Source organism: Bradyrhizobium cenepequi, from assembly GCF_020329485.1.
Lineage (GTDB): Bacteria > Pseudomonadota > Alphaproteobacteria > Rhizobiales > Xanthobacteraceae > Bradyrhizobium > Bradyrhizobium cenepequi.
In genome coordinates, this window is record NZ_JAGKJI010000054.1 from 1 (window position 1) to 44,498 (window position 44,498).

Genomic DNA, 44,498 nt, shown 5'->3' on the forward strand with positions numbered 1-44,498 from the left:
CGAGCGTGACTATCCGTGGACGGCGAAGTCGTGTGGTTCTGGCGCCCCGACGCTGGCGCTAAGTTTTTTGCGCGAACAAGTTTGCGCGAGAGGCGACGGTGGCAAGAAAGCCCGGTCACCGGGAAGAGCACGAAGTAAGCCGTAAACCACTGCGCAGGGAAAGCCGGTGTTGCTCCGGTTGACCTGTGGTCCTACCCCCGTGCTTTTTGTTGCACGGGGCCCACGGGTGCAACCGGCACCCGGCTTTCCCTGCGCCCTCTACTCAATGAGAGGGTGGAACGAGATGCAAAGCTCGGGCTATGCATGCCGCGAGAACGCGGACGCACATCCTCTCCGCTGTTTGAAATTCAAATCCGAACCTTTCCCCACGTCGTCCCGGGCTTGACCCGGGACCCATAACCACAGGCCTTTGTGATGTGTTCCGCTGCAACCGCTCGCTCGTGCCACAACATCTCCCTGTGGTTATGGGTCCCCGCTTTCGCGAGGACGACAGCGTGCGGGCGTTGGGAGAATCGTAGGATGGGTAGAGCGAAGCGAAACCCATCATCGCGTGGCTTGCTCCATCGCGATGGGTTTCGCTTCGCTCTACCCATCCTACGGAGCAGGCATGGGACTGCGTCTCACGACCCTTCTTCGTTGAACTTGCTGGCGACGAGTTCGGCGATGGCATCGAGAGCGGCTTCGGCTTCGGGGCCGGTGGCGGAGACGATGACGGAGGTGCCGGGGCCGGCGGCGAGCATCATCAATCCCATGATCGACGTGCCGCCGACGGTCTCGCTGCCGCGCGTCACCCAGACCTCGGCGTTGAAACGCTCGACCATCTGCACGAATTTGGCGGAAGCGCGCGCATGCAGGCCGCGCTTGTTGACGATCTGGAGTTCACGGGAGATCGCGCCCGTAGGAACGGTCGGGCCGATTTCGTTCTCGCCCGAGTCCTCGGCGCTCATTTGCCGGCAAGGACGCGGCTGGCGATGGTGACGTATTTGCGGCCCGCTTCCTGGGCCATCGCGATCGCGTCGGGCAGCGACCGCTCTTCGCGAACCTTCGCGAGCTTCACCAGCATCGGAAGATTGATGCCTGCGAGCACCTCGACCTTGGGCCGGCTCATGCAGGAGATCGCGAGGTTCGACGGCGTGCCGCCGAACATGTCGGTCAGGATCGCGACACCGTCGCCGCTATCGACGCGGTTGACCGCTTCGATGATGTCGCTGCGACACAGATCGGCGTCGTCTTCGGCTCCGATCGTAATTGCTTCAATTTGTTTTTGTGGGCCCATCACATGTTCGAGCGCTGCCTTGAACTCGTCGGCAAGGCGCCCGTGGGTCACAAGCACTAGACCAATCATCGGAAACTCCTCGCGGGTGCTTCTTGGTGCACCGCACGAACGCGCCACTTTGACCATCCAGAGGCCCCGCGCAAGAGGGCATCTAGGCGATTTCCCGGAATTTGGGAGCGGAGAAATACGGATCTGCGCCGGTCTATTCAGTGGCCATATTGCGGCTGATATGGTTACCGATCTGCCCCAAGCAATCATCCGCAACATTACGGGAACATGAACTTTCAGTTGTCGTCAACGCTGCGACAACCAGTAGCAGGGGTGAAATGCTCTCACTGATGGGGATTCGCGGTAGTGAAACACCGTTTATCTCGGTCTGCAGGGCTTCCGGCGGCGGCAGGCGCTCGGCATCGCCAGCGGCGAGATCGACCACCAGCCCCACGATTGCCTCATGTGTGAACTCGCAGCGGCGGATGCCGAGCCCTCGAATCTCGATCAGCCCGGCCAATTCGGGCACCGGCCGCACCCGCAATTCTTTGCCGGCTGTGTCGAGATAGACACGGTCATCGCCCACCAAAACGGCATGCGGAAGCTGCTTGGCGCGGCCGGCCAGGATCAGATCGAAGGCGAGGCGTGACTTACCGGAGCCGGACGGTCCGCGGATCAGCACCGCGCGCTCTCCCACCAGCACTGCGGAGGCATGCACGCTGGCGCTGTGGCTCATAGCGCCGGCAGCCTGACCACGAAGCGCGCACCTGATACCGTCGGCTTGCCGTCGGTGTTAGCGAGACCAGGTCGGTTCTCGGCCCAGATGCGTCCGTGATGCGCCTCGATGATCTGCTTGGAGATCGACAGCCCCAGTCCGGAATTCTGACCGAAGCCCTGGTGCGGCCGGTCGGTGTAGAAGCGCTCGAAGATGCGCTCGAGTGCATCCTCGCCGATACCCGGGCCGTCGTCGTCGACCACGATCTCGATCTCCGCGCGCATGCGGCGGCAGACGATGCGCACCTTGTCGCCCGGCTGCGAGAACGACTGCGCGTTGGAGAGCAGGTTGGAGATCACCTGTCCGAGCCGCGAATCGTGGCCGGGCACCGCGAAGGTATCCGTCGGACCGCGGCCCTCGAAGCGGGCTTCGACCGCAACGTCGTGGCCGAGCTTGGTCTCGTTGGCGACCGAGGTCAGCGTCGTCAGCAGGCGGCGCAGATCGACCTGCCCCATGTCCTGGCGCTGCAGCTCGGCGTCAAGCCGGCTCGCATCGGAGATGTCGGAGATCAGCCGGTCGAGCCGCCTGACGTCATGCTCGATCACGGCAAGCAGCCGGGAGTGGCTGCTTTCGGTGCGCGCCAGGGGCAGCGTCTCCACCGCCGAGCGCAGCGACGTCAGCGGATTCTTCAGCTCGTGAGCGACGTCGGCCGCGAACATCTCGATCGCCTCGATCCGGCTGTAGAGTGCGTTGGTCATGTCGCGCAGCGCGCCGGAGAGATGGCCGATCTCGTCGCGGCGTCGGGTGAAGTCGGGAATCTCGATGCGGGTCTGGATGCGGCGGCGGACCCTTTCAGCGCCATCGGCGAGACGACGAACCGGTCCGGCTATGGTGCTGGCGAGCAAGAGCGACAGCACGATCATCACGGCGGCGGCTACCCCGCCGACCTTCAGGATCGCGAGCCGCTCGGCGGTCACCATCTGGTCGATGTCGTCGCCCTGGGTGGAGAGCATCAACGCGCCATGCACGGCGCGGAAGCGCTGCACGGGGACGGCGACCGAGACGATCACCTCGCCGCGATCGTTGACGCGCACCATGCTGCTCTTCTGGCCCTTGAGCGACTGCGCCACTTCCTGGTAGCCGTTCCCGTTCTCCGGGCCGAGCTCGCGATAGAGCGGCAGATCGCCCCGGTTCAGCCAGGTGCGGATCGCGATCGTGGTCCGCTCGGCGATTCCTGGCTTCTCCGCGGTCGGCGGCGGCAGCTCGATCCTGAACACGTCGCCCTTGCCGTAGAGGCTGCGGCTGTCGAGGATCAATGCGCCCTCGCGGTCGAAAATGCGGGCGCGCGTCTTGGTCGGCGAGATCAGCCGCCGCAGCACCGGCGCGACGCGTTCGGGATTGATCGGGAAGTCGGAATATTCGTCCGGCACGCCGTAGCTTTCGCCTGGCTTGAGGTCGAGCAGACGCTCCGGATCGATGGTGATGGTGTTGGTCTCGACGGTAGCGGAGGCCGCGATCGCGCCTGCGATGATCTCGGCCTGCACCAAAAGACTCTGGGCGCGGGCATCGATCAGGCCGGCGCGGAATTGCGAGAGGTAGAGGATGCTGGCGACGAGGGCGACGAGGCCCGCGAGATTGAGCGAGACGATGCGGCGGGTCAGGCTCGAGAAGGACAGCGCGAAGAAGAACTGTCCGGCGCGGCTCAACAAGTCCAGCGGACGCCAGCGCTTTGCCGTCGCCTTGTCGGCAAATTGGTCCTGCTCGAGGAGCGCCTGGGCTTCCTCGACCGTCTGGCCTGGTTCGGGCTGCGTTCGATCAAGCACTGGCAGAACTGCCGGTTCGTTGACGAGAGGACTTACCATGCACGCTGTTGAGCTCGCACCCTACCCCATAGGTGCGGACCATGTCAGTTAACAAAGCGGGCTTTCACCGCAGATCAGGCTTCCTTGAAGCGATACCCCACGCCGTACAAGGTTTCGATCATCTCGAAATCGTCGTCGACCACCTTGAACTTCTTGCGCAGCCGCTTGATGTGGCTGTCGATGGTGCGATCGTCGACATAGACCTGGTCGTCGTAGGCGGCGTCCATCAGCGCGTTGCGGCTCTTCACCACGCCGGGCCGCGTCGCCAGTGCCTGCAGGATCAAGAATTCGGTCACCGTCAGCGTCACCGGCTCGTTCTTCCAGGTGCAGGTGTGACGCTCCGGGTCCATCCTGAGCAGGCCGCGGTCGAGCGCGCGCGTGTCCGGCTCCTTCGGAGCGGCGGTCGGATCTTTTGGCTGGCCGCGGCGAAGCACGGCCTTTACGCGCTCGACCAGGAGACGCTGCGAGAACGGTTTGCGGATGAAATCGTCGGCACCCATTTTCAGGCCGAACAATTCATCGATCTCTTCATCCTTGGAGGTCAGGAAGATCACGGGCAGATCGGATTTCTGCCTGAGCCGCCGCAGTGTTTCCATGCCATCCATGCGCGGCATCTTGATGTCGAGGATCGCCAGATCCGGCGGCGAGGTACGGAAACCGTCCAGCGCCGACGCACCATCCGTGTATGTCATGATGCGGTAGCCTTCGGCTTCCAACGCGATCGAGACAGAGGTGAGAATATTGCGGTCATCATCGACCAGGGCGATTGTGGGCATGAGCCTGCTTTCAGTTTCCAGTTGGCTGAAACGGCGAGCATTCCGGTGATGCGCCGCATAATTGGGCTTCGGACGCGGTCAGCGAGCATTGTAAGGAAGGCTGAAGTGTGACCGAGTTCCGCCAAACGCCTCGCCCCCCGCGACGCGTCCGACCCATCTGAAGCCGTTTACCCGAAAAAAGCCCCGAAGTGCAACCACATGGCCGGACAATTGCTAGGTAATTTCGATGCAACCGAGCGCTGATTTCGACCCCGCCAGGCTCGCCCGCTCCCTGCTGCGCAGGTGCCGGCAAGGGGCCTTGGCGACGCTGATGTCAGGAACCGGTGATCCCTATTGTTCCCTGGTCAATGTCGCGAGCCACCCGGACGGCTCCCCGATCCTGCTGCTCTCTCGCCTGGCGGTCCATACCAGGAACCTGCTCGCCGACCCCCGGGTGTCGCTGATGCTGCACGAGCAGGCTGAAGGCGACCCTTTGGAGGGCTCCCGGATCATGCTGGCCGGCCGGGCGGAACAGGAGGAAGGCGACGCCGCAAGTCTCGTGCGTCGCCGCTACCTCGCCGCCCATCCTTCGTCGGAAGCCTTTGTAGAATTTAAGGATTTCTCCTTCTTCCAGATCATCCCCTCCGCCACCCACCTGGTCGCCGGATTCGGCCGGATCGTCGATCTGGGGCCCGAACAGTTCTTGACCGATTTGGCTGGGGCGAACGGCTTGCTGGAAGTCGAAGCGGGGGCCGTCGAGCATATGAATGAGGATCACCGCGACGCCATGGACCTTTATGCGACCCGGCTGCTCGGGGCCGAGCGCGCCGACTGGCACTGCGTTGGCTGTGACCCCGAGGGCATGGACATGCAGGCGGGTCGTCGGACGCTGCGGCTTGAGTTTCCCGAGCGCGTGCGTGACGCTGCCGAGCTGCGCAAGATGCTGGTCCGACTCGCAGAGGAAGCCCGTGCAAAGTAAAGTGATGACGCGAGGTCGCAGCGCGTAGCGCATGAAGAGAGCGCGGTCGTCAACGCGCTTGGCGTCATGCTTCTTATGCTCAACTGCGCGGAACGTTTGCGCGCGCCGAGCATTTTAAAAGCCGTCAAATTTGCGTCGAGTGAGGCTGTGCGATCAACTCCCATTGTCGATCGGATTGTGCGGTCGAACCGCAACAGCATTGCCGCCGGCAAGACCGACGTCTCATCTCCCCCAAATTGCATATCGGGTATTCTACGCGTTGATCGACGACGCAGCGCGTCGGATGGCATCAATTGTGCATCGCAAAGATGTCGTCACTCGCGTTGATCGCGGCGGATCGTCGCGCGATCTATGGGCAAAAATCAGCCTTGCGCTGCAGCAAGTGCTTGAACCACATGGGAGCAGATGCCTTGGAATAAACCAAAATTCGGGGACTAGCTTGGCAAGCGCGGATTGCCCCATTATGAGGTCGCTGGACCGGGGCCTTCGGGCTATATTTGTTGTTGGAAAAGGTCACCGCGACTGACGCGCGTTAGCGACATTCGCGCGATGGGAAACGCGGGTTCGAGGAGGTCTTCGTGCAAAACACGGGCGTGTACAACGGTGCCTTTGGCGCCGATAAATTCGGCTTTAAAAAACTCAAGCGCGTGCACTGGAATCTTCGCGCGCCGCAGCTCTATCAATATTCGCTTGCGGCAGGCGAGGCCGTGCTCTCGGCTGATGGCGCGCTTTGTGCGGACACCGGCGAATTCACCGGCCGCAGTCCGAAGGACAAGTTCACGGTCCGCGACGCGACCACCGAGCAGAACATGTGGTGGGCCGGCAACCAGTCGATCACATCAGAGCAGTTCGAGGCGCTCCATCAGGATTTCCTCAAACACGCCGAAGGCAAGACGCTGTTCGCGCAGGATCTCTATGGCGGCGCCGATCCGACCTATCGGATCAAGACGCGCGTGTTCACCGAGCTCGCCTGGCATTCGCTGTTCATCCGTACGCTTTTGATCCGCCCCGAGGCGATCGAGCTGTCGAGCTTCGTGCCCGAGCTCACGATCATCGACATGCCGAGCTTCCGCGCTGATCCCAAACGTCACGGCGTGCGCTCGGAGAACGTTGTCGCGATCGATTTCGCCCGCAAGATCGTCCTGATCGGCGGGTCTTATTATGCCGGCGAGATGAAGAAGTCGGTCTTCACCACGCTCAACTATTATCTGCCCGCACGCGGTGTGATGCCGATGCACTGCTCGGCCAATGTCGGATCGAAGGGCGACACCGCCATCTTCTTCGGCCTCTCCGGCACCGGCAAGACGACGCTGTCGGCCGATCCCAACCGCACGCTGATCGGCGACGACGAGCATGGCTGGGGTCCGGACGGCGTCTTCAACTTCGAAGGCGGCTGCTATGCCAAGTGCATCAAGCTGTCGAAGGAAGCCGAGCCTCAGATCTATGCCGCGAGCAAGCGCTTCGGCGCGGTGCTCGAGAACTGCGTGCTCGACGAGGATACCGGCGAGGTGGACTTCGACGACGGCTCGAAGACCGAGAACACCCGTTCCGCCTATCCGCTCGACTTCATTCCCAACGCCTCGCGCACCGGCCGCGCGCCACAGCCGAAGAATGTGGTGATGCTGGCGGCGGATGCGTTCGGCGTGCTGCCGCCGATCGCAAAACTTTCGCCGGCGCAGGCGATGTATCACTTCCTGTCCGGCTACACCGCGAAAGTCGCCGGCACCGAGCGCGGCCTCGGCTCTGAACCGCAGCCGGAATTCTCGACCTGCTTCGGCTCGCCGTTCCTGCCGCTCGACCCTTCCGTCTATGGCAACATGCTGCGCGACCTGATCGCCCAGCACAATGTCGATTGCTGGCTGGTCAACACCGGCTGGACCGGTGGCAAGTATGGCGTCGGCTCGCGCATGCCGATCAAGGTCACGCGCGCGCTGCTCACCGCGGCGCTCGACGGCAGCTTGCGCAATGTCGAATTCCGCACCGATGAGTACTTCGGCTTTGCGGTGCCGACCGCGCTGCCGGGCGTGCCGAGCGAGATCCTCAATCCGGTGAACACCTGGAAGGACAAGGCCGAGTTCGACAAGACCGCCCGCGCATTGGTCGGCATGTTCCAGAAGAACTTCTCCAAGTTCGAGAGCAAGGTCGATGCTGAAGTTCGCGCCGCCGCGCCGGACGTGAAGCTCGCGGCCGAATAGCCTCAAAGTCAATTTCCTCGAATGAAAAGGGCGACCCGTGCGGTCGCCCTTTTTCTGTTCCGGAACATGTCTGCATGGTAGTCAGCAACATCCGGAAACACTCCGCAAGCGGCCGTTAACCGCCCTCGCCTGTAACTCGCGCATCTGGATTCTTCTACGGGAGCGCGCGATGGCGCTATCATGAGCATTCTTCAGAACGCCTACACGTCGGCATCGCTCTCGACTGCCTCCAACACCCCCTATGTCAATGTTGATCCCGCGAGCTATCAGGGCACCTGGGATGGCGCCTATTCGAACGGCCAGAAATTCCAGTTCAGCATTTCGCAGGTGAACGGATTCCGCGCCCAGGTGAAATACCAGAGCGGTGCGACCGTCCAGTACCAGCAGGTGTTGATCAAGGACAATGCGTTCCGGATCGGCGACACCAAGTTCACGCTCGCCTCGCAAGGCAATGCGCAAGTGAGGAACGTCATCACCGATCCCGTGTCGGGCAATACGACCCTCGTCACCGGCAACGCGACGCAGGATACTTAATCGGGTAACACTGCGTTCGTCGGTGTCGGGCGATCGGTGATCTGCAACCCGAACAGGCTGCCGATCAGCTCGACCGCGACCCGCGCGGTACGGCCGCGCTCATCGAGGAAGGGATTGAGCTCGACGATGTCGACCGAGCGCACCAATCCGGAATCGTGCAGGAGCTCCATGATCAGGTGCGCCTCGCGATAGGTCGCGCCGCCCGGCACCGTGGTGCCGACGCCGGGCGCGACCGAAGGATCGAGGAAGTCGACGTCGAAGGAGACATGCAGCACGCCGTTCTTCGCCTTGACGCGATCGATCACGCGGCGGATCAGCACGGCGACGCCGAACTCGTCGATGGCGCGCATATCGGCGATGGCGACACGCCGCTCGCGCAACAGCTTGCGCTCCAGCGGGTCGATCGAACGGGTGCCGATCAGGTCGAGCTGATCAGGTGAAATCGAGGCGCGCGGCAGGCCGCCGAGCAGGCTGTCAAGCCCAGGCTCGCCGCAGAGGAAGGCAGCGGACATGCCGTGCATGTTGCCGGTAATTGTCGTGTCGGGCGTGTTGTAGTCGGCATGTGCATCCACCCACAGTGCGAACAGCGGCCGGCCCTTCTCCTGCCAGTAGCGCGCGACCCCATTGATCGACCCCATCGAGAGCGAGTGATCGCCGCCCATGAAGATCGGCACCGCACCGGACTGCGCCAGCCAATAGGCGCGCTCGGAGAGCAGGCGGATCCAGGTCTTCACCTCGTCATAGACCTTTGTATTCGCAGGCGCCGGTTCGTCCGAAACCACCGCGGGGATGGAGAGATCGCCGTGGTCGTCGACGCCAAATTCCAATTGCTCCAGCACGCGCGCGATTCCGGCAGTGCGCAGCGCTGCCGGCCCCATCAGCGTGCCGGCCTGTGCGGCGCCGATCTCGATGGGAACTCCGAGGAGTGCGATGCGCGAGGGTTTTGAATTGTCAGTTTCGGGCATTGCGGCGGCGCTCTCAGTGCGTAGGGTGAGCAAAGCGTAGCGTGCCCACCATCCACGTTCCGCAAGAAGTGATAGGCACGCTACGCTTCGCCCACCCTACGACGTCTACGCTTTACCGCCTACGCCTTGAAATAGGCGATCTGCGTCGTGGTGGCGAGCAGGTGGCCGGAGGGCGACCACAGCTCGCCGTTCTGGTCGCCATAGCTCTTGTGGAAGATCTTGGCATCGGCCGCCGCCAGCACGCGGGTGATGTCCTCGGCGGCAAGATCGGCGGCGTCGACGTGGAAATAGGTCGTCAGCGACACCGTGCCGAACGGCACCAGTTCGCGCTTGGCGTGGAAGACGCGGCCGAAGAAGGCATCCGACATCGCGGTCAGCGATAGCGCATCGACCTTGCGAGGCACGCGGTCGGAGATCCAGAGTTTTGAGTAAGCGTCCGGCGGCGCGCTCGAGGGCGTGCCGAATTTCGGCTCGCCCTCGACGAAGCGGAAGTCATACTGCTTGACCCACGATGCCGCGGTCTTGGGATAGGGTAGGGTCTGTTCGAACGGCGTTGCGTCCGGAAACCTGGCCTGCTGGTGCGACCAGGAGGGGCGGCGCTCGGCGAACACGGCGGTTGCAAGCGTTGCAACCTCGCCGCCGCGCTGCGTCATCTCCACGGACCAGTGCTGGCTCGAACGATTGGCCTTCACCAAGCGGACATCGAGGTCGAAGGCGCCTTGCGCGATCGGCGCGCAATAATTGACGGTGAGCGCGAGCGGATCGCCGGCGCGTTGCGGATGATCGATCAGCGCCCGCAGGATCGTTGCGGCGGTGGCCCCGCCGAACGGGCCGACAAACGCCCAGTAATCGTCGCTGGTCTTCCCCTGCCAGCGGCTGTCGCCGGCAGTGACCGCTGTGGCGTCGTCAAACAAATGCGGGGTCTTGGTGAGCATGAAATTGTCCCGGTGTTGCGAAATACTCCGTCATTGCGAGCGAAGCGAAGCAATCCATTTCACCACTTGCGGAGGCATGGATTGCTTCGTCGCTTACGCTCCTCGCAATGACGAGGATGCAGTATCGCGGGTGTTCGGCGGAATTCAATGACGTCAGAGGTAATCGATTTCCACCTCGTGTGATTAGCGCTTGGCGCCCCGCTGCGCCTGCTCCTTGAGCGTGCGCGGGGTAGGCGGCCGCACCGGCACGTTCCAGATGTCCTCGGCGTATTCGCGAATGGTGCGATCGGAGGAGAACCACGGCGTCCGCGCGACGTTGAGGATCGAAGCCCGCGTCCAGGCCGGCACCACCTGCCAGCGCGCATCGATGCCGCGCTGGGCATCGTAATAGGAATCGAAGTCGGCGCTGACCATGTAGTGGTCGAGATGGCGCAGCGCATGGCCGATCGAGGCGAAGCGGGCGGGATCGCCGGGCGAGAACGCGCCGCTCTCGATCGCGGTGATGGCACGCGCCAGCCGCGGCGAGCGGCGGATCACGTCGCTGGCATCGAGCCCCTGTTTGCGGCGGATCATGACGTCGCCGGCCTCCATGCCGAAGATCGCGATGTTCTCGGCGCCGACATGCTCGCGGATCTCGATATTGGCCCCGTCGAGCGTGCCGATGGTCAGGGCGCCGTTGAGCGCGAGCTTCATATTGCCGGTGCCGGAGGCTTCCATGCCGGCGGTCGAGATCTGCTCGGACAGATCGGCGGCCGGGATGATCACCTCGGCCAGGCTGACGTTATAATCGGCGAGGAAGGCGATCTTCAGCCGACCTTTGATTGCGGGGTCGTTGTTGACGACTTCGGCGACGTCGTTGATCAGCTTGATGATCAGCTTGGCGTAGCGGTAGCTCGCCGCCGCCTTGCCGGCGAAGATCTTGACGCGCGGCACCCAGTCGCGCTGCGGCTCATCCTTGATCGCCTGATACAGCGCGACCGCTTCCAGGATGTTCAGGAGTTGCCGCTTGTATTCATGGATGCGCTTGATCTGCACGTCGAACAGCGCCGCCGGGTCGATCTTGATGTGGTTGCGCTCGGCGATCAGCCGCGCCAGCACGACCTTATTATGACGCTTGATGTCGCGGAATTGCTGCTGGAACGCATTGTCGCTGGCATGCGACTCGAGCCGCTCGAACAGAGAGAAATCATCGAGCACGGCCTCGCCGCAGACGTCGCGAATGAGGCCTGTCAATCTTGGGTTGGCCAGCATCAGCCAGCGGCGGAAGGTGATGCCGTTGGTCTTGTTGGTGATGCGTGTGGGATAGAGATGGTGGAGATCATGGAACACAGTCTCCTTCATCAGATCGGAATGCATCGCCGAGACGCCATTGATGCGGTGCGAGCCGACGAAGGCGAGCTGCCCCATCCGCACCCGGCGGCCCGACTTCTCGTCGATCAACGATACCGCGGCGCGGAATTCGATATCGCCAGGGCAGCGTTCTTCGGCCAGCGCCAGATGCTGGACATTGATGCGGTAGATGATCTCGAGATGCCGCGGCAACAGCCGCTCGAACAGTTCGACCGGCCAGGTCTCGAGCGCCTCCGGCAGCAGCGTATGGTTGGTGTAGGATAGCGTTGCGACAGTGATCTTCCACGCTTCGTCCCAGCGGAAATGGTGCAGATCGACCAGGATCCGCATTAGCTCGGCGACTGCCAGACTCGGATGGGTGTCGTTGAGCTGCACGGCCGCTTTCATCGCAAGGCTGCGGAGCTGGCCGTCCGCCGAAAGGTGCCGCTTCACCAGATCCTGCAGGGACGCCGAGACGAAGAAATATTCCTGGCGCAGGCGCAGTTCGCGCCCCGCGGCGCTTTCATCGTTTGGATAAAGGAACTTGCAGATCGCCTCGGCCCGCGCCTGCTCCGCGCTGGCTGAGACATAATCGCCGGTGTTGAAGACGTCGAGCTTCAGCGGATCCGGCGCATGCGCCGACCAGAGCCGAAGCGCGTTGACGCGCTCGCCGCGCCAGCCGACGATCGGGGTGTCGTAGGCCATCGCCTCCACGGTTTCCGCCGGGTGCCAGACGGCAAGGTCACGACCGTGGTCATCGACATGCTCGACCGTGCCGCCGAAATGGATGTTGTAGACGACTTCCGGCCGCTGGAATTCCCAGGGATTGCCCAAGCCCAGCCACTCGTCTGGATATTCCTGCTGCCAGCCCTGATTGATGATCTGGCGGAACAGGCCGAAATCGTAGCGGATGCCGTACCCGATGGCAGGGATCGCCAGCGTCGCCATGCTCTCCATGAAGCAGGCGGCGAGCCGCCCGAGGCCGCCATTGCCAAGCGCAGCGTCAGGCTCGCATTTGCGCAGTTCGTCGAGGCCGACGCCGAGATCGCCGAGTGCTCCCTCGAACACGGGCAATAGGCCCATATTGTTGAGCGCATCAGTGAACAGGCGGCCGATCAGGAATTCGAGCGAAAGGTAATAGACCCGCTTGGCCCCGGCGTCGTAGCTCTCCTTTTCCGCAATGAGCCAGCGATGGGTGATACGATCGCGCAGCGCGAGTGCCGCCGCCTTGTACCAGTCGCGCTTGGTCGCCACGCTGGCGTCCTTGCCGATCTCAAGCCTTAGCTTGGCAAGGATCGCGCCCTTGATCTCTGCCAGCGCCAATTCATCGATCGGCTGATTGAGCGCCGGATAGCTCCCTGAGAAAGACTGTTCTTGCAACGCGGCAATCCTGAACTTGGGGGACTCGACCATGATCCGATTAGACGGAATCGGATCATGGTCTAATCTCTTTGTTTGAGCATGATCTTTTCGGAAAACCGGTTTCTACTTTTCCGGATCATGCTCTAGATAACAAATGATACGCGCCTTGCACTTCAATCGGAACCGCCCAGCCGGTTATTGTGCACCGCGCTGGTATGATTTTATGCAAGGACCGGGCCGATTTTGCCACCTCGAGGCGAGGCGCTTTGGTGGTATGATTACATATTAGGCGGCACAACCACCATCATCGAGAGGGACATCATGAGACTGCTGATCGAAATCGCAGCCGCCGTGCTGTTCATCGTCTGCATCACCGTCACCAGCGCCGCTTTCGCCGCCGGCAGGACCGGGCGTAGCGCCGACGGCTTGACCTGCGGCTTCAGCACCCCACAAAACGCATCCCCCGCCGCCCGCTGCGCCGCCATCAAGCGCCAATGCGGCGGGAAGTTTTACGCAAACTATTGCGGCGACAAGATGCTGTCGGCGATGTGAAAGGATTTCGTCGTCCCGGCGAAGGCCGGGACCCATACCCACAGGGCTTAGAGTAGATGCGATAAATCAGCCCATTCGAGATTGTTTTCTTCAATCAACCGAATCTTCCAATCACGCCGCCAGGTCTTCAGTTGCTTTTCGCGCGCGATCGCTTCCTGCGGTGATGCATACGTTTCCATGTAGACGAGGCGCGTTACGCCGTACTTCTTGACGAACTCCGATCCCTGTCCGGCGCGATGCAGCGTGAGGCGACTAACCAGGTTGTTGCAGACGCCGGTATAAAGCGTGCCGTGGCGGCGGCTGGCGAGAATGTAAACATAGTAAATTGTGGCAGCAGTCATGGGATCGGCTCGATTTCGCAACAGTCGAACATTTGTGGTGATGGGTCCCGGCCTTCGCCGGGACGACGTAAAGATAGCCAGAACAAATTAAGAACAATTTAGTAAGTATCTGATATATCATTGTGATTCGGCGCGTTGCCGATACAACATCTATGGCCTGTCCGTTCCCGCGAGGACTACATGTCCACCATTGCCTTCGATCAATTCGCGCTCACTCGCATCGCCGATTTTGCGCGCTCGCTGTCGCGCCTGCATCAGGCGTCCCGCCGCCAATGGGTCGATGACGACCAGATCGACCGCGAGTTCAATGCGGTCTGCATGTCGATCTGGGGCTACACCATCGACGACATCGGTGACGAGCTGTTTTCGGCCGAAGATCACGCCTGGCTCGATTCGCTCGATGAAGCGCATGCGCGCATCTTTGCGGCCGAGCAGGGCTATGACCTCGTCGACGACCAGGGCATGCTGACGGATTGGTGGGGCTATTGCTGGATGATCCTCGCCGAAAAGCGTGGCCTGCTGACGCCGGAGAACCGCGCCGCGGCGCGCGCGGCGATCGAGGAGAAATATCTTGCCGCGCCGAATGTAATCGGGGTGATCGTGGGACGGTGATGCTTTCCGTCAACCCAATTGGTCCATCGTTCTGGGTTCGATGCTTTGCGTCGCTGCTGGAATAACGTCGTGAACAGCTAGTTCACTTCTGCGCGCTTTGCTTTCGGCGCGGCTGATTTCGGCACGACGGTGACCGGCGTTGCGGCGTCGTGGCCCGTCTCCGGCTGCGGCGCTTCGCCGACCGTTTCGGCCGTGACCGGCGCGACCTTCATCTCGCCGAGGCGCGCGCGGAGTTCGGCGGTGAGACCGGGGTAGGAGGCAACCGGCGCGAAGTCGGCGCTCTGGTTGTTGCCGACCCGGACGCCGGTATAGGCAACCAGGCCATCGGTGGTGGCGACCACGTCGCCGGCGCGGAGCGAGCTATCGAGCGCGAGGTCGACAGGTGCGAGGCCCGCGGGATCGCGGCCGTTGCAGGTGCAGTCCGCGCGCAGCGCCTTGCGGTAGGCGAAGGCGTTCTCGCTATCGGCATAACGTTCGCCGTTCGAGGAGGCCGCGCCGTCGATGCTGCCGCCATAATAGACCTTGGTCGCGCTCGCCGGACAGAACGCCTGGCAGAGCTGAACCGGCGTCGCGTTGCCGCGCAAGGTCAGCGGGAAATATTTGCCGTCGCAGCTTCTGACGCAAAAAGCAGGGCCGGAACCTGCAACGCGCGGCTGCGGCGCCGGCGCGGCTTGCTGCGGTTGCTGCTGGTTGAGGCCGAACGGATCAAAGAAATTGGATTGCGGCTGGCCCTGTCGCGCTTGCTGCTTCTGCGCGCCGCCAAAGAAGAAATCGAGCAGCCCTTCTGCCGAGACCTGCGCTGGCGCGAACGTCAGCGACCCCACAAGGGTTGCGGCAACTAGCGTCAGGTGGCGCCGCACGCGCCGATCAGCAAACCCTCTACGCAACGCCAACTCCACCCGACAGAGCCAACAGTGCGGAGACGTTGGCTCCGCGCGATGCACCCTAATGTGGGATGGTAAACGAGCAGTTGATTGCGGAAGAACTATGGAGGTGTGCGCAATCTGGCGCGGTGTGCCGATGCGGCAACACTAGCTCTTCAGGAACTCGCCGGCTTTGTACAACGAGCGGAACGGCAGGCCGGCTTGCGCGAACGTTTCCGTCGCGCCTTCCTCGCGGTCCACCATCGTGAAGACCAGCGCGATCTCGCCGCCCGCTTCGCGTACGGCTTCCACCGCCTTCATCGCCGAGCCGCCGGTGGTGGTGACATCCTCGACGATGACGATGCGCTTGCCTTGCAGCGTCTCGCCTTTGGCAAGTCCCTCGACAGCAAGCTTGGCGCCATGCTCCTTCGGCCTTTTGCGCACGAAGAACGCCGCGATCGGATGACCCTTGATCCAGGAGAGCTGCGCGATCGCGCCCGCGAGCGGTACGGCACCCATCTCAAGGCCGCCGACGAAATCGAGATTGTCGTCTTTCAGCGCTTCGTAGGTGAGTTCGGCGAGTAATGCGGCGCCTTCGGGGTCCAGCATCGTCGGCTTGAGGTTGAAATAGAAATCGCTCTTGCGGCCCGAGGCCAGCGTGATCTCGCCGCGCCCGAAAGAGCGCTTGCGGATGATCTCGGCGAGGCGGGCGCGGGCGGCTGACTTGGACAAGGCTGTTTTCCGGACGTTTCAAGGTGGCGCGCAATCTATCGGCGCTCCCACTTAGATTCCAGCGCCGAGAACGGGCCGTCAACAGCGGCCGCGTCGCATGTGGCGCGGAGCCATATTCCGGAAAGGTTGGTTGTAACCGCGTCCGGTTCCGCGCTAGGGAAGCCTCAAACGATTGTGGGGGAAGCGAAAATGACCATCGATCTGCACACCTGGAACACGCCGAACGGCCGCAAAATCTCGGTTGCGCTGGAGGAAATGGGGCTGCCCTACAGGGTGATCCCGGTGAACATCACCAAGGGCGAGCAGATGGCGCCTGCCTTCCTCGAAATCAGTCCCAACAACAAGATACCCGCGATCGTCGACCCTGACGGACCCGGCGGTAAGCAGGTCAGCGTGTTCGAATCGGGCGCGATCCTGCTCTATCTCGGCGAGAAGACCGGAAAGTTCCTGCCCAAGCCCTTGATCGAGCGCATCCCGGTCTATGAATGGCTGATGTGGCAGATGGGCGGTTTTGGGCCGATGCCCGGCCAGGTGCACCATTTCATCGCGCTCGAGAACGAGCATGAGCGCGCCTATGGCCTGAAACGCTTCATGACCGAAACGCTCCGCCTCTATGGCGTGCTGAACCGCCGGCTCGAAGGCCGCGAGTTCGTCGCCGGTGATTTGTCAGTGGCCGATTTCGCGATCCTCGGCTGGGCCTGGCGCCACCCGCGGCACAAGGTCAATCTCGGCGATTTCCCCAATGTCGAGCGCTGGTACAACAAGCTGATGGCCCGTCCCGGCGTGAAGCGCGGCATGGAAGTGAAGCTGGATTGAGCTCACCGCTTGCGCGCTGCGCTCCCTCTCTCGCTTGCGGGGGAGGGCTGGGGTGGGGGCTGTTTCTGCGATTCACGCTGTCCGAGCGTGGGGAGAGAGCCCCCACCCGGCGCTGGCGCGCCGACCTCCCCCGCAAGCAAGCGGGAGAGGTGAAGAGACTCACGCCCGTCGCGCCTCGAAGGCCATCTTCATCGCAAGTCCGGCCAGCACGGTGCCCATGAGCCAGCGCTGGAGGAGCAGCCAGACCGGCCGCGTGCCCAGGAACAGCGCGATCGAGCCCGCGGCGAGCGCGATCATCGCATTCACGCTGACGCTGATCGCGATCTGGATCGCACCGAGCGTGAGCGACTGCGTCAGCACGCTGCCCGTGGGATCGATGAACTGCGGCAACAGCGCCAGATAGAGCATCGCGATCTTCGGGTTCAGCAGGTTGGTGACAAATCCCATCGCGAACAGCTTCCGGGGGCTGTCGACCTGCAGTTTCTTCACCTGGAACGGCGAACGCCCGCCGGGCTTCAGCGCCTGCCACGCCAGCCACAGCAGATAGGCCGCGCCGGCAAAGCGCAGCGCGTCATAGGCATAGGGAATCGCGAACAACAGCGCGGTGATGCCGAATGCCGCGCACAGCATGTAGAACACGAAGCCGAGCGCCACCCCGCCGAGCGACACGATCCCCGCCGCCGGCCCCTGCGTGATCGAGCGAGAGATCAGGTAGATCATGTTCGGTCCCGGCGTCAGCACCATGCCGAAGGAGACGAGCGCAAAAGCGAGCAAAGCGGAGGTGTGGGGCATCGGAGACTCGCGGAACGATGCACCTTTCTAGCGTGCGTCGTACCGCGAGGCCATGGCGCAATTGCTCCGAGTGCATTTTTGCTGTCGTCGTCCGGCCGGGCGACGACGGAGAAAGCTCAGTGCGCCTCGTCCCAATTGTCGGCGGCGCGGGCGTCGACCTTCAGCGGCAGCGACAGGATGACGGCCGGAAACGGTGCGTCCTGCATCACATGCTGCACGACCGGCAGGGTTGTCGCGACTTCCTCGTCGGGGACCTCGAAGATCAGTTCGTCATGCACCTGCAAGAGCATCTGCGCCGATAGCTTCTTCTCGGCAAGCGCGTCTTCGATGCGGGTCATGGCGCGGCGGATGATGTCGGCGGCCGAGCCCTGCAGGCGCGCGTTGATCGCGGCGCGCTCGTTGAAAGCACGGACCGAAGCGTTACTGGCCTTGATCTCGGGGTAGTAGCATTTGCGGCCGAACACCGTGGTGACGTAGCCATTTCGCCGGCAGAAATCCTTGGTCTCGTCCATGTAGGCACGGATGCCCGGAAAGCGCTCAAAATACTTCTTGATGTAGGCAGAAGCCTCTTCTCGCGCGATGCCGAGCTGGTTGGCGAGGCCGAACGCCGAGATGCCGTAGATGATGCCGAAATTGATCGCCTTGGCGCGCCGGCGCACTTCGCTCGGCATGTCCCTGATCGGTACGCCGAACATTTCGGAGGCGGTCATGGCGTGAATGTCGAGGCCGTCGCGGAAGGCCTGCTTCAGCACGGGAATGTCGGCGATCTCCGCGAGCAGGCGCAGCTCGATCTGCGAATAGTCGGCCGACACGAGTTTATGCCCGGGCGTCGCGACGAAGGCGCGGCGGATCTTCCTGCCGTCCTCGGTGCGCACAGGGATGTTCTGCAGGTTTGGCTCGTTCGACGACAGCCGTCCCGTCGTGGTCGCCGCCAGAGCGTAGGTGGTGTGGACGCGGTGGGTCTGCGGATTGACATAGGTCGGCAGCGCGTCGGTGTAGGTCGATTTCAGCTTCGAGACCTGCCGCCATTCCAGGATCTTCTTCGGGAATTCGTGGCCCTGTTCGGCGAGCTCGTCCAACACCTGCGCTGTCGTGGACCAGGCGCCGGTCTTGGTCTTGGTGCCTCCCGGCAATCCCATCTTGCCGAACAGGATGTCGCCGATCTGCTTGGGGCTGCCGACATTGATCGGCTCGCCCGCAATCTCCTGAATCTCGGCCTCGACGCGCGCCGCGGTCTGGGCGAAATCGCCTGACAGGCGCGATAGCACCTGGCGATCGATCGAGATGCCGCGCCGCTCCATCCGTGCGAGCACGGAGACCAGCGGCCGCTCCAGCGTCTCGTAGACGGTCGTGATCCGCTCTGCGACGAGGCGCGGCTTCAGCACGCGCCACAGCCGCAGGATCACGTCGGCGCTCTCGGCGCAATGTTCGGTCGCCTTGTCGATCGCAACCTGATCGAAGGTCAGCTTGTTCTTGCCGCTGCCGATCAGGCCGTTTTCGGCCAGTACCGCGTGCCCGAGCCAGCGCTCGGCCAGCGATTCCAGCGCATGCGAACCGCGCCCGGCGTCGAGCACGTACGAGATCAACTGCGCATCGTCAAAGTTGCGCAGCGTGATCCCGGCTTGCGCCAGCATGACCGCGTTGAATTTGACGTCGAAGCCGACCTTCAGGATTCCCTGCGATTCCAGGATCGGTCGCAAGGCTTCGATCGCCTGCTCGAACTTGATCTGGTCGGGCGCCAGCCCCGCGTCGAACAGTCCGGCCCCGCCACCCGCCTGCTTGTGGGCGAGCGGGATGTAGGCGGCGTCGTTGGAGCCGAGTGCGAGCGCAATCCCGGAGATCTCCGCCCGCATTGGATCGATCGAATTCGCCTTCGCCTGGACCGCGACATGCCCGGTGTCGTGGATCCGCGCGATGAACGCATTGAGCTGATCGAGGCTCTTGATCGTCAGGTATTTGCTGCGATCGAACCTGGTCTTGCGCGCCGCCTCGGCGCGCGCTTCCGCCAGCGCGATCGGCGTGCCCTTGAGGCTCGAGGCCTGGTTCTCTCTGCCCGCGGGCTTGCGCTCCTTGGCGGCCGGCGCGGGCTGCGCGGACGCGCCGCGACCGGGCGCGGGCTCGACGCCCGAGGGCGGCAGCGGCGAGAACACGCTCGCGCCGCTCTTGTTGCCGGGATCTGGCTCGATATCGGCGGGGTCGATCTGCGAAAATTCGGCGACGCGCCGGGTCAGCGTCGAAAATTCCATCGCCTTCAGGAAGGCGATCAGCCGGCTTGGATCGGGCTCGTGCACGGCGAGATCGTCGAGCGGCACTTCGAGCTCGACCTTGTCGTCGAGCAGCACGAGCTGGCGCGAGATGCGCGCCTTCTCGGCATTCTCGACCAGCGCCTCGCGCCGCTTCGGCTGCTTGATCTCGCCGGCGCGGGTAAGCAGGGATTCGAGATCGCCATACTCGGTGATGAGCTGCGCCGCGGTCTTGACGCCGATGCCGGGCACGCCGGGCACGTTATCGGTGGAATCGCCGGCCAGGGCCTGGACCTCGACCACCTTCTCCGGCGGCACGCCGAACTTCTCGATCACCTCGGCAACACCGATCCGGCGGTCCTTCATGGTGTCATACATGGTGACGCAGTCGGTGACGAGCTGCATCAGGTCCTTGTCGGAAGATACGATCGTCGCGTTCGCGCCGCGCCCGCAGGCGATCCGGACATAGGTGGCAATGAGGTCGTCAGCCTCATAGCCGACCTGTTCCAGGCATGGCAGGTCGAACGCGCGCACCGCCTCGCGGATCAGCGCGAATTGCGGGATCAAGTCATCGGGCGCCGGCGGCCGGTGCGCCTTGTAGTCGGCATAGATCTTGTTGCGGAAGGTGATCTCGGACTTGTCAAAGACGATCGCGAGGTGGGTGGGCCGATTGTCTTCGGGCATGTCGCGCAGGAGCTTCCACAGCATGTTGCAGAAGCCGAGCACGGCGTTGACCTGCAACCCGTCGGACTTGCGGTTCAGCGGCGGCAGCGCGTGGTAGGCGCGGAAAATGTAGGAAGAACCGTCGACCAGGAACACATGGTCGCCCTTGGCCGGGGCCTTGGCGGCGACGGGCTTGGCTGCGGCTTTGGGTTCTGTCTTGGCTGAAGTCTTGGAGGCTGTTTTCGGCATGGCCGAAATTTAGGGATTTTTGCAGCAAATGACAGCCTTGAGGGGTAGGAATCTTGACGAACCGCACACTTATCGTCGTCCCCGGCAAGCGAAGCGCGACCCGGGACCATAACCATAGGCCGGGACGACAGCGGAGATTATTCGGCCGCCTGTAATGCAGCCGCCTTCTTCGGCGCGATCCAGAACGCGGCGGGGCGCTCGAACAGGAAGTTGGCGCGGAGTGCAAGCGCCGCGCGCCAGATCACCAGCGAGCCGATGACGCCCGTGATGGTGACGAGCAGCGAGATCAGGCCGATGTCGTGGATCGCGCCGGTGCGCAGCAGGCCGACGCGCGCGATCACCATTGGCAGGAAGAAGGCGAGATAGATCACGATCGAATGCTCGCCGCAGAAGCGCAAGGCCGTGAGCCACTTCATCCGCGCCAGCAGCGTGCCGGTCACGACGATGGCAAAGGCGCCCGCAAATCCCAGCGCCAGCGAGACCAACGGCCATTCGCTCACGTCCGCGATCACCAGCCCGCCATTGACCAGTACCCACAGCGCGAGTCCGGCCAGTGCCAGCATCGGCGCGGAACGTGCGCGGTCCGACAGCTTGAAGACGTAAGGCGCGAAGAGATAGCCGGCATAGAAATAGACGAAGCGCGAGCAGAATTCGTCGATCACCGTCCAACCGGTTACGACATGCGCCGTCTCAAGTCCGGCGGCCAGCGCCAGAATCGCAAGCGGCGGCATGTTGCGTGTCAATTTTGTGACGACGAAGAAGATCGGCAGCAGATAGATGAACCACAGTGTGCCGAACGGCTCGATGAAGGATTCGAGATAGAGGTAGCCGACGTGGCTCCAGTTCGTCTCGGCGGCAAAAGCCGGCGCCTTGAACGCAAACTGGATCGTCACCCAGAGCATATAGAAATAGGCGAAGTGGACGACCTTGCGGTCGAGATAGGTGCGCCAGTCACGGTCGATGACGAGCGAGAGGAACAGGCCCGAAATCAGGAAGAAATCCGGCATCCGGAACGGCTTTGCGAACATCACGAGCGCATGCATGAAGCCGGTCTCGCCGGCGGCCGCTTCCACCCCAAGGACCGAGTGCATCATCACGACCATGACGATGCAGATGCCCTTGGCGTAGTCCACCCAATCGACGCGCCCGTCCGGCGATGCGGCGGAACGTAGGCTCGCGGAGGCTGTGCCGTCTGTGGTCATGGCTGTCCTGTTTCGGCGCGCATTTGGCGCATCTTCGGCCGGATCGGTTGCTATCCCCTTTATTCATACAAATGACATGCCGCTTCTGCCTGCTTTTTGCAGTTTCCTCCTGACCGGCAAATGTTCTAAGAGGCTGACAGGAATTGTGGAATCGTTAACGATAGCAAGCGGGTGGTTTCATGCGCATCGCCATGATTGGCACGGGCTATGTGGGGCTGGTATCTGGCGCGTGTTTTGCGGATTTCGGACACCACGTCACCTGCGTGGACAAGGATGTCGAGAAGATCAACGCCCTTCGCCGCGGCGAAATCCCGATCTTCGAGCCGGGGCTGGACGCCCTGGTCGCCGGCAATGTGAAGGCGAAGCGGCTCGACTTCACCACCGATCTGAAGGATCCGGTTGCCCAAGCCGACGCGGTCTTCATCGCGGTCGGCACCCCGTCGCGCCGCGGCGACGGCCATGCCGACCTCTCTTATGTCTACGCCGCCGCCCGCGAGATCGCTGGGGCGCTCAAAGGCTTCACGGTGGTGGTGACCAAATCGACCGTGCCGGTCGGCACCGGCGACGAGGTCGAGCGCCTGATCCGTGAAGCGAACCCGGCGGCCGAGGTCGCGGTCGCCTCCAATCCGGAATTCCTGCGCGAGGGCGCGGCGATCCGCGACTTCAAGTTCCCGGACCGCATCGTGGTCGGCACTTCGGACGAGCGCGCGCGAAAGGTGCTCGGCGATGTGTACCGGCCGCTGTCACTCAACCAGGCGCCGCTGATGTACACGGCGCGCCGCACGGCCGAGCTGATCAAATACGCCGCGAACGCGTTCCTCGCGACCAAGATCACCTTCATCAACGAGATCGCCGATCTCTCGGAAAAGGTCGGCGCCGACGTCCAGGAAGTCGCGCGCGGCATCGGGCTCGACAACCGCATCGGCTCCAAGTTCCTGCATGCCGGCCCCGGTTTCGGCGGCTCCTGCTTCCCCAAGGATACCCGCGCGCTGATCAAGATCGCGCAGGATAACGACGTGAATTTGCGCATCGTGGAGGCCGTGCTCGGCGTCAACGACAACCGCAAACGCGCGATGGCGCGCAAGGTCGTCAATCTCGCCGGCAATCTGCGCGGCAAGACGGTCGCCGTGCTCGGCCTCACCTTCAAGCCAGAGACCGACGACATGCGGGAGGCGCCCTCGATCCCGATCGTCACCGGCCTCCTGGACATGGGCGCGAAGGTGCGGGCGCATGATCCTGTTGGCATCGAGCAGGCGCGCAAGGAGCTGCCGGACATCGAGTATTGCGACGATCCCTATGACTGCGTGACCGGCGCCGACGCCATGGTCGTCGTCACGGAGTGGGTGCAGTACCGCACGCTCGACCTGGAGCGGCTGAAGAACCTGTTGCGGCAGCCGGTCGTGGTCGACCTTCGGAATATTTACCGTCCCGAGGACATGGCCGCGCACGGCTTCAGCTATGAGAGCGTTGGCCGCGCAGCCGAACCGCCGGTGTAGGCTCGCTGTGTTGTCATACCCCGCGCAGGCGGGGTATCCAGTACGCCCGATCTTTGCGATCAAGGCTGTCTGAGTTTACTGGATCACCCGCATTCGCGGGTGATGACGGATTCGAGATATTGCCCCGTCACTTCAACACTCCACTTCCCATCGACGCGGCGCTCCCCGAACTCGCGGCGGCGCTTGCCACGAAGAACACGGCCGTGCTCGTTGCGCCGCCTGGCGCCGGCAAGACCACGCGGGTGCCGCTGGCGCTGCTCGACGAGCCCTGGGCCAAGGAGAGGAAGATCATCGTGCTGGAGCCGCGGCGGATCGCGGCGCGCGCCAGTGCCGAGCGGATGGCGCAGACGCTTGGCGAGCGTGTCGGCGAGACCGTTGGCTATCGCGTCCGCTTCGGCTCGAAAGTGTCGCGCGCAACCCGCATCGAGGTCGTCACCGAAGGCATCTTCTCGCGCCAGATCCTCGACGATCCCGAACTCGCAGGCGTCGCCGCTGTCCTGTTCGACGAATTTCACGAGCGCTCGCTCGATGCCGATCTCGGACTTGCGCTGGCGCGTGATGCGCAGCAAGGCCTGCGTGAGGATCTTCGCCTGCTCGTGATGTCGGCAACGCTCGACGGCGCCCGCGTCGCAAAGCTGCTTGGCGATGCTCCCGTCGTCGCGAGTGAAGGCCGCGCCTTTCCGGTCGAGACGCGCTATCTCGGCCGCAAGATAGACGTTCCGCTGGAGCGGCAGATGGCGGAAGCGATCGTATCAGCGCTTCGCGCCGATCCAGGCTCGGTGCTGGCGTTCCTGCCGGGCGCCGCCGAGATACGCCGCACGCAGAATTTCCTCGAAGAGCGCGTCCATGACGCTACGATCGAGATCGTGTCGCTGTTCGGCGCGCTCGACGCCAGCGTTCAGGATCGCGCCATCGCGCCGGCACCCAGAGGTCATCGCAAGGTGGTGCTGGCGACCTCGATCGCCGAGACCTCGCTGACCATCGAGGGCGTCCGCATTGTCGTGGATTCCGGCATGGCGCGCGTTCCGCGTTATGAGCCCGATATCGCCTTGACGCGCCTGGAAACCGTGCGCGCCTCGCGCGCCGCGGTCGATCAGCGCCGCGGCCGCGCCGGCCGTACCGAGCCCGGTGTGTGCTACCGGCTGTGGGACGAGCCGCAGACCACTTCGCTTGCCCCCTACACGCAGCCCGAGATCCTCTCCGCCGATCTTTCCTCGCTGGTGCTCGACCTCGCGCAATGGGGCGTCAGTGACGCTTCCGGCCTTGCGTTTCTCGATCCGCCGCCGCTGCCTGCCTGGAACGAAGCAGGCGTGCTGCTGCGCGAACTTGGCGCGCTCGATGTCGACGGCCGGATCACGGCGGAAGGCAACAGCCTCCGCGCGCTGGCGCTGCCGCCGCGGCTCGCCCGCATGATCGTGGATTCGGCACGGGTTGGCGCGGCTGCGGAAGCCGCCGAGATCGCGGCGGTGCTCACCGAGCGTGGGCTCGGCGGTGACAGCGTCGACCTCGATGTCAGGCTCGACCAGTTCCGCCGCGACCGTTCGCAGCGCGCTTCCAGCGCGCGCAGCCTCGCGCAGCGCTGGGCCTCGCAGGTGACTTCGTCGAAAACGTCCGAAGCCACACGCGAGCTCTCTACCGGCGTCATGCTGGCTTTCGCCTTTCCCGATCGCGTCGCGCGCAACCGCGGCAATGGCAGTTTCGTGCTGGCCAATGGCCGCGGCGCAAGCGTTGAGCAGACGTCTTCACTCGCACGCTCACCCTATATCGCGGTTGGAGAGTTGACCGGCACTGCGGCGAGCGGCCGGATCCTGTTGGCGGCGCCGATCACGCTGGACGAGATCGAGCTGCGTTTCGCAGACCAGATCGAGACCACGGAGGACATTTCGTTCGACCGCAGTGCGATGGCGCTGCGCGCACGGCGCAGGCGCACGCTGCATGCGATCACGCTCTCGGAAGCGCCGATAGCGCTGTCCCCATCGGCGGAGACCGCACGTGTGCTCGCCGATGGTTTGATCGCCGCGGGCCTCGATAAGCTGCCGTGGTCGAAAAATCTAAAGCAATGGCGTGACCGCGTGATGTTCCTGCGCAAGGCCGAAGGCGATAGCTGGCCAGACTTGTCGGATGAGGCGCTGGCGCGCGAGCACGAGGCCTGGCTGGTGGCAGCGCTTTATGACAAGACCTCGCTGAAGGAGTTTTCGGCCGGCGATCTCTCGGATGCGCTGATGGCGCTGCTGCCCTGGAACCTGCGTGCCCGGCTGGAGCAGGAGGCGCCGACCCATTTCGAGGCGCCGACGGGCAGCCAGCTTGCGATCGACTACGAGGCCGAGCAGGGCCCGACCATTGCGATCCGGCTGCAGGAGTTGTTCGGGCTCAACACCCATCCCTCAATCGCGAAGGGCGCTGTGCCGCTGGTGCTGGAATTGCTGTCGCCGGCGCAGCGCCCAGTACAGGTGACGCGGGATCTGCCGGGTTTTTGGCGCGGCAGTTACGCCGCGGTCCGCGCCGATCTGCGCGGGCGTTACCCGAAACACCCCTGGCCGGAGGACCCGGCCAACGCCATGCCGACGCGCCGGGCCAAGCCGCGCGGAACGTAGTCCTGGTTTCGTCATATGCGGTTCAAGCCGCATATCACGGCCTTGCCGTTAACGCTTCACTCATCCTTTTCGCGAAAATGGCAGGCTCCATCGCCGCTGCCGGTCGCGGGTCGGCGGACGGCGTGGTCAAATCGGCCAGTTCCCGGAAATGTGTGTGGCGTCATGCGTAACATAATGATCTTCGCCGCCATCCTGATCGGCCTCGGCAGCTTCATGGCGCAGATGGCGGACAAGATGACGCCGGCCTCCGCGTCCGCCACGACCGCCTCGAAGAAGGTTCCCGTTCAGACCGTCGCGCAGGTGGGTGGCCGCACGCTGAGCATTCCCCGCGACTCCCGCGGACACTTTGCGACCGACGGCCGCATCGACGGCCAGCGCATCGACTTCATGGTCGACACCGGCGCCTCGCTCGTCGCGCTGAACGAGAAATCCGCCGCGCGCTTCGGCCTGCGTCCGTCGCGCGGCGACTACATCGCCACCGTCACCACCGCCAACGGCACCATCAAGGCGGCCCGCGCTCGCCTCGCCATGATCGATCTCGGCGGCCTCATCGTCCGCGATGTCGATGCCATGGTGCTGCCGGACGAAGCGCTTTCCGAAAACCTGCTCGGCCTGTCCTTCCTGTCCAAGCTGAAGCGCTTTGAATACGCCAATGGCAGGCTGGTGCTGGAGCAGTAAGGCTTGCTGACGACGCCGGCCTGTTTGACGAGCCAGGCGATGTTATAAATCGCGAAGCTCTCAAATCTACGTGCGGCCCGCGGCGACTGCCGATGTCATCCATGCCTTCTGAGTAGGCATTTCCCCGGCCAACAAATCCGCCGCAATTGTCGGCCAATAGCAGCCAGTCCCACCTTTCGCCGCAGTCTGCCTTTGGCTATTGGCTGCAGCATTGACCATCACGCTCTCGCGAGGCTGCTACAAGATGTTTCCAAAGCCCAAGCCCGTTCTGGTTCCGAACACCTATGCCTTCGAATCCGAGCCGATGGTGAAGCCGACCGGGTTTCGCGAATATGACGCGCGCTGGCTGTTCGGCAAGGAAATCAACTTGATGGGCGTGCAGGCGCTGGGCATGGGGCTGGGCGCACTGATCGCGGAACTCGGCGTCAAGCCGGAGATCGTCACCGGCCACGATTTCCGCAGTTATTCCGCCGCGATCAAATATGCGTTGATCTCCGGCTTGATGGCTTCCGGCTGCAAGGTGCACGACATCGGGCTGGCGGTGACGCCGATGGCCTATTTCGCGCAGTTCGATCTCGACGTGCCCTGCGTCGCCATGGTCACCGCCTCCCACAACGACAATGGCTGGACTGGGGTCAAGATGGGCGCGAGCCGCCCGCTCACGTTCGGACCCGACGAGATGACGCGGCTCAAGGAGATCGTGCTCAGCGCCAGCTTTACGAGCAATGCCGGCGGTGCCTATCAATTCCACGAGAATTTTCCGGCGCGCTACATCGCCGACCTCACCAACCGCCCGAAGCTTAAGCGCAGGCTGAAGGTGGTGGCGGCCTGCGGCAACGGCACCGCCGGCGCGTTCGCGCCGCAGGTGCTGGAGAAGATTGGCTGCGAGGTGATCCCGCTCGACACCGAGCTCGACCACACCTTCCCGAAATACAATCCGAACCCCGAAGACATGGCGATGCTGCACGCGATCCGCGACGCGGTCTTGCAGCACAAGGCCGATGTCGGCCTCGGCTTCGATGGCGACGGCGACCGCTGCGGCGTGGTCGACAACACTGGCGAGGAGATCTTCGCCGACAAGGTCGGCGTGATGCTGGCGCGCGACATGTCGGCGATCCACCAGGACGCGCAGTTCGTGGTCGACGTGAAGTCGACCGGGCTGTTTGTGACCGATCCGGTGCTGCAAAGGCAGGGCGCCAGGACCGCGTACTGGAAGACCGGCCACTCCTACATGAAACGCCGCACCAACGAGCTCGGCGCGCTCGCCGGCTTCGAGAAGTCCGGCCACTTCTTCTTCAACAAGCCGTTCGGCCGCGGCTATGATGACGGCCTGGTCTCGGCGATCGCAATCTGCGAGATGCTGGGTCGCGCGCCCGATAAATCGATGGCCGACCTGAAGAACGCGCTGCCGAAAACCTGGTCGTCACCGACGATGTCGCCGCATTGCGCCGACGAGGCCAAATACGGCGTGGTCGACGCCGTGGTGAAGCATTTCGAGGGCTTGCAGAAGCAGGGCGCCAGGATCGGCGGCCAGGCGATCCGCGATCTCGTCACCGTCAATGGCGTCCGCGTCACGGTGGCGGACGGCAGCTGGGGCCTGGTGCGCGCCTCCTCCAACAAGCCGGAGCTCGTGGTGGTGGTCGAAAGCCCGGTCAGCGAGCAGCGCATGCGCGACATGTTCGAGACCATAGATAGCGTGCTGCGCACCCATCCGGAGGTCGGCGAATACAATCAGAGGATTTGAGAATGTCCTCAGTTCGTCATTGCCGGGCTTGACCCGGCAATCCATCCCGAAAAACGTTCTCTTGAAGAACGATGGACACGCGGGTCAAGCCCGCGTGTGACGGCCTTTGCGTGATCGCTCTTACGCCGCCGGCACCGGCAGTGCGGTCACCGACTTGATCTTCTCCATCGCAAAGCGCGAGGTGACGTTCTTGAGCGGCACGGCACTGATCAGCTTCTTGTAGAAGATGTCATAGCTCGACATGTCCGCGACCACGACGCGCAGCATGTAGTCGACGTCGCCGGCCATCCGGTAGAACTCCATCACCTCCGGCATGGCGCTCACCGCGTCGGCGAATTTGCGCAGCCAGGCCTCGGAATGGTCGGCACTCTCGACCGACACGAAGACGGTGATGCCGAGCCCGATCTTGTTCTGGTCGACCAGGGCCACCCGGCGCAGGATCACGCCATCGGCCTCGAGCCGCTGAATGCGCTTCCAGCAGGGGGTGGAGGACAGGCCGACCCGATCGCCAATCTCGGCAACCGAGAGGGAAGCATCCTCCTGCAACACGGTCAGGATTTTGCGATCGATGGCGTCAAGCCGGCGGTTGGCGTCATGCAGTGGGACTGCGAGCTCGGTCATGAGAAGAAAGTTCCATATAAAGAGGTTAAATCCCTCATATAGAGAAAAATCTTCTAAAGCAAGCCTATTGGCTGTTCTCGGCTGGGTCGGCGCTCTGGTCCCGATCCAAAAACTGTTCAACTTCAGTGCGTTGCGGGGCGGCGAAGGCGCCGCCGAAACGGGTGCATTTCAGTGCGGCGGCGGCGGACGCAAACCGCAGCGCGCCCCGCAACTCCTGCCCTTCGGTAATGGCGAGCGCAAATGCGCCATGGAAAATATCGCCGGCCCCGAGCGTATCGACGGTATGCACCGGGAAGGCCGGCGTCTCCTCCAGCTCACCCTGTTCGTTCAACCAGATCGTGCCGCGCGGTCCGCGCGTTCCGGCCAGGAATGACGGCGTCAGTTTTGCAATTCTCTTCAGCGCCTGACCGTCGTCGGTGGCGTCGGCCGTCTCCTGCAACGGATCGCTCGAGAAGATGAGATGAGAGGAGGCCGTGAGCAGCCCCTCCCTGAGCGACATCGCCCGGTCGACGTCGACAATGACCGGGATGTCGCGCTTTCTGGCCTCGGCGCAGAGATCGGTGCAAAACTCCGCGCAGCGGCTCTCGGTCAGAACAGCTGCGCAATCGTCCAGCAGGACATCGGGGCGCGGCAGGCGAACCTTCCACAATTCCGGATCGCGAAACGTGACGATGGTGCGCTCGCCGGTCGGGTCGATCATGATGGTCGAGATCGGCGTCACCAGGCCCGGCATATGCACGATATGCCTGGCGTCGATGCCCTCATGCGCCATCTTTTCGAGCATGTATTTCGACGAGGTCTCGCGCGCATCGCCCATCGGCCCGCAGAGCGAGGCGCGGCCGCCGAGCCGCACGATGGCGATCGCGGCGTTCAGCGCATTGCCGCCGCAGATCTCTTCGAAATGGGCGGCATTTTCCTTGGAGCCGCGGCTGGGGACGCCGCGCACGCGAAACGTCAGGTCGCGCACCGGCATTCCGATGCAGAGGATGCGCGGCGGAATTTTTGGCGCGGCAGCGTGGAAGTTCATTCCGTGGTCCACGGTCATGGCTCCGGACCCGACCGGAGCCAATCTCCCGTAATAAATTGGCGCATGGACCTGTTCCTGCTATGCGCCCGCCACGTCTCTCCCATGCAGCCAACGTCCGACTAAATGGTGGGCAATGGCAAAAGGATGCGGACCGGCCAAGCCATCCGGGTGCTGCCGCTTGAGCATCAAGGTCGCTTCCGCGCGATCGAACCAGCGCGCATCCTCGAGCTCGGTGCGGTCGACGATGATCTCTTCATTGGTTGCACGCGCGGTGCATCCGATCATCAGGGACGATGGATAGGGCCACGGCTGCGTCATGTAATAATTGACCTCGGTGCAGTGGATGCCCGACTCCTCGAAGATCTCGCGACGGACCGCGTCCTCGATCGTCTCGGCGGCTTCGACGAAGCCGGCGAGGCAGGAATACATGCCTGGAGGGAATTGCTTCTGACGGCCAAGCAGGCATCTGTCGCCGTGGGTCACCAGCATGATGACGACAGGGTCGGTGCGCGGAAAATGCTCGGCCTTGCAGCTCGGGCATTCGCGCTTCCAGCCGCCTTCCTTCATGGCAGTGCGCGCACCGCAGTTGGCGCAAAAGCCGTGGCGCTGGTGCCAGGTCACCATGGATTTTGCCATCGCGATCGCCGAAAGCTGGTCGGGTGGGACGGTGCCCTGCATCGCCATGCCGCGCAGTTCGGTGACGGCGACATCGCTGCGGCCGACCAGCTTTTCCGCTGCCTGCGGCGCAATGCCCATGCCGAACACCGGCGCGCCATCACGCAGGCCCAGGAAGACCATGCCTGGATTGGCGCCGAATTTCAGGGCTTCCTCGATCGAAAGCAACGCTCGCGGACCGGTTTCGCCCTGCTTCACCACCAGCGAGTCGCGATAGATCACGTAAGCGCGGGCATCGCCGCGGCTCTCCAGCGCGAACAGCTTCTCCTCACTGGTGCGCAGATGCGCGGCGCGGTCGAGAACATTGGTGACGAAGGCCGGCTGCCCCAGCGGAAAATTGTCGAATGCTGACATCTATTCTCAACCCAACCAGATCTTGCGGCGAAGCGCGCTGATGAAGTTCTGCACTTCTTCGGCATCATGCGGAAGTGGCGGCACCACACCCCACACCGGGCGCGGCCAGGCGGCGTCGCTGGTGCGTCGGGCGATGATGTGGACGTGAAGCTGCGGCACCGCATTGCCGAGCGCAGCGATGTTCAGCTTGTCGCATTTGGTGATCTCTTTCAGCGCACGCGCCACCCGCGAGATCTCGGTCATCAACTGCGCTTGCTCGACCTCCTCGAGGTCGATGATTTCAACCGCGGCTGCTCGGCGCGGCACCAGCAGCAGCCACGGGTAATTGGCGTCCTTGATGACCAGGACCCGGCTCAGCGGCAGGTCGCCGATGTCGATCGTGTCTTCCTTGAGTCGAGGGTGCAGGGACCAGGCGGAGGTGTCAGAGGGCATATGGGTTCCAGTGCGGCCATCGCTGTTCCGATGGCGCCGAAAGTGACCTGAAATGGACACCGCTCGCAACGTCAAAACAAGGCATCATCGCCCGCGAAAGCGGATGATCCCGTATTCCAACGTGGCGGTGCTCAAGCACGAGGGGCGGCGTCCTCTTAGCGACGGTATGACCGGATAAGAGCGGCTTGCTTTCCGGTCCTTTTGGCTCCAAATAGGGGTCGGGAGATTGGCGGTGGACGAGCCACTCGCCAACCGGGTCAGGTCCGGAAGGAAGCAGCCCTAACGAGGTCCGGATCGGGTCGCGCGTCAGTCTCCTACCTGTTTTTCCGAGCGAATCATGCAGAAGCCGGCCTGTTCCGCGGTTTGCGTTTGATTCCGCTCCTTTCCGCAAAGCCGGCCCGAGAGACATTCAATTGCGGATCGACCAATGAACGACGCTGGCGCTCCCACAAATCAGGCTGACGGCGCCGGCCAGGCCGGCCTCGATATCGGTGGCGCGCCCGAGGCCGCGCGCCCCTACCGGGTACTGGCGCGCAAATACCGCCCGTCGAGCTTTGACGACCTTATCGGCCAGGAAGCCATGGTGCGCACGGTCTCGAACGCATTCGAGACCGGACGAATCCCGCAGGCCTGGATCCTGACCGGGGTGCGCGGGGTCGGCAAAACCACCACCGCCCGCATCCTGGCCCGTGCGCTGAACTATGAATTGCCTGATGGTTCGGTGAAGGGACCGAGCATCCAGATGCCTGTGCTCGGCCTGCACTGCCAGGCGATCATGGAAAGCCGGCACATGGACGTGCTGGAAATGGACGCGGCATCCCATACCGGCGTCGACGACGTCCGCCAGATCAATGACAGCGTGCGCTATGCGCCGGCAAGTGCCCGCTACAAGGTCTACATCATCGACGAAGTCCATATGCTCTCGACCGCGGCCTTCAACGCGTTCCTGAAGACGCTGGAAGAGCCGCCGGAGCACGCCAAATTCGTCTTCGCCACCACTGAAATCCGTAAAGTCCCGGTCACGGTGCTCTCGCGCTGCCAGCGTTTCGACCTGCGCCGGGTCGAGGCCGACGTGCTGATGAAGCATCTCGGTAGCATCGCGGCCAAGGAAGGCGTCGAGGTCGAGCCGGAAGCGCTCGGCATCATCGCGCGCGCCGCGGAGGGCTCGGTGCGCGATTCGCTCTCGCTGTTCGACCAGGCGATCGCGCATGCGGCGGGAACCGTGCGCGCGGAGGAAGTGCGGCAGATGCTCGGCCTTGCCGACCGCACGCGGGTGATCGACCTCTTTGATTCGCTGGCGCGCGGCGATATCGCGGCAGCCTTTACCGAATTCCGCGCACAATATGATGTCGGCGCCGATCCGGTCGTGGTGCTGTCCGACCTCGCCGAATTCGTCAATTTCGTTACCCGCGTGAAGATCGTGCCGGCTACCGCCGACAACGTGGCGTTCGGCGAGACCGAGCGCGTCCGCGCCCGCGAGTTTGCAGCCAAGCTGTCGATGCGGGTGCTGTCGCGGATGTGGCAGATGCTGCTCAAGGGCATCGCCGAGGTGCAGACCGCCACCCGTCCGGCCGCCGCCGCCGAGATGGTGCTGGTGCGGATCGCCTACGTCGCCGACCTGCCGACGCCGGACGAGGCGATCAGGATGATCGAGCAGAACGGCGGCGGAGCTTCGTCGGCGGTCCCGGGCGGCACGACCGCGTCGCGGGCTGCGCCATCCGCGCCTGCCTCCTCAATTACTTCATTGCCGGCACGCGCTTCGGCAGCAGTGCCCCGGACCAGTGCCGAGGCCTCGCTGCGACCGCAGGCCGCGGCGCCCGAGACGCAGTCGGCGCCTGCGCTCCGCATCATCAGCTTCATGCAGCTTCTTGCGCTCGCTGGCGAGAAGCGCGATCTGATGACCAAGAGCGCGCTCGAAGCCGACGTCCGGCTGGTGCGGATCGAGGATGGGCGGCTTGAGATCGCGCTGGAGCCGCATGCCTCGCGCGGCCTTGTCACTGATCTCTCGCGCAAGCTGGAACAATGGACCGGCCGCCGCTGGACCGTGATCGTCTCCAACGAAGCCGGGCAGCCGACCATCCGCTCGCAAAATCTTGCCGAGAAGAGCCAGCGCGAGCGCGCAGCCGAAGCCGATCCGCGGGTCAAGGAGGTTCTGGCCCGCTTTCCCGGCGCGAAGGTCGTCGAGGTGCGCAGGCTTGCCGCCGAGCCGGCGGAAACCGATATTGTCGGCGAAGACCCCATCGAGAGCGGCGACGGCGACGATTAGCATGATCGGGAAACGTGGGGATCGGCTTTCCTTCGCCCAAACGCGCAGCGTTTGGGCGAAGATCATGCGCGAACAAATTGAAGGGACCACCGATGGCTGATTTCCTCGGCATGATGAAGCAGGCGGCGCAACTGCAGTCCAAGATGCAGGCGATGCAGGAAGAGCTCGGCAATGTCGAGGTCGAGGGCATTTCCGGCGGTGGCCTCGTCGCCGTGCGGATGAGCGCGAAGATGGAAGTCAAGGGCGTCAGGATCGATCCGTCGCTGATGAAGCCGGAGGAACGCGAGATCCTCGAAGACCTCCTGGTCACCGCGCATAATGACGCGCGCCGCAAGGCGGAACTCGCGATGCAGGAAAAGATGCAGGCGCTCACCGGCGGGCTCGGTCTGCCGCCCGGACTTGGTCTCACCTGACATGGCCGCAAGCGTTGCCGGACCTGAGATCGAGCGCCTGATCCAGCTTCTTGCGCGGCTGCCAGGCCTCGGTCCACGCTCGGCCCGGCGCGCAGCGCTGCACCTGATCAAGAAGCGCGAAGCCTTAATGACGCCGCTGGCCTTGGCGCTGCAGGTAGCAATCGACAAGATCCAGGTCTGCAAGACCTGCGGCAATATCGATACGCAGAACCCCTGCACGGTCTGCACCGATCCGCGACGCGATCCTTCCATTATCGTCGTGGTCGCCGACGTCGCCGATCTCTGGGCGCTGGAACGGGCGAACGCGACCAATGGCCGCTATCACGTGCTGGGCGCGACACTGTCGCCGCTCGACGGCGTCGGCCCGCAGGATCTCACCATCGATCAGCTCGTGGCGCGTGCCCATGATCCGCAGGTGAGCGAGATCATCCTGGCGCTGAATGCAACCGTGGATGGCCAGACGACGGCGCACTACATCACCGATCTGCTTCAAGAGGCCAATGTCAGGGTGACGCGGCTGGCGCATGGCGTGCCGGTCGGCGGCGAGCTTGATTACCTCGATGAAGGTACGCTATCCGCAGCCATGAGGCAGCGAACGCTCTTCTAGCTAGACATCAACGGAACTGAATGAGATGACGAAATACCGATTCGGCATTCGCCTGTGCTTTGCGGTCATTCTGGGGGCGGTGCTGGCCGCACCCGCCGCGATGGCCCAAGACGAAGAGGCTTCGCCGAAGCCGGGCAAGCCGATCCAGGCCGGCGAGGTGCTGTCGGGCGAGCTCAACGCCCTGCGCATCCGCGACGCCAAGAAGGGCAAGCGTGTCGCCACGTATCAGCTTACCAGCGAACCGCGCCGCCTGCCGCCGCCGAACGGCCTTTGCGACCTCGAGACCGGTCCGGAGACGTTCCAGCTTGTCCCCGCCAACGACGCCCAGGTCGCGCAACTGAGGCCGCTTGTCGGCAAGGAAATCTCAGTGAAGATCGACGAGGTCGCCTGCGCCCAGGAGGCCGGCCAGATGAGCGAAGCGGTGGTCACAAAATGGAGCGTGGTGACGAAGCACTGAGCGCTTGGGTTGCAAGCGAAGGGAATGCTACAAGTGAGCGACTGACCCGAACGTTGACAGGTTCGAATGAGAGCGCTCCTTGTCCCGCCTTTAGTTATCGTCCTTTCAAACGCCGCCCTCGCTCAGCGCGAACCGGGCACGGCAGCACCGGAATATCCAACCGTCGCGTCAGCTTTGGCCGCGTTGCGTGTCAAGGGCGGTGTCAATGCCTCTATGCAATCCGGCTGGACCGTGATCGAGGACGCCTCGACATTGAGCCTGTGGTCCTTTGTGCCCGACGGTCATCCGGCCTATCCAGCCGCCATCCACCGCAAGGTGATCAAGGAGGGCGACAATATCGCCATTCAAATGAATGTCCTGTGCGAAGCGCCGAAGCCGGCTTGCGATGCTCTGGTGGCCGAGTTCACGAAGCTGAATGGCAAGGTCCGAGAGGACCTTAAGCAGTAGGAACCGGGCTACACCCTCACCGGCCCGAGCTCGCCGAAATGCTTGCGGCGCTGCAGCCAGGCGAGCAGGACCAGGCTCGGGATCGCGACCAGCACGGAGATCGCGAAGAACATCGGCCAGCCCGTCGCCTTCGCCACATAGCCCGCGCTCGAAGACAGATAAGTTCGCGCCACGGCCGCCAGCGCCGTCAGCAGCGCATATTGGGTCGCGGTGTGCAGCGGGTTCTGGCACAGCGCCGACAGATAGGCGACGAAGATCACGGTGCCGATGGCGTTGCAGAAATTATCGGACGAGATCGCGACCGCCAGCGCCCATTCATTGACGCCGACCAAGGCGAGCCACGCGAACGATAGATTGGAGATGGCCTGCACCACGCCGCCGATCCACAGACTCGTGGCAAGGGAGTAGCGTCGGGCCACGTAGCCGCCGGCAAAACCACCGAGCAGGGTTGCCACAACCCCAACGCCCTTGACGATCACGGCATAGTCGTTGCGGGTAAAGCCGATATCAATCACGAACGGCACGGTCATGTTGCCGGAAAACGCGTCGGTGAATTTGAACAGCACGACGAACGCAAGCGCCGCCCATGCCTCCTTGCGACGGAGGAAGTCGAAGAACGCACCCAACGCGGCGTGGAACACCCGCATCAAGGCGCTGTCCGCCTGCGTGGCGGCTTCGGCGCGCGCGGATTGCTTGGGCTCGGTGGCGACCAGCGCGGTGACCGTGCCGATCAGCACAAGCGCAGCCATCACCACATAGCCCCACATCCACGCTGCGCCGCGCGGGTATCCGCTGCCTTCAAAGCCGCTGACGATGAACAGCGCGCCCGCGGTGGAGACCAGCATGCCGATGCGGTAGGCGGCCACATAGGACGCCATGCCGGCTGCCTGTTCGCTCTCGGGCAGGCTCTCGACGCGGAATGCATCGACCACGATGTCCTGGGTCGACGACATGGTCGCCACCAATAGGGCGCCCAGCGCGACGAACAATGGTGAGCGCGCAGGATCCGTCACCGCCAGCAGCAGGATCGCGCCGATCAAGAGCAGCTGCGAAAAAACCAGCCAGCCCCGCCTGCGGCCGAAGGCGCGCGTGAAGAACGGCACATGCAGCGCATCGACCAGCGGCGCCCACAGGAACTTCAGTGTGTAGGGCGTGCCAACGAGCGCGAACAGGCCGATGGTGCCGAGATCGACCCCGGACTCGCTCATCCACACCAGCAGCGTCGATCCCGATAGCGCAAGCGGCAGGCCCGACGAAAAGCCGAGCATCAGCACGATCAGGACGCGCGGCTGCAGATACACGGCGAGGCCTTCGCGCCAGGACGCGGCAGGCTTGGTTTTCTCGGTTGCGGCGGCTGTCGCTTCAGGCGCGGTCATGCAGCCCTGTTAGCAGATTCGACGGGAAAATCCGTGCCAAAGCGCGGCGATTGTAGGATGGGTAGAGCGCAGCGAAACCCATCACCTTTGCATCGCGGCCACAATTGATGGGTTTCGCTGCGCTCTACCCATCCTACGGGATGGTGGGTTACTCCCCCGCCTGCAGCTTGGGCGGTGCGGGGAACAGCTCGGGTCTGCCGCTGGTCACGATCCGCGGCAGTTCCACCGGCGCGTCGGACTTGCTGAAATCGAGCTCCTCGATCCGGCCGGCGCGCTTCTCGATCTTGTCGGCGGAGATCAGGATCTGGCGCACGTCCTCGTTCACCTGCGAGAAATGGTTCTGCAGCTTGAGCACGCGGTCACGCAGGCGCGACAGATCGTCGCCGAGCTTGATCACCTCGGTGCGGATCTGGTCGGCGGCATCGCGCATCCGCGCGTCCTTCATGATCTGCTGCATCACCTGGATCGCGAGCATCAACAGCGAGGGCGACACCAGCACGACGCGGGCGCGGTAGGCCTTCTGGATCACATCGTCGAAACCGTCATGAATCTCGGCATAGACCGATTCAGACGGCACGAACATCAGCGCGGTGTCCTGGGTCTCGCCGGCTATCAGGTATTTTTCCGCGATGTCGCTGACATGCTTCATCACGTCGTTGCGCAGGCGCTGGCTGGCAATCTTGCGTTCCTCGTCGCTGCGCGCGTCGTGCAGCGCCGTCATCGCCTCCAGCGGGAATTTCGCGTCGATGCAGAGCGGGCGCTGGTCCGGCAGGAACACCACGCAATCCGGCCGCTTGCCGCTTGAGAGGGTGAACTGGAATTCGTAGGAGCCCTTCGGCAATCCGTCCTGCACGATCGCTTCCATCCGCGCCTGGCCGAAGGCGCCGCGCGACTGCTTGTTGGCGAGCACGTCGCGCAGCGTCGTCACCTGCGTCGTCAGGTCGGTGAGGTTTTTGTGCGCGCTGTCGATGATGCCGAGCCGCTCGTGCAGATGCCGCAAGGAGTCCATGGTGTGGCGCGTGGTCTGTTCCATGGACTGCCCGACGCGATGCGTGACCGAATCCAGGCGCTCGTTGACGGCACGCGCCATCTCGGCCTGGCGGCCGGCGAGCGCCTGTGTCATCGCATCGACCCGGCCGCTCGCCTCGCTCTGGGCGCGCAACACCTCGCTCAGCCGCTCTTCCAGCTCGTCGGCGCGGATGGTTTGCGCGACAGCCAGTTCCGCGCCGCGCCGGGATGACCGCGCGATCACGATGGCGATGGTCAGCAGCAGGGCGAGCACGAGCACGCCGAACGCAACCAGCGCGTCGGCGATGCGGACCGGCCAGTCGCCGACCACGAAGAGAATCTCATTCATGCAAGCGCTATAGCCGATTCGCCGCCAAGCGCGAACGAAAGTGGAACACTTATGGTTAACAAGCCGTGAAATTTCATGGTTAAGAAGCGCGCTGAAGAATCATGGTTAAAGGCCGTCTTAACCAGTTCCGGATCGATTGACCCCAGCAAATCAAGCGCTTAAATCGCCCGCCATGGCCTTAAGAGAAATCATCATCCTGCCGGACAAGCAGTTGCGGCTCGTCTCCCAACGCGTAGAAAAGATCACGCCGGAGCTTCGCAAGCTGGTCGACGACATGTTCGAGACCATGTATGCGGCGCCCGGCATCGGGCTGGCCGCGATCCAGGTCGCGCAGCCGCTGCGGCTGATCACCATGGATCTCGCGAAGAAGGACGAGAACGGCGAGACCACGCCGAAGCCACGCGTCTTCATCAACCCCGAGATCATCTCGGCGTCCGAGGAGAAGTCGGTCTACGAAGAGGGCTGCCTGTCGATCCCCGAATACTACGAGGAGGTCGAGCGGCCGGCGCGGGTGCGCGTGCGCTTCACCGACCTCGACGGCAAGGTGCATGAAGAGGACGCCGAGGGCCTCTTCGCCACCTGCATCCAGCACGAGATCGACCATTTGAACGGCGTCCTGTTCGTGGACTATCTGTCGAAGCTGAAACGCGACCGCGTGCTGAAGAAGTTCGCCAAGGCCGCCAAACGCGCGGCGGAGTAGGTCAACGCGCTATCCGCCGTCATGCCCGGGCTTGTCCCGGGCATCCACGTCTTTTGACGCCGTGGGCATGAAAGACGTGGATGGCCGGGACAAGCCCGGCCATGACGAGTACCCTACCTTCAGCCAAGGTAACCCGTCCCATGCCCCTCCGCCTGATCTTCATGGGCACGCCCGCTTTCGCCGTGCCGACGCTGCTCGAACTCGCCGGCCATGGTCACGAGATTGCGGCCGTCTATACTCGCGCCCCGAAACCGGGCGGGCGGCGCGGCCTGCAATTGCAGCCGACGCCGGTCGAGCAGGAGGCGCGGCGGCTCGGCATTTCCGTGTTGACGCCCAAGACGTTGAAGACGCCGGAAGCGCTGGAACAATTCCGCGCGCATCAGGCCGATGCGGCCGTCGTGGTTGCCTATGGCATGATCCTGCCGCAGGCGATCCTCGATGCGCCAAGGCTTGGTTGCTACAACCTGCACGCTTCGCTCCTGCCGCGCTGGCGCGGCGCTGCGCCGATCAACCGCGCCATCATGGCCGGCGATAGCGAGACCGGCGTCATGGTGATGAAGATGGATGTCGGCCTCGACACCGGCGATGTCGCGATGGCCGAGCGGCTTGCGATCACTAACCGGATGACCGCGGCCGATCTGCACGATGCGCTCGCCCCGCTCGGTGCCGATCTGATGGTGCGGGCGATGGCCGCGCTGGAACGCGGCGGGCTGCAACTGAGGAAGCAGAGTGAGGACGGCGTCACTTACGCCGCCAAGATCGAGAAGGCCGAGGCGCGGATCGATTGGACGAAGCCTGCACACGCCGTGCTGCGACATATCCACGGTCTGTCGCCATTCCCCGGCGCCTGGGCCGAATTTCGAGACGATAGTGAGCCGGTGCGCATCAAGATTCTCCGCTGCGAGCTGGCAAGCGGCTCGGGCGAAGGCGGCACAGTTCTCGACGATAACATCGCAATCGCCTGCGGCGACGGTGCCATCCGAGTCCTCGAACTGCAGCGCGAAGGCAAGGCGCGGATGAAGTCGGTCGACTTCCTGCGCGGCACGCCGCTGAAGCCCGGCGCGCGGTTCACGTAAGCCGTCATGCCCCGCTACAAGCTCACCATCGAATATGACGGCACGCCTTTCTCTGGTTGGCAGATCCAGGAGACGGCGCCCACCGTGCAGGGTGCGCTGGAAGCCGCGGTGAAGGCGATGTGTGGCGAGGACGTCCGCGTCCACGGTTCCGGCCGCACCGACGCCGGCGTGCATGCGCTCGGACAGGTCGCGCATTGCGACATCGCAAAGCCGTTTCGAGCGGACCGTTTGCGCGATGGTCTCAATGCGCACCTTCGCCCAAATCCGATCGCGGTGCTCGCGGCTGAGATCGTGCATGACGATTTCGAGGCGCGCTTCTCCGCGAAGAAGCGCCATTATCTCTATCGGATCAGGAACACGCGTGCGAATCTCGCGCTCGACATCGGCCGCATCTGGCGCGTGCCGCGCCACCTCGATACGGACGCGATGCACGAAGCCGCGCAGCGCCTGATCGGCAAGCACGATTTCACAACCTTCCGCGACACCGAATGCCAAGCCAAATCGCCGGTGAAAACGCTCGATCAGCTTGACGTCACGCGCAACGGTGATGCGGTCAGCATCATCACCTCGGCGCGCTCATTCCTGCACAGCCAGGTGCGCTCGATGGTCGGCTCGCTGGTCTGGGTCGGCGAAGGCCGTTGGACCGCCGACGATCTCGCCGCAGCACTCACCGCCCGCAACCGCGCCGCCTGCGGACCGGTGGCACCGCCGGAGGGATTGTATCTGGTCCGGGTGGAGTATTAGGTCGGTGCCTTCACCTCGCCCCGCCTGTGGGGAGAGGTCGGATCGCATCGTGAGATGCGATCCGGGTGAGGGGGAGCCTCCGCGAGCACATCTGTCACCGTTTCCGCAGAGAGAGCCCCTTACCCCGACCCTCTCCCCGTAAGAACGGGGAGAGGGAGCACTCACGCAAAATACCGGTCCAGCACGCCGCGATACACCCGCGTCAGTTTTTCCAGGTCGGCGATTGGCGTTCGTTCGTCGATCTGGTGCATCGTCTGGCCGACCAGGCCGAACTCGATCACCGGGCAATAGCTCGAGATGAAGCGTGCATCCGACGTGCCGCCCGAGGTCGAAAGCTCCGGCTTGCGACCGGTCACCGCTTCGATCGCGGCAACCGCGAGGTCGGTGAACGGGCCGGGCTTGGTCACGAACACGTTCGAGTTCGACGGCTCCCAGACGATATGGGCGCGCATGCGGTTTCCGCAGACCTTGGCGAGGCGATCCTCCACCAGCTTGCGGAGACTCTCCTGGGTGTGGTTGTCGTTGTAGCGGATGTTGAATTTCGCCCGCGCCTGGCCGGGGATGACATTACTCGCGCTATTGCCGACGTCGACGGACGTGAATTCGAGGTTGGAAGCTTGGAATTGTGCGCTGCCGTGGTCGAGCGGCTCGTCGCTCAGCGCCACGATCAGCCGCGAAATATCCGGCACTGGATTGGACGCGCGGTGCGGATAGGCGACATGGCCCTGCACGCCGTCGACATACAGCGTGCCGGATTGCGAGCCGCGGCGGCCGACCTTGATGGTGTCGCCGAGCACCTCGACATTGGAGGGCTCGCCGAGCACGCAATGATCGAACTCTTCGCCGCGCTCCGCCGCCCACTTCAGGAGTTTCACAGTGCCGTTGATCGAAATGTCTTCCTCGTCGCCCGTGATCAGGAATGAGATCGATCCTCTACCGTCCTTTTGCGGCCTGCCGCCATGGTCCTTCAGATAGTCCAGCACCGCGGCGACGCTGCAGGCGATGCCGCCCTTCATGTCAACGGCGCCACGGCCATAGAGAAAGCCGTCCTTCACCTCGCCGGAGAACGGGCCATGCGTCCAGGCGGACTCATCGCCCGGCGGTACCACGTCGGTATGGCCGGCAAAGGTGATGTGCGGCGCCTGATCGCCGATACGTGCATAGAGATTGTCGACGTCGGCGGTGCCCGGCTCGCTGAAGGTGACGCGGTGCACCTCGAATCCGGCAGCTTTCAAGATGTTCTCGATCACGCCGAGCGCGCCGGCGTCGGCGGGGGTGACGGAAGGGCAGCGGACAAGGTCGCGGGTGATGGAAATCGCATCAGTCATGCCACGAACTTAACACGCCGCGGCGCTGGCGGGCCAGCCTTGCGCGGCACGATTTCGATTTCGTGTAGTCGCTGCCAGCGCGATCTGGCGTCGCGCGGTTGACGCTGGTTCTAGTCCCGCAGCAATTCGTTGATGCTGGTCTTGGCGCGGGTGCGCTCGTCGACGCGCTTGACGATGACGGCGCAGGCGGTGGCCGGGCCCGGCTGGCCATTCTTCATCGGCTTGGGCGGCAGCGTGCCGGGCACCACGACGGCATATTCCGGCACTTCGCCGACGAAGGTCTCGCCGGTCTCGCGGTCGACGATTTTCGTCGATGCGCCCAGGAACACGCCCATCGACAGCACCGCGCCCTTGCGCACGATCACGCCCTCGGCGACTTCGCTGCGGGCGCCAATGAAGCAATCGTCCTCGATGATCACAGGCTCGGCCTGCAGCGGCTCCAGCACGCCGCCGATGCCGACGCCGCCCGAGATATGCACGCGCTTGCCGATCTGCGCGCAGGACCCGACCGTCGACCAGGTGTCGACCATGGTTGCTTCATCGACATAGGCGCCGAGGTTGACGAAAGAGGGCATTAACACGACGTTGCGGGCAATGAAGGCGGAACGGCGCACGATGGCGCCCGGCACCGCGCGAAAACCGGCGTCGCGAAAGCGGTTCTCGCCCCAGCCGTCGAACTTCGACGGCACCTTGTCCCACCACGACGCCTTGCCGGGACCGCCGGGGATCTGTCCCATGTCGTTGAGGCGGAACGACAGCAGCACCGCCTTCTTCAGCCATTGATTGACCTTCCATTTGCCGGTCGTCTCGCGCTCGGCAACGCGCGCCTCGCCCTTGTCGAGCACTTCGAGCGCGTAGTCCACGGCCTCGCGCACCTCGCCCGTGGTCGAGGTCGAAATCCCGTCGCGGGCTTCGAACGCAGCGTTGACGATGGACTCGAGAGCGGACAGCGACATCGGGCGATTCCTTGAGGCGGGCGGCGGGAAGTATTCGGGGCTTTTTCGGGATTTGGGACAGGAGAGTCAAGGCTGGTTCTGCCGTAGCCCGGATGGAGCGAAGCGCAATCCGGGACTGATTTCAACTCGCCAAAACCCCGGATTACGCTTCGCTCCATCCGGGCTACGTTTTCAGCCTGTGGCGCGCAGCCGCTGCAAAAATCCCGTCAGATCGTCGGTGACGTGGTCGACATGCGCGGCGTCGCGGCCCTCGAGCTCCCAGTCCTCGCGCACCACTTCCTGCGTGCCGTCAGGCACCACCAGCACCGTGGTCATGCCGAGCTGGTGCGGCACGATCAGGTTGCGCGCGAGGTCTTCGAACATCGCGGCCTTGCCTGGATCGACGCCGTGCAGCGCCAGGAAGCGCTGATAGGTTTGCGGCGCCGGTTTCGGCTCGAGTTCGGCGGCGATGATGTCGAACACCGCCTCGAAATGTTCGCCGATACCGAGCCGCGCCAGCACCGCGTCGACATGGTCGGTCGAGCCGTTGGTCAGGATCAGCTTGCGGCCGGGCAGGCTTGCGATCGCAGCCCCCATCGCCGGATTCGGCTCCAGCGGCGAATGATCGATCTGGTGGACATAGGCGAGGTAATCATCGGCGCGCACGCCGTGCTCGGTCATCATGCCGCGCATGGTGGTGCCGTAGCGGAGATAATAGTCCTTCTGGATACGCCGGGCTTCTTCCGCCGTGACGTTGAGCCAGTTGCTGACGAACTCGCCGATCCGCGCATCGACCTGCTGCCACAGATTGACGTGATGCGGATACAGCGTGTTGTCGAGGTCGAACACCCAGGTGTCGATATGGTCGAAGGCGGGGGACATTTTCACCACTCTCTCACGTCGCCCCGGCGAACGCGCTAGGGCATCTACACATCTTTGGGACGCGACAGATTGACTCGGGCCGGCATGATGTGCCGTCGCCGCAGCGTTTGTATGATTCTCTCTCTGGCGCTTTGATTCGAAGGAGCGCCAGAGATGCAGCAGGAACCGGATTTGTCCCTCGGTAAGTTTGGAGACGTTCGCCTCGATAAAAGGGGGCGGCGCTTCTCCGGGCTATGCTTTGCACGCGCAGCGTCTGTTTGCGCCAGATGGCGCAGGGCGACTGGGCTGCGAACATGGCGTTCTGGCGGTTTGTGAACAATCCACAGGTC

At 63.6% G+C, this 44,498-nt stretch carries 41 protein-coding genes and 1 other RNA gene; 19 read left to right on the top strand and 23 right to left on the bottom strand.

Annotation, left to right across the window (positions count from 1 at the left end):
- Window positions 1–620: 620 nt before the first annotated feature.
- The 5 genes from J6497_RS34060 to J6497_RS34080 form a co-directional block, all read right to left on the bottom strand.
- On the bottom strand, window positions 621–947 hold the full coding sequence (locus J6497_RS34060; protein ID WP_225708592.1) for an HPr family phosphocarrier protein: 327 nt from the start codon (window positions 945–947) through the stop codon (window positions 621–623).
- Complete coding sequence (locus J6497_RS34065) at window positions 944–1,345, bottom strand: PTS sugar transporter subunit IIA (protein ID WP_027579987.1); 402 nt, start codon at window positions 1,343–1,345, stop codon at window positions 944–946. The genes J6497_RS34060 and J6497_RS34065 overlap by 4 nt, the downstream gene beginning before the upstream one ends.
- 133 nt (window positions 1,346–1,478) lie before the next feature.
- Window positions 1,479–2,000 carry an HPr kinase/phosphorylase gene (locus J6497_RS34070; protein WP_225708593.1) on the bottom strand — a complete coding sequence of 174 codons (522 nt, stop codon included), beginning with the start codon at window positions 1,998–2,000 and terminating at the stop codon, window positions 1,479–1,481.
- Window positions 1,997–3,802, bottom strand: a complete 1,806-nt coding sequence (locus J6497_RS34075) for a sensor histidine kinase (protein WP_225708594.1) — start codon at window positions 3,800–3,802, stop codon at window positions 1,997–1,999. The genes J6497_RS34070 and J6497_RS34075 overlap by 4 nt, the downstream gene beginning before the upstream one ends.
- 113 nt (window positions 3,803–3,915) lie before the next feature.
- A complete protein-coding gene (locus J6497_RS34080; protein WP_225708595.1) occupies window positions 3,916–4,617 on the bottom strand; it encodes a response regulator transcription factor in 702 nt (233 codons plus the stop codon).
- Between the two features lie 226 nt (window positions 4,618–4,843).
- Between J6497_RS34080 and J6497_RS34085 the strand changes: the two genes are divergently transcribed.
- The 3 genes from J6497_RS34085 (at window position 4,844) to J6497_RS34095 (ending at window position 8,304) form a co-directional block, all read left to right on the top strand.
- Entirely contained in the window at window positions 4,844–5,575 is a 732-nt protein-coding gene (locus J6497_RS34085) for a HugZ family pyridoxamine 5'-phosphate oxidase (protein ID WP_225708596.1), read from the top strand.
- Window positions 5,576–6,153: 578 nt separating this feature from the next.
- Window positions 6,154–7,770, top strand: a complete 1,617-nt coding sequence (locus J6497_RS34090) for a phosphoenolpyruvate carboxykinase (RefSeq protein WP_225708597.1) — start codon at window positions 6,154–6,156, stop codon at window positions 7,768–7,770.
- A 180-nt stretch (window positions 7,771–7,950) separates the two neighbouring features.
- Window positions 7,951–8,304 (top strand): hypothetical protein, encoded by a 354-nt coding sequence (locus J6497_RS34095; protein ID WP_225708598.1) that lies wholly within the window; start codon window positions 7,951–7,953, stop codon window positions 8,302–8,304.
- Here the strand turns inward: J6497_RS34095 and rocF are convergent.
- From rocF to J6497_RS34110, 3 genes are all read right to left on the bottom strand, one after another.
- Complete coding sequence (gene rocF / locus J6497_RS34100; RefSeq protein ID WP_225708599.1) at window positions 8,301–9,269, bottom strand: arginase; 969 nt, start codon at window positions 9,267–9,269, stop codon at window positions 8,301–8,303. The two genes, J6497_RS34095 and rocF, sit on opposite strands and share 4 nt — an antisense overlap.
- 119 nt (window positions 9,270–9,388) lie before the next feature.
- A complete protein-coding gene (locus J6497_RS34105) occupies window positions 9,389–10,204 on the bottom strand; it encodes an acyl-CoA thioesterase (RefSeq protein WP_225708600.1) in 816 nt (271 codons plus the stop codon).
- Window positions 10,205–10,387: 183 nt separating this feature from the next.
- The gene (locus tag J6497_RS34110) at window positions 10,388–12,913 is read right to left on the bottom strand and encodes a glycogen/starch/alpha-glucan phosphorylase (protein ID WP_376708314.1); all 2,526 of its coding nucleotides are present in this window, start codon (window positions 12,911–12,913) and stop codon (window positions 10,388–10,390) included.
- A 303-nt stretch (window positions 12,914–13,216) separates the two neighbouring features.
- On the opposite strand from J6497_RS34110, the gene J6497_RS34115 reads away from it, so the two are divergent.
- Entirely contained in the window at window positions 13,217–13,447 is a 231-nt protein-coding gene (locus J6497_RS34115) for a hypothetical protein (RefSeq protein WP_225708602.1), read from the top strand.
- A 47-nt stretch (window positions 13,448–13,494) separates the two neighbouring features.
- Here J6497_RS34115 and J6497_RS34120 read toward each other — a convergent pair whose 3' ends face one another.
- Entirely contained in the window at window positions 13,495–13,773 is a 279-nt protein-coding gene (locus J6497_RS34120) for a GIY-YIG nuclease family protein (protein ID WP_225708626.1), read from the bottom strand.
- Window positions 13,774–13,968: 195 nt separating this feature from the next.
- Here J6497_RS34120 and J6497_RS34125 point away from each other — a divergent pair, with 195 nt between their 5' ends.
- A complete protein-coding gene (locus J6497_RS34125) occupies window positions 13,969–14,400 on the top strand; it encodes a hypothetical protein (RefSeq protein ID WP_225708603.1) in 432 nt (143 codons plus the stop codon).
- Window positions 14,401–14,477: 77 nt separating this feature from the next.
- On the opposite strand, the gene J6497_RS34130 is transcribed toward J6497_RS34125, so the two are convergent.
- Window positions 14,478–15,287 carry a DUF2865 domain-containing protein gene (locus J6497_RS34130; protein WP_249793875.1) on the bottom strand — a complete coding sequence of 270 codons (810 nt, stop codon included), beginning with the start codon at window positions 15,285–15,287 and terminating at the stop codon, window positions 14,478–14,480.
- A gap of 144 nt (window positions 15,288–15,431) precedes the next feature.
- Window positions 15,432–15,995 (bottom strand): orotate phosphoribosyltransferase, encoded by a 564-nt coding sequence (gene pyrE / locus J6497_RS34135; protein ID WP_225708604.1) that lies wholly within the window; start codon window positions 15,993–15,995, stop codon window positions 15,432–15,434.
- A 189-nt stretch (window positions 15,996–16,184) separates the two neighbouring features.
- Here pyrE and J6497_RS34140 point away from each other — a divergent pair, with 189 nt between their 5' ends.
- Window positions 16,185–16,811 (top strand): glutathione S-transferase family protein, encoded by a 627-nt coding sequence (locus J6497_RS34140; protein WP_225708605.1) that lies wholly within the window; start codon window positions 16,185–16,187, stop codon window positions 16,809–16,811.
- Between the two features lie 159 nt (window positions 16,812–16,970).
- Here the strand turns inward: J6497_RS34140 and J6497_RS34145 are convergent, their stop codons facing one another.
- From J6497_RS34145 to J6497_RS34155, 3 genes are all read right to left on the bottom strand, one after another.
- Entirely contained in the window at window positions 16,971–17,603 is a 633-nt protein-coding gene (locus J6497_RS34145; RefSeq protein ID WP_225708606.1) for a LysE family translocator, read from the bottom strand.
- 116 nt (window positions 17,604–17,719) lie between these two features.
- The gene (gene polA / locus J6497_RS34150; protein WP_225708607.1) at window positions 17,720–20,758 is read right to left on the bottom strand and encodes a DNA polymerase I; all 3,039 of its coding nucleotides are present in this window, start codon (window positions 20,756–20,758) and stop codon (window positions 17,720–17,722) included.
- A gap of 137 nt (window positions 20,759–20,895) precedes the next feature.
- On the bottom strand, window positions 20,896–21,960 hold the full coding sequence (locus J6497_RS34155) for an acyltransferase family protein (protein WP_225708608.1): 1,065 nt from the start codon (window positions 21,958–21,960) through the stop codon (window positions 20,896–20,898).
- A 179-nt stretch (window positions 21,961–22,139) separates the two neighbouring features.
- Here J6497_RS34155 and J6497_RS34160 point away from each other — a divergent pair, with 179 nt between their 5' ends.
- The 4 genes from J6497_RS34160 (at window position 22,140) to J6497_RS34175 (ending at window position 28,472) form a co-directional block, all read left to right on the top strand.
- Window positions 22,140–23,456 (top strand): UDP-glucose dehydrogenase family protein, encoded by a 1,317-nt coding sequence (locus tag J6497_RS34160; RefSeq protein WP_225708609.1) that lies wholly within the window; start codon window positions 22,140–22,142, stop codon window positions 23,454–23,456.
- A 119-nt stretch (window positions 23,457–23,575) separates the two neighbouring features.
- Complete coding sequence (gene hrpB / locus J6497_RS34165; RefSeq protein WP_225708610.1) at window positions 23,576–26,050, top strand: ATP-dependent helicase HrpB; 2,475 nt, start codon at window positions 23,576–23,578, stop codon at window positions 26,048–26,050.
- Between the two features lie 174 nt (window positions 26,051–26,224).
- Entirely contained in the window at window positions 26,225–26,728 is a 504-nt protein-coding gene (locus J6497_RS34170) for a TIGR02281 family clan AA aspartic protease (protein ID WP_225708628.1), read from the top strand.
- 244 nt (window positions 26,729–26,972) lie between these two features.
- Window positions 26,973–28,472: a phosphomannomutase/phosphoglucomutase gene (locus J6497_RS34175; protein ID WP_225708629.1), complete on the top strand. Its 1,500-nt coding sequence runs from the start codon at window positions 26,973–26,975 to the stop codon at window positions 28,470–28,472.
- A gap of 120 nt (window positions 28,473–28,592) precedes the next feature.
- Here the strand turns inward: J6497_RS34175 and J6497_RS34180 are convergent, their stop codons facing one another.
- From J6497_RS34180 to J6497_RS34195, 4 genes are all read right to left on the bottom strand, one after another.
- Window positions 28,593–29,093 (bottom strand): Lrp/AsnC family transcriptional regulator, encoded by a 501-nt coding sequence (locus tag J6497_RS34180; protein ID WP_225115694.1) that lies wholly within the window; start codon window positions 29,091–29,093, stop codon window positions 28,593–28,595.
- A 64-nt stretch (window positions 29,094–29,157) separates the two neighbouring features.
- Window positions 29,158–30,120: a sugar kinase gene (locus J6497_RS34185; protein WP_225708611.1), complete on the bottom strand. Its 963-nt coding sequence runs from the start codon at window positions 30,118–30,120 to the stop codon at window positions 29,158–29,160.
- Window positions 30,121–30,198: 78 nt separating this feature from the next.
- Entirely contained in the window at window positions 30,199–31,149 is a 951-nt protein-coding gene (nudC, locus tag J6497_RS34190; RefSeq protein ID WP_225708612.1) for an NAD(+) diphosphatase, read from the bottom strand.
- Between the two features lie 6 nt (window positions 31,150–31,155).
- Entirely contained in the window at window positions 31,156–31,581 is a 426-nt protein-coding gene (locus J6497_RS34195) for an HIT domain-containing protein (protein WP_225708613.1), read from the bottom strand.
- Between the two features lie 221 nt (window positions 31,582–31,802).
- Here J6497_RS34195 and ffs point away from each other — a divergent pair.
- The 6 genes from ffs (at window position 31,803) to J6497_RS34225 (ending at window position 35,771) form a co-directional block, all read left to right on the top strand.
- Window positions 31,803–31,899: signal recognition particle sRNA small type (gene ffs / locus J6497_RS34200), an RNA gene on the top strand.
- 109 nt (window positions 31,900–32,008) lie between these two features.
- Entirely contained in the window at window positions 32,009–33,847 is a 1,839-nt protein-coding gene (locus J6497_RS34205) for a DNA polymerase III subunit gamma/tau (protein WP_225708614.1), read from the top strand.
- Between the two features lie 92 nt (window positions 33,848–33,939).
- Window positions 33,940–34,260, top strand: coding sequence for a YbaB/EbfC family nucleoid-associated protein (locus J6497_RS34210; protein ID WP_225708615.1), 321 nt, complete (start codon window positions 33,940–33,942; stop codon window positions 34,258–34,260).
- A gap of 1 nt (window position 34,261) precedes the next feature.
- On the top strand, window positions 34,262–34,867 hold the full coding sequence (recR, locus tag J6497_RS34215) for a recombination mediator RecR (protein ID WP_225708616.1): 606 nt from the start codon (window positions 34,262–34,264) through the stop codon (window positions 34,865–34,867).
- A gap of 25 nt (window positions 34,868–34,892) precedes the next feature.
- On the top strand, window positions 34,893–35,324 hold the full coding sequence (locus J6497_RS34220; RefSeq protein WP_225708617.1) for a hypothetical protein: 432 nt from the start codon (window positions 34,893–34,895) through the stop codon (window positions 35,322–35,324).
- A gap of 66 nt (window positions 35,325–35,390) precedes the next feature.
- Complete coding sequence (locus J6497_RS34225) at window positions 35,391–35,771, top strand: hypothetical protein (RefSeq protein ID WP_225708618.1); 381 nt, start codon at window positions 35,391–35,393, stop codon at window positions 35,769–35,771.
- A gap of 8 nt (window positions 35,772–35,779) precedes the next feature.
- Here the strand turns inward: J6497_RS34225 and J6497_RS34230 are convergent, their stop codons facing one another.
- Both J6497_RS34230 and J6497_RS34235 read right to left on the bottom strand, forming a co-directional pair.
- Complete coding sequence (locus tag J6497_RS34230) at window positions 35,780–37,147, bottom strand: AmpG family muropeptide MFS transporter (RefSeq protein ID WP_225708619.1); 1,368 nt, start codon at window positions 37,145–37,147, stop codon at window positions 35,780–35,782.
- Window positions 37,148–37,295: 148 nt separating this feature from the next.
- A complete protein-coding gene (locus J6497_RS34235; protein WP_225708620.1) occupies window positions 37,296–38,504 on the bottom strand; it encodes a DNA recombination protein RmuC in 1,209 nt (402 codons plus the stop codon).
- Window positions 38,505–38,676: 172 nt separating this feature from the next.
- Between J6497_RS34235 and def the strand changes: the two genes are divergently transcribed.
- From def to truA, 3 genes are all read left to right on the top strand, one after another.
- The gene (def, locus tag J6497_RS34240) at window positions 38,677–39,204 is read left to right on the top strand and encodes a peptide deformylase (protein ID WP_225708621.1); all 528 of its coding nucleotides are present in this window, start codon (window positions 38,677–38,679) and stop codon (window positions 39,202–39,204) included.
- Window positions 39,205–39,344: 140 nt separating this feature from the next.
- Window positions 39,345–40,280, top strand: a complete 936-nt coding sequence (fmt, locus tag J6497_RS34245) for a methionyl-tRNA formyltransferase (RefSeq protein ID WP_225708622.1) — start codon at window positions 39,345–39,347, stop codon at window positions 40,278–40,280.
- 6 nt (window positions 40,281–40,286) lie between these two features.
- Window positions 40,287–41,024: a tRNA pseudouridine(38-40) synthase TruA gene (gene truA, locus J6497_RS34250; protein WP_225708623.1), complete on the top strand. Its 738-nt coding sequence runs from the start codon at window positions 40,287–40,289 to the stop codon at window positions 41,022–41,024.
- Window positions 41,025–41,185: 161 nt separating this feature from the next.
- Here truA and dapE read toward each other — a convergent pair whose 3' ends face one another.
- The 3 genes from dapE to J6497_RS34265 all read right to left on the bottom strand — a co-directional run bounded on the left by dapE (window position 41,186) and on the right by J6497_RS34265 (window position 44,169).
- Window positions 41,186–42,352 carry a succinyl-diaminopimelate desuccinylase gene (dapE, locus tag J6497_RS34255; protein WP_225708624.1) on the bottom strand — a complete coding sequence of 389 codons (1,167 nt, stop codon included), beginning with the start codon at window positions 42,350–42,352 and terminating at the stop codon, window positions 41,186–41,188.
- 110 nt (window positions 42,353–42,462) lie between these two features.
- Window positions 42,463–43,308, bottom strand: a complete 846-nt coding sequence (dapD, locus tag J6497_RS34260) for a 2,3,4,5-tetrahydropyridine-2,6-dicarboxylate N-succinyltransferase (RefSeq protein WP_225708625.1) — start codon at window positions 43,306–43,308, stop codon at window positions 42,463–42,465.
- 171 nt (window positions 43,309–43,479) lie between these two features.
- Window positions 43,480–44,169 carry a pyrimidine 5'-nucleotidase gene (locus J6497_RS34265; RefSeq protein ID WP_225708630.1) on the bottom strand — a complete coding sequence of 230 codons (690 nt, stop codon included), beginning with the start codon at window positions 44,167–44,169 and terminating at the stop codon, window positions 43,480–43,482.
- Window positions 44,170–44,498 lie beyond the last annotated feature (329 nt).

What these genes read in the sequence shown, in the direction of transcription:
- J6497_RS34060 (WP_225708592.1), bottom strand. Translation starts at nt 947, where the DNA reads ATGAGCGCCGAGGACTCGGGCGAGAACGAAATCGGCCCGACCGTTCCT.
- J6497_RS34065 (WP_027579987.1), bottom strand. Translation starts at nt 1,345, where the DNA reads ATGATTGGTCTAGTGCTTGTGACCCACGGGCGCCTTGCCGACGAGTTC.
- J6497_RS34070 (WP_225708593.1), bottom strand. Translation starts at nt 2,000, where the DNA reads ATGAGCCACAGCGCCAGCGTGCATGCCTCCGCAGTGCTGGTGGGAGAG.
- J6497_RS34080 (WP_225708595.1), bottom strand. Translation starts at nt 4,617, where the DNA reads ATGCCCACAATCGCCCTGGTCGATGATGACCGCAATATTCTCACCTCT.
- J6497_RS34085 (WP_225708596.1), top strand. Translation starts at nt 4,844, where the DNA reads ATGCAACCGAGCGCTGATTTCGACCCCGCCAGGCTCGCCCGCTCCCTG.
- J6497_RS34095 (WP_225708598.1), top strand. Translation starts at nt 7,951, where the DNA reads ATGAGCATTCTTCAGAACGCCTACACGTCGGCATCGCTCTCGACTGCC.
- rocF (WP_225708599.1), bottom strand. Translation starts at nt 9,269, where the DNA reads ATGCCCGAAACTGACAATTCAAAACCCTCGCGCATCGCACTCCTCGGA.
- J6497_RS34105 (WP_225708600.1), bottom strand. Translation starts at nt 10,204, where the DNA reads ATGCTCACCAAGACCCCGCATTTGTTTGACGACGCCACAGCGGTCACT.
- J6497_RS34115 (WP_225708602.1), top strand. Translation starts at nt 13,217, where the DNA reads ATGAGACTGCTGATCGAAATCGCAGCCGCCGTGCTGTTCATCGTCTGC.
- J6497_RS34125 (WP_225708603.1), top strand. Translation starts at nt 13,969, where the DNA reads ATGTCCACCATTGCCTTCGATCAATTCGCGCTCACTCGCATCGCCGAT.
- J6497_RS34140 (WP_225708605.1), top strand. Translation starts at nt 16,185, where the DNA reads ATGACCATCGATCTGCACACCTGGAACACGCCGAACGGCCGCAAAATC.
- J6497_RS34145 (WP_225708606.1), bottom strand. Translation starts at nt 17,603, where the DNA reads ATGCCCCACACCTCCGCTTTGCTCGCTTTTGCGCTCGTCTCCTTCGGC.
- polA (WP_225708607.1), bottom strand. Translation starts at nt 20,758, where the DNA reads ATGCCGAAAACAGCCTCCAAGACTTCAGCCAAGACAGAACCCAAAGCC.
- J6497_RS34155 (WP_225708608.1), bottom strand. Translation starts at nt 21,960, where the DNA reads ATGACCACAGACGGCACAGCCTCCGCGAGCCTACGTTCCGCCGCATCG.
- J6497_RS34160 (WP_225708609.1), top strand. Translation starts at nt 22,140, where the DNA reads ATGCGCATCGCCATGATTGGCACGGGCTATGTGGGGCTGGTATCTGGC.
- J6497_RS34170 (WP_225708628.1), top strand. Translation starts at nt 26,225, where the DNA reads ATGATCTTCGCCGCCATCCTGATCGGCCTCGGCAGCTTCATGGCGCAG.
- J6497_RS34175 (WP_225708629.1), top strand. Translation starts at nt 26,973, where the DNA reads ATGTTTCCAAAGCCCAAGCCCGTTCTGGTTCCGAACACCTATGCCTTC.
- J6497_RS34180 (WP_225115694.1), bottom strand. Translation starts at nt 29,093, where the DNA reads ATGACCGAGCTCGCAGTCCCACTGCATGACGCCAACCGCCGGCTTGAC.
- J6497_RS34185 (WP_225708611.1), bottom strand. Translation starts at nt 30,120, where the DNA reads ATGAACTTCCACGCTGCCGCGCCAAAAATTCCGCCGCGCATCCTCTGC.
- nudC (WP_225708612.1), bottom strand. Translation starts at nt 31,149, where the DNA reads ATGTCAGCATTCGACAATTTTCCGCTGGGGCAGCCGGCCTTCGTCACC.
- J6497_RS34195 (WP_225708613.1), bottom strand. Translation starts at nt 31,581, where the DNA reads ATGCCCTCTGACACCTCCGCCTGGTCCCTGCACCCTCGACTCAAGGAA.
- J6497_RS34205 (WP_225708614.1), top strand. Translation starts at nt 32,009, where the DNA reads ATGAACGACGCTGGCGCTCCCACAAATCAGGCTGACGGCGCCGGCCAG.
- J6497_RS34210 (WP_225708615.1), top strand. Translation starts at nt 33,940, where the DNA reads ATGGCTGATTTCCTCGGCATGATGAAGCAGGCGGCGCAACTGCAGTCC.
- recR (WP_225708616.1), top strand. Translation starts at nt 34,262, where the DNA reads ATGGCCGCAAGCGTTGCCGGACCTGAGATCGAGCGCCTGATCCAGCTT.
- J6497_RS34220 (WP_225708617.1), top strand. Translation starts at nt 34,893, where the DNA reads ATGACGAAATACCGATTCGGCATTCGCCTGTGCTTTGCGGTCATTCTG.
- J6497_RS34225 (WP_225708618.1), top strand. Translation starts at nt 35,391, where the DNA reads ATGAGAGCGCTCCTTGTCCCGCCTTTAGTTATCGTCCTTTCAAACGCC.
- J6497_RS34230 (WP_225708619.1), bottom strand. Translation starts at nt 37,147, where the DNA reads ATGACCGCGCCTGAAGCGACAGCCGCCGCAACCGAGAAAACCAAGCCT.
- J6497_RS34235 (WP_225708620.1), bottom strand. Translation starts at nt 38,504, where the DNA reads ATGAATGAGATTCTCTTCGTGGTCGGCGACTGGCCGGTCCGCATCGCC.
- def (WP_225708621.1), top strand. Translation starts at nt 38,677, where the DNA reads ATGGCCTTAAGAGAAATCATCATCCTGCCGGACAAGCAGTTGCGGCTC.
- fmt (WP_225708622.1), top strand. Translation starts at nt 39,345, where the DNA reads ATGCCCCTCCGCCTGATCTTCATGGGCACGCCCGCTTTCGCCGTGCCG.
- truA (WP_225708623.1), top strand. Translation starts at nt 40,287, where the DNA reads ATGCCCCGCTACAAGCTCACCATCGAATATGACGGCACGCCTTTCTCT.
- dapE (WP_225708624.1), bottom strand. Translation starts at nt 42,352, where the DNA reads ATGACTGATGCGATTTCCATCACCCGCGACCTTGTCCGCTGCCCTTCC.
- dapD (WP_225708625.1), bottom strand. Translation starts at nt 43,308, where the DNA reads ATGTCGCTGTCCGCTCTCGAGTCCATCGTCAACGCTGCGTTCGAAGCC.
- J6497_RS34265 (WP_225708630.1), bottom strand. Translation starts at nt 44,169, where the DNA reads ATGTCCCCCGCCTTCGACCATATCGACACCTGGGTGTTCGACCTCGAC.